Genomic DNA, 55287 nt, shown 5'->3' on the forward strand with positions numbered 1-55287 from the left:
ACTGGAAGCGGCTCTGCACGAGGCCATCGGTTGGATTACTAGCCAAGATGCGCGCAACTGGTTTGACCACTGTGGGTATCACACTCAACCAGCTAAATGAACGGACGAACCGTTCACGAATCCGCTAGTAATTGCTTCAGTCAAAGCTGTTATTTTAGATTCGGATGTCTTTTTCACAGCGTCCGAATTACCCGGCAGGGGTTGCCCACAGCCACCACGCCGGCCGGAATGTCGCGCGTTACCACGCTGCCGGCCCCGATGGTCGTTCCCGCTCCAATCGTCACGCCCGGCAGCACCAGCACGCCTGCGCCCAGCCACACGTTGTCGCCAATGGTGATGGGCCGGGCAAACTCCCAACCGGCCACGCGGGACTCCACCTCCACCGGGTGGCCGGCCGTGCTCAGTACCACGTTGGGTGCCACAAACACGTTGTCGCCGATGATGACCGGGGCGCAATCGAGCACCGTGAAGTTGTAGTTGGCGTAGAAATTCCGACCCAATTGGATGTTATAGCCGTAGTCGCAGCGGAAGGGGGCTTCGATGTGCGCGTCGGTTTCCTGGCCCAGCAGCTCGGCCAGCACTTGCCGGTTGAGGTCCACGGGTTCCTGGTTGTAGCGGTGGCAAAGCTGTTTGGCGTGCCGGCGCTCGGCTACCAGCTCGGGGTCGTTGGCGAGGTATAGCTCGCCAGCCAGCATCTGTTGTTTCGGGGTCAGGCTCATGGCTAAAAGTAGCACGAACTACACAGTTCGCGCTACTGCTGGCGGCTAGTTATGAAATGTCGATTCAGGTTCCGGGGCGGGAGCCGCCTTGGCGTCGCGGGTGTTTTTCTGCACGGCAATAGCCCCGAACAGGCTCAATAGGAAGGCCATGGCGTAAAAGCCTTTTTCGCTCAGCAGCAGCGTGGCATTCCACAAGCCTACCGTAAGCAGCCCAATGGCCAGAATGGTGGAAAACCAGCTTAGCCCGTAGTAGATGCCCGTCACGGGAATACCTTCTAGCTGGTCGCGCACCGATTTCTGCAGCGAAATCCCCGAAAACAGCCCGTACATCAGCACCGTGAAGTAGTAGCCTTTCTCGTTGAGCGCCATCTGGGCATTCCAGAGGCCGATGATGAAGGCAGCCATGCCGGCCAGCAAAGCAAACCAGGAAGCGGCAATAAAGGCGTTGGAAGGTTTGGTGGTGTTCATGACGGTAAACGCTACAGGGTTAAAACGTGAATCGGATGTTTTCTCGTCCGACGCCTCAAACATGCTAGGTCAGCGGCATTTTCAGGATGCCAGCATTTTTAATATTCAGACTTTTTATGTGGTATGCATTTTTCCATAGGAGGCGCATAGCACATGCCTGTGCCGAATGGAAAATGGTTGTAATTACGATACAGATGATGCTTTTACAGTCTGTCGAGTAGTACGGAAAACGAAGTGAATACCTGAAAAATCAGACCTCGAAAAAGAATAAATCATGGGTGTGGGCAGATGAAAAAAGCAGCGTCGGCCGCCTCACGTGAGGCGGCCGACGCTGCTTTTGGAGATACAGGACTGGCAGGGAGGTTACCGCTTGCCGGGGCGGCTGGCGCCGCGCGAGCCCCGAGTGCTGGTTTTACCCTTTGCCGGAGCCGCCGGGCCTTTGCCGGGGCCGGTGCTACGCGAGCGGGGACCGGCCGGGCGGCTGGCTTTGCCGAAACCCGGTCCGTCGGGGCGAATCATGGCGCCGGCTTCCCGGCCGGGGCCGGTGGGCCACTGCGGCGGCTCTGTGGTGCTGGAAGCTGGTTTGCCCGTGGTTTTACCGGCCCGAATGGCGGCTACCTTCTTGCGGGTGGGCTTTTCTACCCAGGCTCCGGCCGGCCGCTCCTGGTTGGGGCGGGCAGTGGCCGGCTTGGGAGCACCCTGGCGACCGGGGCGGTCGGCCCAGAATTCAGCGGAGGAGGGGCGCTTGCGGCGGCGCGGGCTGCTGCCGTCGTCGGTGCCGCTGGAGTCCTTGATCATCTCAAACAGCACCTTCAGCTCTTTTTCGCGCAGTTCCCGCCACTCGCCCACGCCCAGGCCCTTCACGTTGATGTTCATCACCCGGATGCGCTCCAGCTGCACCACCTCGTAGCCGAAGTACTCGCACATGCGGCGGATCTGGCGGTTGAGGCCCTGCACCAGCGTAATGCGGAAGATGTAGGGGGTTTCCTTGGATACCTTGCAGGGTTTGGTCATCACCCCGCCCAGCGGTACGCCGCTGGCCATGCCCTCAATGAACAGCTCGTTAATGGGCTTGTCCACCATCACAATGTACTCCTTCTCGTGCATGTTGCCGGCCCGGAGGATCTTGTTGACGATGTCGCCGTTGCTGGTCAGCAGAATCAGACCCTGCGACTCCTTATCCAGGCGGCCGATGGGGAAGATGCGCACCGAGTGCTTGATGGCCCGGATGATGTTGTCCTTGATGCCGGTATCGGTGGTGGCAATGATTCCGGGGGGCTTGTTGTAGGCAATGTACACGGCGTCCTCCTCGGCCCGGGGCTCAATGAGGTTGCCGTTCACCACCACCCGGTCCTTGCGCGTCACCTGGTCGCCGATGCCGGCCCGTTTGCCATTCACGAACACGTTGCCCTGCTCGATGTGGCGGTCGGCTTCCCGGCGGGAGCAGATGCCACTTTCACTGATGTATTTATTGAGGCGGGTTGCCATGGGTTGAGTGCTTAGGGCCTGGTGCTTGGTGCTGAGGCACTTGGGCAGGCGGGTAAAAAACAGGCTGCCGGCCCCCTGAAGGGTCGGCAGCCTGCAAAGATACGGCATAAGCGGCGGCCGGCCGTGCGCCCGTTCGGGGTTTAGGCAAAAAACGCAAACAGCGCCGTTTCCAGCGTCGCCGGCAACACGGGCGGCGTAACGGTGCGCAAGGCCAGGGCCGGTTCACCATTGACAGGCGCAAACGTGCCGGCCGTAGCGTTGAACTGCAGCCGGCCCTGCGTGAATTCGCGCAGGTGCTCCCCGCCCTCCGTCGTCATCGATTCAAAATTCAGCTGGCTGAGCTGGCCGCTGGCATTATCGTAATACAGCCAGAAGTACAGGTGACCGGGGTTCTGGCTCTGGATATCCAGACGCTTGATTTCAAAAATGGTGGCTGTATCAGCTTCAAACAGGAACAGCGGGCGGTAGGGAAAGGTCATGGGGCAAAGGTCGGGGGAAAGCGCGAGTTGACCCGTATCAGCCAAACAAGCTTTCCAGTTGGGCAGAGTCGTTACGCAGCAGCGTGTGCAGGATATGCACCGCCCGGTCAACGGGCTGATCCAGCAGTTCCGACATGTAGGCCGGCTGCTGCTCAGTGTACAAGCCCCAGAAACGTCGGATGCGTTTGGGACGGATGTAGAACACGTGGAAAGCGTAATCCGCCGGTTCGCCCACTGCCGAAATACAAACGGCCTCCTGTGTTACAGAATTCTTCACGTCAACGGAAGCCGAGCAATGCACCGCCTCCGGGGGCGTGTCGGTCAGTTTGGCAAGTGCTGCTTCCCAAGGTACTTGCCGGAAAAACTGCAGAATCTGCTCCGGTTCTTTGGCTCCCAGTTCCAAGGGCGCAGGGTGTAGTGGGTCGCAGTAGGAAAGCGTAAAAGCCACACAATCGGAAGGTTTGGTTGCGGTAGTGAGGGGGAGGCGCCGCGTTACAGCTTCACCGTCTTCTCGCCCCGGTCCACGCCTTTCAGCCAGGTAATGAGGCCGCGCATGTAGGTGGGCTGGTCGTCGTAGAAGCTCATGTGCGAGCCGTTGGGGCAGATGAGGGCGGTGCCGTGCTGCACTTTCTGGGCCACCATGCGCATGTGCGCGGGGTCCATGGTATCGTACTTGCCGCCGATGCTGAGCACTGGCACGTGCAGCTTCGGCAGGTCGGGCACGCGGTTCCAGTTCAAGAGCTTGCCCGATACGCCAAACTCGCTGGGGCCCTGCATGGTCACGTAGAGCGACTGGTTCATTTTGGCGAAGGAGCGGTTCACCGGCTCGGGCCACTCGGCGGGCGGACGGCGCAGGATGTGCTCAGCGTAGAAGTTGGGCAGCAGCAGCTCCATGTAGCGCGGATTCTGGAAGTCCTTGCGCGCCTCAATGGCCCGGATTTCCTTGAGTACCTCGGGCTTGAACTGCGGGGCCAGCACCTCTTCCGCGTACTTCCCGTAGTCGGGCACGCTCATCATCATGTTGGAAATGACGAGGCCTTTGAGGTGCTGCTGGTACTTGAGGGCGTACTCGGCGGCCAGGATGCCGCCCCAGCTGTGGCCCAGCAGCACGAAGTTGCTGCTGTCAAGGTTGAGGGCCTGGCGCACCTGCTCCACTTCCTCTACGTAGCGCGGCAGGCTCCACATGCTGGTGTCCTTGGGGTTATCGGAGTTGCCGCAGCCGAGCTGGTCGTAGTAGATGATTTCCACGCCCTCGCGGGGCAGGAAGCTTTCCATGCACTCAAAGTACTCGTGCGTGGCCCCTGGCCCGCCATTGAGCAGCAGCAGCTTCAGGCGCGGGTTGTTCCCGATGCGCTTGGTCCAGACGTTGAACCTGCCCTTGGGCGTGCTGATGGGCACCATCTGCACGCCGCCGGTCTGCAGTTGCGTGGTGTCGGGGGCGGGGAAGTAGCTGCTGAGGCTAGGCGTTTCAGCAGAGCCGGTTTCGGTAGGAGCAGGGCCGGAGCAGGCGGCCAGCAGGCCCGTCAGGAGCAGGCCGGCGGAGAGGAGTTGACGGAACACGGGGGAAGGGGCAGCAGTGTTTTGGAATGAATGACAACGCCTTCAATACTACTCAATTCAAAGCTGTTACTGGCGGTGTTGCATAAACTCTGTTTCATTCTCCGCTACCTGCATCAAGTGGCGACGACCATGTTGGGCCAGGAAGTAGAGGTATTCGTACACGGTGATTTTGCCCAGCCCGTTTACCGACATGGTGGTTTTATACAGCACCCCTTCCCCGTTTTTCAGGTCAGCGAGCAGCTGCAGGCATTCTGTTAGCTGCTGCCTTAGCTGTTGTCGCACCTCAGATAATGGGCGAGTTCCGGTAGGCTCCATGTGTTCGGGCCGGATCCAGGAAAACGAGTTGAGCACGCCAACTTCAGCCAGCTTTTCTGTCTGAAACGAGTAGGCTGTCAACCCGGCAGAAAGGTCGGCGGTAGAGGCTTGCTGCAACGCCTTGCGGGCACCCTTCCGGATCAGCACCAACAGGAAGTGATTGGTCAAAGCCGTGTGCTCCAGAATCTCGTTGACCGTCCATCCCCCATCGGCAGGACGGTAGCGGCGAAGGTCAGCGGGAGCTTCAAACCACGCATCCAGCGCGGCAAATGTATCGGTAAGGACTGCTTGGATAGATGCAACGTGTGAATGAATTGTCATGGAAATAGGGTGTTGCGAGTGAAATAAAAATAAAAGCGGGCCGCTCCGGTAAGGAACGGCCCGCTGCGAAGAAAGCTTCGCGGGATGCTACTCTTACCCCAGCGTGTGGTACACGGCCTGCACGTCGTCGTCCTCTTCGAACTTCTCAATCAGGTTCATCACTTCCTCCAGCTGGTCGCCTTCGAGGTGTACGGTGGTGTTGGGCACGCGCTGTAGCTGGGCCGATACCACGTTCAGGCCCTTTTCTTCCAGGGCCTTCTGCATCTGGCCAAAGTCGGTAAAGGCGGTTTCCACCACGATGTAGTGCTTCTCGTTGCCGTGCTCGTCTTCCTCCTGGTCGGCATACACGTCCTCGGCGCCGGCGTCAATCAGCTCCAGCTCCAGCTCATCCAGGTCCAGGCCTTCGGCGGCCAGCTTGAACACGCCCTTGCGGGTGAAGGTGTAGTCGCTGGAGCCGGCGGTGCCTAAAGCGCCGTTGCCCCGGTTGAAGTACATGCGCACGTTGGCCACGGTGCGGGTGGGGTTGTCGGTGGCAGTTTCAATAACAATGGCCACCCCGTGCGGAGCGTAGCCTTCGTAGACTACTTCCTGGTAATCCTTTTCCTCTTTGCTGCTGGCGCGCTTGATGGCGGCTTCCACCCGGTCCTTGGGCATGTTCACGCCCTTGGCGTTCTGCATGGCGGTGCGCAGGCGGGAGTTGGTATCGGGGTTAGGGCCCGATTCCTTCACGGCCATTACAATTTCCCGGCCGATGCGGGTGAAATCTTTGGACATCCGGTCCCAGCGCTTCATTTTGCGGCCTTTGCGGAATTCAAACGCGCGTCCCATCTATCAGTGAATTGGTAAAGTTGTGAAATAGTGAGTGAGCCCTGCGGCGGGGTGGGGCCGGAAGGGGCCGCAAGTTAGCCGAAAGCTTCACCAAGGGCAACAACTGCCCCAAACTGCCGGCCTGTCCCCCGAGATGCGCTTACTTGATTGTTACGTTTCCGTTGTCGTCGAAAGCGCGCTCTACGTTTTCGGTGCCTTTCACTACCAGGCCAAACACCTCCCGGCCGCCTTTCTCGTCCTCGTTCAGAATCATTCCCATACTCAGCGAGGCAGTATCGAAATGGAAGGTGCCACCATAACTCACGGGTTGGCCCTTGGATTCGGCGTATGTGAAGTTGATGCGGTTGCCCTTGACAGTGTAGCGGCCCGATTCATTGAAAGTATAAGGGCCGTAGGGACCCGGAATCTTCAGCTTTTTCTCGTACGTGCCTGCCGGTCCTAGCCATAGTGTGCCCCCTACGCCACGGGTGCGGGTAGGTTGGGAGCTATGGTTGGGGTCGAAGATGACGTATGCCACGTACGTGTGCGTGCCGAAGAACTGGGCCGGAAGTTTTGCCGCCGGGGCCGCAGCGGCCGCAGTAGAACGGGCGGCTGTACTGCCGGCGTCCACCGGTCGGGGCGGAGTCGTCCGGCTGGCCTTGGTTGATTGTCCGGAAGCCGCAATACTCAGGGTCATTAGCCCTGCCAGCGCACACGTACGTTGTAGCATAGCTTGGTCAGAAATAAGTGCGTAGAAAGATAACTGCCGGCGGTAGATTGATCGGCCTGCGCCTACTGGGCGGCCCGCAGCATGTAAATGCTCTGGTTGCCGGCCGGAAATCCGGTGATGGTAAGCGTCAGCAGCCCGTTGCGCAGCCGGAACGTGCCCCGGTCGGTGCGGGGCTGGCCGTTTTTGGTGTAGCTGAACCGGATGCTGTCGGCGGCAAACGTAAAGCGGCCGTCCTGATCGAAATGCATGGTTGTACCGTTGCCGGCCAGGGTGAGCCGCTTCTGGTAAGTACCATCGGGGCGGAGCTGCAGGGAGCCGCCCACACCTTTGGCCGCCATGGGCGTAAGGCTGCTGGCTTTATCCAGAATGGCGTACGACTGGTATGTGTACGTGGTGAAAAATGAGGGACTAACGCGGGCCTGACCGGACGCGGCCTGGTACGTCAGCAAGGCCAGGCCCAGGGCCGGAATGCAGAGTTTCATGCGGACAAGATACGCGGTAGGCCGGGCTGCTTCAAGCCTGAAACGCCAGTAGCCACTGCCGGGCCTTTTCCTGCTGGTCGAAGTCGAATAGTTGCACCCGCATATGTTGCACATGCTGGAGCGTAGAAGCTACCCCGTAGCGGGAAGGCCAGTCCATGGAGTTTATCCAGGCAATGGCCTGCACGCCAGCGGCTGCCAGCTGAGGTATAAACTCGCGCCCGATCCACTCGGAGGCGGGCCACCATTCCCCAAACGCCTCACTACTATCGTTGAGCAACTTGTGGCTATTCGTCCGGGATGCATGAGCCAGCAACTGCGCGCAGCCTTGCCGCACCGAAGTCGCATCATGATTCCCTATCCAGTGAACCCACAAGACACCTGTGGAGGCGTTGTGGCTGATAGTGAGGGTGGGAGTATCAAGTAGCATATTCGGATTTAGCGGGAACTGTACGATCAATAAGTGAAAATAGCTGTTTCATAATATAATTGATGAAACAGCGCCAACACGGTGTGTTTACCCAGCGTTGATCGGGTAATTTCCCGCTACATTTGAGCATGCCCACTTTTATACGTGAATTAATCCGGCCGGTGGCCGAATTGCCCGAAGCAGATGTGTGCCTGGTTGGGCTGCCCCTTGATTTCGGGACGGTACTCGAAGGAGGCCGGGCTGGCGCTGCCGGTGCCCCAGACGCCATTCGGCGGGAGCTACGCCGCTACCACAAAACGTACAACCTGGAGTACAATGTGCGCCTCGACGGCCTGCGCATTGCTGATGCCGGCAACCTCGACCTGCGCCACCCCGACCACGAAATCAATCACCAAACTATCCGGAGTGAGCTGGCCCGGCTCCTGAACCAGTATCCCCGGGTAGTAGTGCTGGGCGGCTCCCACGATGGTACCTACAGTACCGTGCGCGGCCTGCGCGACGCCACCGGCGGCGCCGCCGTAGGCGGCATCAACCTGGATGCCCACGCCGATGTAAAAGACCGGCCGGGCCTGCTCAGCAGTGGCACGCCCTTCGGCAGGCTGCTGCGCGAGGAAGTGCTGGCGGGCCCCCGCTTCACCGAAATCGGGCTGCACTCCAACCTCAATACCTGGGAGGATATTGAGTTTCTGCACCAGCAGCAGGCCCGCATTGTGCCCCTGGCCCACTTGCAGCAGGATGGCATGCCCGAGTATATGAGCCGGGCCCTGCGCCATGCCACCGCCGAGGGCCCAGCCTTCGTGAGCTTCGATATCGACGGATGTGCCGAGGCCTACGCTCCCGCCGTAAGCGCCCCCAGCGCCGATGGGTTTACGCCCCGGCAGGCCATGGAGGCGGCTTTTCTGGCCGGTAAGGAGCCTGATGTGCTGCTGTTTGAAGTGGTAGAGCTTAACCCCGTTTTCGACCGGGACAACCAAACAGCTCGGCTGGCCGCCACCATCCTGACGGCCTACCTGACGGGCGTTGCGGCCGGGCTGGAGGCCTGAAATCAGTAGCTGCATTGCTGTAATCCGACGGCTTAGTGCGACTATTGGCCTGTTTGCAGCGTCCTGTTGCGTATTCGCTTCCTCATATGAACTGTATGAAATTAACTTTACTCGTATCGGGCCTGTTGCTGGGGGCTCTGCCGCTGGCTGCTCAGCAAGCGCCGGCCCTGAGCCTGACGTGTCCGGCCCCAAATGCCAGCACCGCGCTGCAGAAACTGGCCTGTGAAATCCGCGACCTGACTATGCCGGCTCCCACCGCGGGCGCTACGCTCACCGTGGATGCCCGCGCCAATGGGGGCATTACGGTGCGTGGCTGGAGCGGCTCCACGGTGAAGGTTCGTGCCCTGGTAACCGCCCGGGCCGCCACCCTGGCCGATGCCCGGGCCCTAGTAGCCGCCGTGAAGGTGAGCACCCAGAACAACCTGCTCCGCGCCGGCCGGGCCAATGAGTCGTTGGATGGCTGGGCCGTGGATTATGAGGTGCTGGTGCCTGCCACTACCAATTTGGACCTGAAAGCTACGAACGGCAGTATCACCATTGAAAACGTAGCCGGCACACTACGTCTGGCCACTACCAACGGCTCCCTGGCGCTGCGCAGCGTGAACGGCGACGTGCGGGGCCAGACGACCAACGGCAGCCTCGCGCTGCAACTCACCGGCGAATCCTGGGTTGGATCGGGGCTGGATGTAAGTACCGTGAATGGCAGCATCGACTGGCAGCTACCGTCCGTGTACGCCGCCACCATTCTGGCCCGCACCACCCACGGCAAAATCAGCGCTGAGCTGAACACAAAGCGCAAAAGCGTGCTGCCGCACAACCTGGCCGCCACGCTGGGCAAAGGCGGCGCACAGCTGAAAGCCAATACGGTGCACGGCAGTATCACGGTGAAACAGCCCGCCGATGCTCCTGTCGCCGTTCCCGTTTCTGGCGAGTAAAACAGCCAGCAAAAACAATAAAAAGAGCCCTGGTTAGTATTAACCAGGGCTCTTTTTATTGTTTGTGGAGCTTGGGCTGTATGGCTAACGTGCTACCTCCTCCGTGCGCTCCCGCTTGGGTTCAGCCGCCACGGGCCGGGGGTACTCGTTTTGCTTGTGGGTTTTGTAACGCTTGATGAGCACCGCTGCGCCCACCAACGCCCCTAAACCCGCGGCGGCCACGGCAAACTTCGCACGAATGGGGTCGTGCGGGGCGGGGGGCAGGTAGGCCACACCGTTTTCATCGGTGCGGGCGGGCGTGTTCACGTAACGGCCGTGGGCCGGGGCTTTAAATTCAGCGGCCAGTTTCTGCAGCTGCGCCGTGTATTTCTCAGCCGATACCGCCGGGCCGTGGCCGCAGCCGATGGCCGAGGGTTGTAGGGCCGCCAACTCTTTTATCGACTCGCCCACTTGCTGCCAGTTGTAATTGAAGGGGGCACCGGCAATGTTGATTTCCGGTCGTTGCAGGAGCAGCTCGGGCACCGACTCGTGGTTGGCCGTGGCAAAGGCGTCGCCGGCCAGCAGGGTGCGGTCCTTTTCCCGAAACAGGGCAATCTGGCCCGGAGCGTGGCCCGGTACATGAATCCACTGCCAGTCGGGCAGGAAGGGCGGGTCCATGTCGTTGGGGGGTAGTTGCTGCACGTAGTCGCTGAGCTGGAAGGACTGGGGCGGAAAGAAACGAGCTACGAAGGCGAGGGAGCCGCCGCCGGCGACGGTGGGGTCGGCGGGCGGGTACACTGCCTTGGCCGTGAGGAAGGGCAGCTCCAGCGGGTGAGCCAGCACGGGCACTTTCCAGTGCTCAGCCAGCGCCTGGGCCGAGCCGGAATGGTCCATGTGCCCGTGGGTCAAAATAATGGCCTCCGGGTGCGTACCGGGGTAAAAAAGGTGGTCGGCGGCAGCAATGATACTTTTTTCGGAGCCAGGCAAGCCGGTGTCAACCAATACCCACTCGCCGGGCGTGCCGGTTTCCACAAAATATACATTCACGAAGCGCTGAATGGTGAGCTGGTGAACCCCAGCGGCTACTTTTTTCATGAGTTCGGGAGGTAGATGAACGGATATAGGCAGTACGCACGCCGGCCGGGCTTAGATATCCTTTGCCACACATTTATACCTCGGCAGTACGGCCGCATTGCGCCAAATCACTACTTTGCCAATGCAGGCCGAGTGTCCTGCGACGCCTGGCCTCGTGAGCGGCCACTGCCTCTGTTTTCCCACTCAGCAATGTTTCCCCATGACTGCCGACTTCACCAAATCAGCCCTATTCACCCAAACCGAGCAGCACCTGCAGCAGCAGGGCTTTCGGATTGACCGCAAGGACGAGGCCCGGCCCTGGGGGGGCTTTTTTGTGCTGGACGAAAGCCAGGCCCAGCAGTTTGCGGATCAGTATTTTGATGGACTGTCCGTAGATAAGCTGCGGATTTCAGGCAAGCTCAGCCCCAAAATTCTGCTGGTGGCCCCGCACCAGCGCCTGAGCTGGCAGTACCACCACCGCCGAGCCGAAATCTGGCGCGTGGTCAGCGGTACGGTGGGCGTTATCACCAGCCCCACCGACGAGGAGGGTCCCTTAAAAACCTACGGCCCCGGCGAGCAAATCACGCTCCAGCAGGGCGAGCGGCACCGCCTCATCGGCCTCGACGGCTGGGGGCAGATAGCCGAAATCTGGCAGCACACCGACGCAAATCAGCCATCCGACGAGGACGACATCGTGCGCGTGCAGGATGATTTCGGGCGGTAAAATCACGTATGTGGTAGACGACGCGGATAACGCATATTTATTCTGTTAATCCTGTTTTCAGAATCCGCTGTAGCTTCTCCGCATAACACAAAAGCCCCCTCACACGAGGGGGCTTTTGTGTTGTACAATCAAATGCGAGCTATGCACGAATCTATGCTGTTCGCGTCAACCGGCACATCGGTGGTTTACGCCAGAGCGGTGCGCAGGTCTTGCAGCAGCTGGGCCACGCCGGCTTCTTCGCCTACTGAACCCAGGTGCACGCGCAGGGTGCGGCGGCCCGCCGTGTGCAGGGCCTCCAGGTCGCCGGCGGCCTGGGCGTTCTGGAAGGTGCCGAAGGTGTAGGGGCGGCCCGGCAGGGGCAGGTCCTGAGCGTGGTCGGTGGTGAGCTGCAGGAACAGGCCGGTGTTGGGGCCGCCTTTGTGGTACTGGCCGGTGGAGTGCAGGAAGCGGGGGCCGTAGCCCGAGGCCGTGGCAATGTGCAGGCGCTGCTGCACCAGCCGGCGCAGCTCATCCAGCTCCGCATTCAGGGCCGGCGTTTCCATCAGGTAAGCCTGAATGCACAGGAAATTATCGGTGCCGGCCTGGCCGAAGAAGGATTTAAGTACATCGGCGGCTGTGGCCGTGGAGCCGGCTCCGCTGGTGTAGTAGCTCAGACCGTTTTCCGTCAGTACCGGGGCGCTGGTCTGGGGCAGGGAACCGCGCTCCACTACCACCTTCATCAGCTGGTCGGTGGCGGTTTTGGCGGCCTGCACGTTGGGCTGGTCGAAGGGGTTGATTTCGAGCACGGCGCTGGCTACGGCCGTGGCTACTTCCCAGCGGAAAAACTCGGCTCCCAAATCCAGCGCGTCGCGCATCAAAATAGTTACTACCGGGTGGCCGGCAGCCTCCAGGGCAGCTACTTTGCGGCGGTTTTCCTCGTCGGGCTGGTTTTCGTAGCCCACGTACACGAACACCCGGTCCGGGCCGTACACCTCGGGCGTGCCCAGTGGGTCGCCGGCTACGGGCAGAATGCCTTTGTCCTCCTTACCCGTGCTCTCGGCAATCAGCTGCTCCAGCCACAGGCCCAGGTCGGTGAGGTTTTCGGGTACAACCAGCGTGAGCTTGTCGCGGCCCTGCTGGGCCAGTACGCCCAGCGCCACGCCCAGCTCTAGGCCGGGGTTGTGGGCTACGTCGCCTTCCGAGCCGGTGGCGCGCATCATGGCAATGGCGCGCTCCAGCAGGGTGTTGATGTCGATGCCGTACAGGGCAGCGGGCACCAGCCCGAAGTAGGAGAGGGCCGAGAAGCGGCCGCCCACCTCGGCGAAGTTCAGGAAGATACGGCGGTAGCCCTCGTTGGTAGCTTGGGTTACAAACTTGGAGCCGGGGTCGGTAATGGCCACGAAGTTTTCGCCGGCCTTCTCGCCTTTCAGCTCTTTGAGGCGAGCGTAGAAGTAGTCGCCAAACGCCAGGGGCTCAGCCGTGGTGCCCGATTTGCTGGCCACCACAAACAAGGTTTCGGGCAGAGAAACGGCTTCTTCTATCTCGCGCACCGAGCCTGGGTTGGTGGTGTCCAGCACCAGCAGGGGCAGACCGTCGGCGCTCCGCTCAAAGGCTTGCTTGAACACGATGGGCGTCATGGTGCTGCCGCCCATGCCCATCACCACCACGTGCTTGAAACCGGCCGCCTTAATTTCGCGGGCAAACTCTTCAATCTCGCCCACGCGGGGCAGCATGGTTTCGGCCACGCGCAGCCAGCCCATAAAGCTGCGCAGGCTCTGCTGGGCCTCGGCGTCCTGCACCCACAGGTCGGCCTGTTTCTGCCAGAAGCCGGCGGTGAAATTGCGGGCGTTGAAATCCTGGAGTTTAGCCGTTACGGCAGCCTGGTACTGGCCCAGCTGCAGCGTCATGGCGGGAATGGAGAGGGAAGAAGCGTCCATACGGGTTCTTAGAAATCAGAAGAATGGCGGTTGAAAAGGCGGCTTTTGGCGGAATACTCCCGCAGGAGTGCTCCGCCAAAAGCCGCGCTGTGCCTAAGCCGGCCAATGCCGGGCGGCCGGGCAAAGGTAGAGAAGTAGCCACATACGTTCCCTATCCCGCGCATTGTTCGTTTTTCCGTGCTTTCGGCCGGGCCAGCCGCAGCGAATCAGCCGTGTAGCTGTGGCAGGGCAGCATCCTGCTGCCACTCCTGCTCCAGGGCCAGCTGGCCGGCCGGATTCTGCTCCCCCACCAACCAGTCGAGGGCCCCGGCTGCATTGCTGAAAAACTGGATTTCGTAGTGCATGAAGTGGCGGCCGGCCCGGATAAGGCTTTCCACTACCATCTGGTTGTACATGTTGTCGGCGGGAATTACCAGCGCTACCTGTTCAACGGCCCGTACCGAAACGCGGCCCAGCCAGTTGGCCGCCAGCCACAGCTGCTCATCGAGCCCCAGGCTGGGCAGGCCGTGTAAGTCCAGAATTACAGCCGTAACGTCTCCCTGTTCCACCAGCTGAGCCACGCCGCTCATGCTGCGCTGAAACCGGGGCCGGCCCGTGGGGGCCGCCGACCATTGAAAACGAAGTAAGCCAAGCTCCGGCGCAAACTGGCCCCGGATGTTGCAAAAGGTAAGAAGCATGCGCACTGCGGCCCTGCGTAGGGCAGGAGCGGGGCCCACATACGGTGGCCACATCTGCCCGGATTTCTGTGTCAGTAAAAAATGTGTGAAATAGAGGTAGAAGTGCACTTGTATGGTGTCAATACATTGATAAATAGTGTATTCGCAAGATTGGCCCGGCGCGGTAAAGTTGCTGCCGGATGTCGGTTCGTTGTTCGGGCAGGGATTTACGCCCCTCTCCAGACAACTGCACTACTTCCTGGCTGTGTCCTGTTCGCAGCCTCTTTGCCAAATTTCCCGCATAGCGACGGATATTTGCGGCATGCCTACTACTTATTCGCCTCGGGCTGTAAGCCTGCCTTCGGCCATTACGCTGCTACGGCTGAAGTTTCGCTTGCTGGCGGCGGTTTCCACGGAATGGGCCTTCGGGGCGGCCTGGAAGCTGTTTACCACGCCCCGACAGCTGCCCGAAAAGCACTGGGAAGCGGCGGCGCTGGCATCGGCCCGGTCATTCACGGTACCTATCAAAACCGGTTTGGTAACGGCCTACGAGTGGAACCCGGCCGGGGAGCAGACGGTGTTGCTGGTACATGGCTGGGAGCACCGGGCCAGTTTCTGGGGCGTGCTGGCCCAAGCCCTGGTAGCGGCGGGGTTTCGGGTAGTAGCCCTGGATGGGCCCGCGCACGGGGCTTCCGAAGGCCGTCGCACTACGCTGCCCAACTTTGCCCGCGCCGTGCAGGCCGTAGCCGATACCCTAGGCGACGTGTACGCCGTGGTAGCGCATTCCTTTGGCGGAGCAGCCACGGTGGGCGTACCAGTGCGGTTCAACCAAGCCCAGAACGGCCGGCTGCCGCGCTTGGTGCTGCTGGCAGTGCCGGGCAGCACAACTGCCGTGGCACAGCGTTTTACCGAGCTATTGCAGCTGCCGCCCGCCGTTGTGGCACGCCTCAACCGGCACGTACAGGAGCAGCACGGCCGCGACGCCGAGAGCTTTAGTCTGATTCAGGTGGGCCGGCAGTTTCCCGCCGACCGAGCCCTGCTGTTTCATGACCACAACGACGCTAGTATTCCCTTCGCCGAGGCCGAAGAAATTGCCGCCAACTGGCCCGGCCTCGATTTTCGGGCCTCCATCGGCCTGGGTCACAACCGCATCATGCGCGACCCGGCGGTGTTGCGGCAGATAGTGGCGTTTCTGGGGTAAGAGAACGGGAAGCAGATGGGCTACGCCGTAGACCAGCGCGGCAGCTATCCAGTGCGAGCCACCCGCTGATGTGCGGTATGTAGTTGATAACTTCTATATTTCAGGGATTTGTACAGGCTCCCTGTCACCACACTCAACTCTCTTCTCCTATGACTGCTTCTACCCGCAACATCATTGCCTGGATTCTGCAGGGCCTGCTGGCACTTGCCTTCATTGCATCCGGAGGTCGTAAGTTTATGGATTTGCCAGGTACGGTAGATATGTTCGGAAAGCTGGGCCTGCCCGGCGCGCTGGCGTACGTGGTAGCCGCCGGCGAAGTGCTGGGCGGCATCGGCCTGTTAATTCCGCGCTTCGTGCGGCTGGCGGCTGCCAGCCTCATCATCATTATGGTAGGCGCCGTGGTAATGCACGCCACCAAAATTCCGGGTGGTCTGGCTGGCGGCCTGCCTGCTATTGTGCTGCTGGTGCTGTTGCTGGTAGTGCTGTGGCTGCGCCGTCCGGCAACTACGGTTGCTTAACCCAAGCAACATTGGAGCATTGAAAAGGCCGGGAAGCAAATTGCTTCCCGGCCTTTTTGCGGGCCGCTAGATAGAGGTATGCCCCTCAGCCGCCAGTTCCCGCAGCAAATCCCGCAGGTCAGTTGGCTCCTGCACAAGGCGCAGGACGTGGGCCAGGTATTCAGCCTCGGCACGGAGGTGACGCTTTATTACCCGAATTTCCTGCTCCCGCTTTTTGCCAGTGCTGCCGCTGAATCCATTGTCGCCGTATTTCAGCTCGTTGAGCTGCTGCTTCAGCTCTTGCTGCTGTTGCTGCAGGGCCTGCGTGTAGCGGCTGAGCACCGTATCATCAGTGGCGGAAGCGGGAGCAGTATCCGAAAGCAGTTGGAGCAGCGTGTACAGGTCGTTGGCTTCGTAGGCCTCCGTAATGCGCTGCATCAGCTGGGTGCGGTGCTGCTGGGTGGTTTTGTCCTGCACCAGGTCGGGGTGATGGGTGCGGGCCAGCTGACGGTACAGGTCCTTGGTGTTGCTGAGCAGCTGCTGTTCGGCGGCACGGGCCGCTTGGGCGGCGGCTTCCTCGGCTTTCTGCTGCTTGGTTTTGCGCCGGGCGCGGGCGGCAGCGGCGGCCTGCTCATGGGGCGGCAGGGTGGGGTCGAGGGGGGCAGGGGCAGGGCCGGGGGCTTTCATCGAAGGCTGCTCGTCGTCCTCATCTACCCTGCGACGCGGGGCGTACTTGCGCAGCATCTCGGCGGCATCCTCCCCGAAACGGTCCTGCAAAGCTCGCGCATTACCCACAATGAGGGCCGTAATCTGCTGTTCCTCCAGGCGGCTGAAGTAGCCGAGCAGCAGGGCATTTTCCAACGGCGCAAACAGGGCTTCCCGGGCTTGCACCACGGTTTCGGCGGCGGATCCCACCTGCTGCCAGTAGCGGCGGCGGGCTTCGGCCTGCTCCGTACGAAGTTCCTGCAGCCGCTGCCGCAACCCCTCCACCTGCGCCACCGCCTCCCGAAACGCCCGTTGCGCCGGCGTACCCGGCGCTTCGTTGGGAGCCGGCGTTGGGAGTTGATTGGCAGCGGGCAGGTCGGTGAGCGGGTTATGCAGGTTCATGTAGGCAAAGTTAGGAGGGTTAGATGGGTGGATTGTTGGATGGCTGCATTGTTGACGTAGCAAGATCCTTCGCCCTGCTCAGGATGACCGTTTCTCCATCAACAATCCACCCTTCACCCATTCATCCGAACAACTCATACGCCACCCGGAACGTGTTGCAGTGAGCGTCCACGATGTCGCGGAGCTGCTCGGAGTAGCCGCCGCCCATGCTCACGGCCACCGGCAGGTCGGCTTGTCGACAGCTGCTGAGTACGTACTCGTCGCGCTGGCGGCAGCCGGTTTGGGTGAGGACCAGTTTGCCCAGCTTGTCGGTTGCCAGCACATCTACGCCGGCCTGGTAGAAGATGAAGTCGGGCTGTACTTTTTCGAAAAGCTGGGGTAGCGTTTCGGCCAGAATGCGCAGGTAGGTGGCATCATCAGTGCCCAGCTCCAGCGGAATATCCAGGTCCGACTGCTCCTTGCGCAGGGGGTAGTTGGCCCCGGCGTGCATGCTGAAGGTGAATACGCGCGGCTCGTCCCGGAAAATACTGGCCGTACCGTCGCCCTGGTGTACATCCAGGTCCACTACCAGCACCTGCCGGGCCAGGCCGTGGTGGAGCAGGTAGGCAGCGGCCACGGCAATATCGTTGAGCACACAGAATCCTTCGCCCCGGTCCCGGAAGGCGTGGTGAGTGCCACCCGCCAGACTCAGCCCGATACCATCCTGCAAGGCCCGCTTGGCCGATTCGACGGTGCCAGCCACGCTGCTCAGGGAGCGGCGCACCAGCTCCGGGCTCTGCGGCAAACCCAGGCGGCGCACTTCGGCGGCTGAGAGCTGCAGGTCACGCACCCGGTGCCAGTACTCGGCAGCATGCACGCGCAAAATGTCTTCTTCCAAAGCCAGGCCGGGGTCGTAGAAATCTTCGGGAGCGGCAATGCCCTGCCAGAGCAGCTGCTCCTGAATGAGGGCGTACTTGGCAATGGGGAAGCGGTGGCCGTTAGGCAGGCTGATGCTATAGCGGGCAGAAGAGGCAAGGCAGGGCATAGGGCTTCACCTCAACGCAACGCCTTTCCGGTAGGTTGGCCATTCGGTGCAGAAACCAAGTACTTTCCCAGTCATTAACCTCGCTCAGAGCCGCTAGTGCATGTTCCGCTCTTCAATCAGCCTGAAGAAAGCATCCGCGTAGGATTCGCCGATGGGAATGATCGTCTCACCCATGTAGATGCGGTTTTTGCGGATGGAGTCGATGTGGGCCAGGGCTACGATGTAGGAGCGGTGCACGCGCACGAAATCGGGGCTGGGCAGGCGGTCCTCAAAGGCTTTCAGCGAGTTGAGCGTGAGAATGGGCCGGGCACCGGCGTAAATCTTGATGTAGTCCTTCAGGCCCTCCAGGTAACGGATGTCGCGCAGGTTCAGGCGCTGGGTGTGGTAGTCGGCCTTCACGAAGATGTAGTCATCGGAGGGGCCGGTGGCGGCTACCGGGGCAGGCGCGGGAGCCGGAGCGGCGCTGGTTGCCGCTGCGGGGCGCGGAGCCAGGCGGTCCTGGGCTTTCTGGGCGGCCTGCACGAACCGCTCGAAGGCAATGGGCTTCACCAGATAATCAACGGCATTCAGGTTGAAGCCTTCCAGCGCGTAATTCTCGTAGGCCGTGGTGAAGATAACCAGGGCCTGTGGCTGCATACTGCGCACAAACTCCACGCCCGTGAGGTCGGGCATCTGAATATCCAGGAACAGCACATCCACGGGCTGCTGCTGCAGCACCGTAAGGGCCTCCAGCGCGCTGCGGCAAGTGCCCACCAACTCCAGAAACGGCACGCGCTCCACGTACGAGGTTAGCAGGCGCAGGGCCAGAGGTTCGTCATCCACGAGCAGGCAGCGAAGCATGGGCAAGGGTTAGGGTTAGTTCAACAATAAATTCGTCGACGGTTTCTTCCAGCAGCAGGTGGTGGCGGCCATCCGGGTACAGCAGATGCAGGCGCTGGCGCACGTTGGGCAGCCCGATGCCCGAGTTGGGGTCGTGGCCACCCACGGCCGGAAAGCGCGAGTTCTGCACCGTAAACAGCAGCTGATCATGGCGCACAATCAGGTCTACGGCAATCCGGGAAAAATGCCGGGCACTCACGCCGTGCTTAAACGCATTTTCCACGAACGGAATCAGCAGCATCGGCTCAATCAGGGCCCCATCCAGCTCCCCGTCCACGGTAAACCGGATGTCCACCTGCTCGGGGTCGAGGCGCAGGCGCTGCAGGTCCATGTAGTTGCGCAGGTACTCCACCTCCCGCGCCAGCGGCACCCGCGCCGCCTCCGACTCATACAGCATATACCGCATGAGTTGGGAGAGTTTCAGGATGGCTTCCGGGGTGTCATCGGACTTGAGGTGGGCCAGGGAGTAGATGTTGTTGAGCGTGTTGAACAGAAAGTGCGGGCTCACCTGCGACTTCAGAAACGCCAGCTCGGCCGTGAGCTGCTTGTTGGCCAGATCCTGCCGGGCCCGCTCCGTATCAAACCACTCGCCCGTAATGCGCATCCCGCTGCTGATAATCCAGGCCAGCAGCCCAATCAGCCACAGGCCCTGGGGGGGGCGGGAGTAATGCATACCCCCCGGTGGGTGGTGTGGGTGGTGCGGCAGCAGGCCCGCCAGGCGCAGCAGCATGGGCAGGTACACCAGCGCCAGCAGCCCGGCCGCCAGCAGGAAGTACAGCGTAAACTTCTTCCGGGCAAAAAGCTTCGGAATCAGCACGTAGTAGTTCAGGTAGAAGTATCCAGCCAGCGTGAGCGGGAGCATCACGTTTCTGAGCTGAAACGGCGGCGGGTTCTCCGAAAGCAGGCGCGGAATAATGGCCACGGCCACCCACGCGGCTATGTGCACAATCACGCGCAATACCTGTTGGCGGGTCAGGCGGGGCAGTTGAAACCTCATGCGAAAGAAAACACAGGCCGGTAAAATAAGGGGAAGTAGAGAAACAGCGTACGCACCAACGCGAGGAGCCCGGCCGGCAGCAGCCCGAATTCCTCGCGTTGTACGTGCCGCAGTAGTGCCGCCGTTAGCGGTTGCCACCGGGCGGTGGGCCCATGCGCTGTCTGCGGTTCTGCTTTGCCGCCTGATACTGCTGGAACTGCTCAGGCGTTAGCACGCCCTTCAGCTTGGCATCGGTGCTTTCGTCGAGGGTGCGCATCTGCTGCATCCGGGCCTCGCGGTCCTCGGTGCCGCCGTTGCCGCGCAGCGCCTGCATCTGCTGCAGTTGTTCCTGCTGAATGGCCGCTACCTGAGTTTGCTGGTTGGCTGTCAGGTTCAGGTCTTTGGTCATTTCGGCCATGCGGTTGCCGGGGCCCCTACCTCCACGGACGTCGGCATCGGGTTTGGCCTTCACCTTGTCTTTCCTGGCTTTTACTTTAACCGGAGTGGTTTGCGCCTGAGCCATCGGGGCTACGGCGCCGGCCAGCACACCAAGCAGGAGGGAAGCTGTCAGTAGCTTTTTCATAGGAAGTTGAGGGAGAAAAGAAAACATTGCTGCTCCGCGTAAGCCAGGCAGTGCTCCAAACCTAGCAGCTACGGCTCCTGCGCCCGAAAAACATCTGCCAACCTCCGGTTTCCCTCGACGCTCCCACCCATTCGGCACCCCGGCAAAGCTCGTGCACACCTACTAGGCCGGTATGTGTATGGCAGTTTTTGAATAAATGAATTGAGCTGGGTCCGACGGGCGGAATCCATCATGCCAGTTGCCAGTAACGAACGTCCGCATGACGACGCAACATTCCAGTACGCTCTAAAGTAGTTGTAGCTTTCCAGATGAAAAAAGTAATTAGCCCGATAATAATGGAGCATAGGTGTGTGATTATTGAGTTGATAAAAAATATTAAAAAAATATTTGATGGTATTGGAGATAATAAAATAACTTTTCTACCTTTGTCACGTTCAGCAGCAACACCGCTGTTTGCACCAGTCATTTCATCTGTCATGCGCCGCCACTTTAATCAATATCAGCCAATGCTCAGTGGCCTGGATCGGAAGATTCAGCCGGGGTTCGGCGCGCAAGCTCGCAGATGAGGTCCTTTACCTGACGCATCTTATGCAAACGCCCGAATCCTGCCAGGTTCGGGCGTTTTTCGTTTCATTCGCCTTATTGCCATCCTATTAAATATCATGCCTCACTTCTCCTCTTTATCCTCTGCCAAGCAGTAGCACCCTGTGCTACTTGGGTAGTAAACTGCCCACCTGGTAGCTCATACTGCGGGTTGCGTCGGCCGGAATGCTTCCATTTATGGATGAAATTTTGCTGCGCCAGATTCGCTGAATAAAGTTTTATTATAGATGATTTCGCAATGCCAATGCTGGCAATGCAGGAAAAATACTGCCTATTAGTTTGTGCTGAAAATTAATTAATAGTGCAGCGTAGTAAGCCAAACAAGTGTGCGCTGATATTTTCAATTCTCACAACTTTAGAGTGTGTTTAGGTGTCCTGAAAGAACGTTCTGCTTCGACATGTGGCCGCCGGATGAAGCAGGGCTATCGAACAACTTTCTACACGAATTCACTGTGTGCTATTCTAACCTGAAGTATTCACTGCTTGATTATTTGCGGCCCCGGGAGTAGTGTTACCTACTTATCTATTCGCTGTGCTACTCCCGGGTGGCGTCCTGATCAGTTAACCTACCAATTCATTTCACGGATGTTCTTCCTTCCTGCAACAGTATAAATGCCCTGGGAAGGCGGCTGACCCTGCAGGGCTGCCGCCAGCCGGAACAGTGCGGGCTGCCAGCTCAGGCAGCTCCCTGTTCCACTCTCCGGTGCCACTCGTCTACTATGAGCACGGGGTGCCGCCTCACTTTGCCCGGATCCGACCAGTCGAGGGTGAATGGCTTGTCTTCTCCGCCGGGTTTGGCAGACTCCGTTCCCTCTGTTTTTCTTATTACCACCCACATGCGCAGGTGCCCTGAATGGGCTTCCTCAACGTGTAACGACCCTTGTTATGGCCTCACAATTACGCGGCAACGACCTTCGCCAACTGGGCTTCCCGGAAGGTCGGGCCATTGGGCTGGCGCTGGCTCAACTGCAGCGCAAGCACCTCAAAAAACTCTCGCAAACCGACCAGCTGACCTTGCTGAAAGAACTGCTGGCCAATCCTAAGACTTACCTCACTCACCTCGACTGGAGCCACACGGCCGCTGCCCTGCTGCCCCCGCCCAGCCGCCACATTGCCCTGACCGACCGCAAGGACTACACCGTATTCGGGGCCGAGCACATCGAGCAGGGGGCTATCCACCAGATGGAAACGGCCATGAAACTGCCCGTTACGGTGGCCGGGGCTCTCATGCCTGATGCTCACTATGGCTATGGCTTGCCCATTGGCGGGGTACTAGCCACCGATAATGCCGTAATCCCCTACGCCGTGGGCGTGGACATTGGCTGCCGCATGGCCCTGTCAGTGTTTCCGTTGCCGCCCAGGTACCTGGAGCAGCGGGTGCAGGAACTGCGTAAACTGCTACTGGAGCATACCAAATTTGGCGGGCGGGACGTGTTTCGCCACGGCCAGCGTATGGACCACGCGGTACTGAGCCGTCCGGAGTTTCAGGACATTCCGTTTCTGCGCAACAAGCTGGACACGGCTGCCTCCCAGATTGGCTCCTCTGGCGGCGGCAACCACTTCGTGGAGTGGGGCGTGGTGGACATCACCGACCCCACCAACGAACTGGGCGTGCCGGTGGGCCAGTACCTGGGCTTACTCTCGCACTCCGGCTCCCGGGGGTTGGGGGCCAGCATTGCCAACCACTATACCAAGCTAGCTCAGGATACCTGCCAACTGCCTGCCGAAGCCCGGCACCTGGCTTGGCTCAACCTGGATGCCGAAGCTGGTCAGGAATATTGGGCCGCCATGAACCTGGCCGGCGACTACGCCTCGGCCTGCCACCACCAGATTCACCACCGCTTGGCAAAGGCATTGGGTGAAAAGCCGCTGGGTAAGGTGGAGAATCACCACAACTTCGCCTGGAAGGAGCGCCTCATTACAGGGCAGGAAGTGGTGGTACACCGCAAAGGTGCCACGCCCGCCGGGGCTGGCGTGCTCGGTATCATTCCGGGCTCCATGACGGCTCCCGGCTTCATTGTGCGGGGCCGGGGCGAGGCCAGCTCTTTAAGTTCTGCCTCGCACGGAGCGGGCCGGCAAATGTCACGCACCCGGGCCAAGCAGGAGCTGGGCGAGGCCGAAATGCGCCGCTACCTGCAGCAGCACGGAGTAGAGCTTATCGGCGGCGGCCTCGATGAGGCCCCGCAGGCCTATAAGGACATTAGCCAGGTAATGCAAAGCCAGACCGAATTGGTGGATGTGCTGGGCTCCTTCATGCCACGTATTGTGCGCATGGAAGGTGGCGTATAGGCCTAGTAGTGCACAAGAAAGCCCGCCTGAGTTATCAGGTGGGCTTTCTTGTACGTATTCAGGACCGATGCCGCCGGTGGCGGTACTGGGTAACAACGGCGGTTGAGCAGGTAAGCTGCGTCCGGTGTTGAACACTGACTGAGGGCAACAGATCAGCCAAAAGCAACAGCGCAACGGCGGTAGCTGCCAGGTTGGGAGTGGAAGCGCACGATTCCATACGAGGTGGTGAGGAGCATAGATAATGACTGGTCAACAACCCGCTGCCGGTGTGTGGGCGCTGGGCAATAGGATAAAGCGAGGGGCGGGGTCATTTCAGCCGGTGAGGGTCGAAACGGTAAATAAACAGTTGTACTTACGAAAGCAAAGATAAGTAGGGTTTCAGGCAACGTAGCTTTTATTCTAGTCGAGCAACTACTGCCAGGCGACTAAACCAGCTATATCCTCGATCAACCCCAAAAACTAACCGCTGATACCTGTTTCAGAAATTCTAAAGAATACACAAAAATGCAGTATGAAGCCAAAAAGGAGTCATTCAGGATAATGGTAAGCTGCTATTCCGGCAGCACTACCTGCACCACATCACCTGCTTTCAGCGTGCCACCCTGCACAATGCGGGCCGTGAGGCCGCCGTGGCCGCGCATGGCGTTGTAGCCCCCGGGGCCCAACTCCTCCTCCATGCGCGAGCAGGGGTGGCACTCACCGGTAATTTCCAGCACAACCTCCGCACCAATGCGGATTTTTCGGTTCTTCAGTGCCAGCAGATTGATGCCGCTTACCACTAGGTTGCGCCGTAACCTTTCGGGAGCTACGGGGGCGGGCAAGCCCAGAAAGCCAGCTACCGCTGCTAAATGCTCCTGCTGAACCAGAGTGACCTGCCGTTTACCACCGGGCTTGGGGCGGGCATGGTCGCCGTGCAGGTGTCGGTCGGTTTCGGCTTCCACCGTCAGGACCGATTGCATGGCCTCGCGCCGGGCGGGCCGCAGCCCAATCCATTCCAGCCGCCCCTGTTGCGGGAGCGTGCCCAGCAGCCGCGCTATCGTTGATTTATCGTCACCAAAAAAAGGAAAAGGCATATAGCAGGCGTGTGCTTAGGAGTGAGTTAGGATATGGCTACGAGCCTAACGAATTTCGGAGTGCCGAATCTGGCCGCCCAGGTTACCGGCGCGGGCCAGCAGTCCAAAGCTGAGCACCGCTCCCAGCAACGCCAGCAGGGTAAACGTACGGGCACGGGACTTCACCAGTAGCCCCAATAGGGCTACCACGCCCGTCAGCTCAATGGCCCAGAAGCCCAGCTCAGCGGCTTCTTCGTGCGCATGAATCAACTGGTGTGTAATACCCGGAATCCGCTCAACTACTTCTTCTGCGCCCTCGCCGGTGAGCTGAGTGGGCAGGCAAAGCAGGGCTGCCACCAGTAGCGTAACCAAGCCGGTTTGGGTGAGAGTTTGATTGACTTTAAACAATCCGGCCGCCAGTAGCAGCAGGCCAAACAGGCTGCCCAGAATGGGCGTGTGGTTAAGCAGTAAGTGCAGGTGGGCTTCGTTCATGGCTAATTCAAGCAGATTCGAGGGGAATAGGGGAAGGGATGCTGGTACAGCAGCAGCTAGTGTGACTCAAACTGCCGGGCCACCAGAAAGGCGGCCCCGGCGGCCAGGGTCCCGGTGCCGGCCATTTTCAGGGCCCCCAGTACCGGGGGCTGGCCGGTCATGCTGCTTTTCAGGTACCCGAAAATCAGCAGGCAAACTAAGGTAATTACCGCCGACCACAGCAGGCCCTGGGTGGGGGTGCTGGTGAGAAAATAGGCGCTGAGCGGAATCAGGCCGCCTACGGCATAGGCCGCACTGATGGTAAAGGCGCTTTTGGGTGCCTGCCGTGGATCGGGTTTCTCCAGGCCCAGCTCGTACTTCATCATGAAGCGCACCCACTGGTCAGGGTCGGCGGTCAATTCGCGCACGGCCTGCTCGCGGGTAGCCTCCGATAAGCCCATTTCCTGGAGCAGCTCGTCTACCTCGGCCCGCTCCACGTGGGGCACATCCTTGATTTCCTGATACTCCCGCTGCAGTTCCGACTCGTAATGTTCCACCTCGGTGCGGCCGGCCAGGTAGCCACCCAGGCCCATGGCAATGGAGCCCGCCACCACCTCGGCCAGCCCGGCCGTAATAACCAGCCCCGACGACTGCACGGCCCCGCTCAGTCCGGCGGCCAGCGCAAACGGCACGGTCAGCCCATCCGACAGGCCAATAACGATGTCCTGTAGCATGGCCGAACTGGTGAGGTGATCTTCGGGGTGTGGGTGTACGTGCTGCATTGGGAGAAAAAAGGGGGCTGGAGATTAACCTGGGCCTGACTATACGCGTATGCGGAGCAAACAGTCGGCTTTCCCAGCCCACAGTTTCATTCTCCGAACTTATTCTTTCTCCCGAACACTATCATGGCTAAATCACCTGCCAAAGCGGCTCCGGCCGCCAAAGCCGCCGCACCCAAAGCATCGGCTCCCAAACGTGCGGCCGCTGCTCCGGCTGCCAAAGCCACCGGCACGCCCAGCGTGCAGCCCATCCTGAACCAGCAGTTCAACGCCCCGGCCCCGCTGCAGAAGTATGGCACCGTGTCGCAACGCCTGCCCATCGGCCTCGACGAGAAGACCCGTCAGCAGAGCGTAACCCAGCTCAACCAGTTGCTGGCCGATACCATCACCCTGCGTGATTTATACAAAAAACACCACTGGCAGGTAGTAGGCCCCACTTTCTACCAACTGCACCTGCTCTACGATAAGCATTATGAAGAGCAAAGCACCCTGGTAGATACCATTGCCGAGCGGATTCAGATTCTGGGTGGAGTGGCCGTGGCCATGGCCGCCGACGTAGCCGAGTTGACCAGCATTCCGCGCCCGCCCAAAGACCGGGAGGAAGCTCCGGTGCAGGTTGGTCGTTTGCTGGAAGCCCACCAGATTATGCTCAAAAACTGCCACGATTACGCCAAACAAGCTGATGATGCCGGCGACGATGGTACCAACGACTTGGTGGTAAGCGACGTAATGCGCACCAACGAAATGCAGGTGTGGTTTATCTCGGAGCACGTAGTAGATACGCCTCTGGCCCGCGCCGAGTAAGCAGCGCCGCGCCCACCGCTAATCAAAAAGGCGGCTCCCAATCCGGGAGCCGCCTTTTTGATTAGCGGTGGGCGCGGCGCTTTTCCTGATGGTTTTCCTCAGCTTCTTCAATGGAGTGCGTGCGGCCCAGGTCGTGGTCCTGCTTGGCTTTATCGGCCAACAGGCAGAAATACTCGTGCAGCAGGTTAATTTCTTCCTCCGAAAAATCCTGGGCATTGATGAGCCGGTTGCTGGCTCCTTTGTGGGCAGCCAGGAGCTCGTTCAGCTTCAGGTGCAGCACCAGCGAATCCTTATTCTGGGCCCGTTGAATCAGAAATACCATGAGAAATGTGATGATGGTAGTGCCGGTGTTGATGACCAGCTGCCAGGTTTCGGAATACTGAAACAGGGGCCCGGTAATGGCCCACACCAGCACCGTGCCCAGGGCCAGGCAGAAAGCAGCCGTGGTGCCCGACCACGCCGTGACCTTGCCGGCAAAGCGGGCGAAAAAATTGGAGGAGTTGGTGCTGGTAGTTGCGGGTTGGGTAGTCATGGAAGCGGTGGGCCGGGGCCGGACAGAGGGTGAAGCAGGTAAAATTCAGGGACAGTTGATGAACGGCAAATGATTTTTTTCAGGCTGATAGTGAGCCGGAACCCGATTTATTCAAGCTGGAAAGCGCAAAAAAAGCAGCGGAAGGTTGCAGCCTTGCCGGTAACCCTCTACTTTTGTCCTCGATTCGCCGCCTCAGTGAATCCGGAAGCAACAGCTTCTGCCCGAGTAAAGGAGTGCTTGCCATCAACTGCGCACGTGGTGAAACTGGTAGACACGCCATCTTGAGGGGGTGGTGCCTTCGGGTGTGGGAGTTCGAATCTCCCCGCGCGCACTCTTCCAAAACGCCGCTTCGGTTCGCCGAAGCGGCGTTTTTGTTTTCCGAATGGATTGGAAAAGTCTCCCGCAAGGCAAGTAGCAGGTCCGGTTCTTTTCGTTTCTTGGCGGCCTATTCCGGTGCCTTCATGAAATTACCCTCTTTGCAGCAAGTAGCTGCCGAAGCCGCCTGCGTGGTGCGCCGCTTCCCCCTCACACTGCTGTGCGATGTAGTGCTGTGCAGCGTGGGCATCTACATCAACCACCTCAACTACCAGGAGAAGCAGCATCTGGACTGGCTGTTTCCGCTGCTGTCGGCGGCGGGGCTGGGCTTGTCAGGTACGCTGGCGGTGGCCCTCACGGCCGAGCGGTACCAGTGGCGGCCGGTGCTGCGGTGGGGCTCCCTGGCAGCGGTGCTGGGGCTGCTGGCGTTGTGGTACGCCGCGGCTCCCACCGAGCCCAATCCGGAATGGGGTACCCGGCTGGCCCTGCTGCTGCTGGGTACGCATCTGGCCGTAGCCGCTGGCCCTTACCTCTCCGAATTGCGCCGCCAAGCCGATACGCCGGGTTTTTGGCGTTATAACGAGACACTTTTTCTGCGCATTCTCACGGCCGGACTATACTCCGGGGTGCTGTTTGCGGGCTGTGCGCTGGCCTTGGTGGCCGTCGAAAACCTGTTTTTCGTGGATATCAAGCCGCGGGTGTACGCCGATTTATTCGTGGTGCTGGGCTCCATCTTCAACACCTGGTTTTTCCTGGCCGGCGTGCCGCATGATTTTGCGGCGCTGGAGCAGGAAGCCAGTTACCCCAAGGGGTTGAAAGTATTTACTCAGTTTGTACTGCTGCCGCTGGTGGTGCTGTACCTGGGTATTCTGTACGCCTATATGGCCCGCATTGTGGTGAGTTGGGAGCTGCCCGAAGGGTGGGTGTCCATCCTGATTCTGGCGTTTTCGGTGGCCGGCATTTTTGCGCTGCTGTTGATTCATCCCGTCCGCCACGCCGCCGAAAATACCTGGATTCGCACGTTCGGGCGGTGGTTTTACCGGGCGCTGTTCCCGTTGCTGGGGTTGCTGGCCGTGGCCATCAGCACCCGCATCCGGGCCTATGGCATCACTGAGGAGCGGTATTTCGTGCTGGTGCTGGCGGCCTGGCTGTTCGGTATTGCCATCTACTTCCTAGTGCGACGGGGGCAGGGCATCATCTGGATTCCGGCTTCCTTGGCGGTAGTGGCCTTTCTGGCGGCCGGCGGGCCCTGGGGCGCATTCGCCGTGGCCCAGCGGAGTCAACTCAATCAGTTCCGCGAAATCAGCGCGCAGTACGGGCTGTTGAAGGATGGTAAGCTGGATGGGGCGGGGAAGCGGGTGCCCAATCTGCCCAAAGAGGCCCGCAAGCGCATCAGCTCCATCTTTGACTTCTTCGCAGACCGGGAGGCAGTTGAAAAACTTCAGCCCTTTTTTGCCACAAAGCTTACTGTATCGGATTCGCTCCTGAAGAGGTCCGGGTGGGCCCGCACGTATCAGCAAAGGAGGCAGCTTTATGCCGTTAGCGGAGTCCCAGAGCGGAATGAGTATGGAACAGATGATATAGATGATACGCACTTTTCTTTTACTACTGAGCATTTGGATGCTCAGCCATTGGGCCAGGGTCGGTACTGGCTTCGCACCTTGGATTTATCAGCATATCGGAATCCAGGAAATGACAGCCAGGCTGAATTACCGCTTCGGGAAGGTACCTTTCAACTAGTAAAAACACCTCAGGGTCAGTACTTGGAGCTGAGACAGCGGACTGATTCGAACGGTTGGAAACCTGTTCTGAGAATGAATATGGCGGCCTTTTGCGATTCATTGATAGTACGTAGCGGTAACTCCGGTTTTACTTCAGTTCCCTTACCGGCGCAGCGACTTACCCTGCACGTCCGCAATGAGCAAGCTGCGTTGCACCTATATCTGAGTTACGTAAACAGAACAAAGAACGAGTCTGCTAATAGCGAAGAATATACGTATGGCGGGGATGCAATATTGGAGGTAAAATGAGAAAAGCCCGAAGCGTACTATACGCTTCGGGCATTGTGTTCTATTCTAGGATGAATTATTCCCACTCAATGGTTGCTGGGGGCTTGGAGCTGATATCATATACCACGCGGTTGATGCCGCGCACCTGGTTGATGATTTTGTTGCTCACCTCGGCCAGGAACTCGTAGGGTAGGTGGGCCCAGTCGGCCGTCATGCCGTCCACGCTGGTTACGGCGCGCAGGGCTACTACCCGCTCGTAGGTCCGTTCGTCGCCCATCACGCCCACGCTTTGCACCGGCAGCAGCATTGCGCCGGCCTGCCACACTTTCTCGTAGAGGCCGTGCTCTTTTAGCCCGTTGATGAAGATGGCGTCGGCGCGCTGCAGCAGGTCCACTTTCTCGGGCGTGATGTCGCCGAGGATGCGGATGCCCAGGCCAGGACCGGGGAAGGGGTGGCGGTGCAGGATGTGTTCGGGCAGCTCCAGGGTGTGGCCCACTTCGCGCACCTCGTCCTTGAACAAAGCCCGCAGCGGCTCCACAATCCGTAGGTTCATCTTCTCGGGCAGGCCGCCCACGTTGTGGTGGCTCTTGATGGTCACGGCCGGACCCTTCACCGATACCGACTCAATTACATCGGGGTAGATGGTGCCCTGGGCCAGCCAGCGGGCCCCTTCCACTTTCTGCGCTTCCCGGTCGAACACCTCAATAAAGGTGCGGCCGATGGCTTTGCGCTTTAGCTCTGGGTCGGTGAGGCCGGCCAGCGAGTCGTAGAACTCCTGCGAGGCATCCACGCCGCGCACGTTCAGGCCCAGGCCCTGGTAGGAGTGGAGCACCTGCTCGTACTCATCCTTGCGCAGCAGCCCGTTGTTCACGAAGATGCCGTGCAGACGCTTCCCAATGGCTTTGTGCAGCAGCAACGCCGCCACCGATGAATCCACGCCACCCGAAAGGCCCAGTATCACCTGGTCTTCCTCACCGATGGTGCGCTGCAGGGTTTCCACCATCGAGTCTACGAAGTGTTCCGGGGTCCAACTCTGGTCCAGCCCGCAGATGTTCACCACGAAATTCTGGAGCAGGGTTTTGCCGTCCGTCGAGTGCGTCACCTCGGGGTGGAACTGGATACCGTAGGTTTCCTGACCGGCAATTTTGAAGGCGGCTACGGCTACCTCGGGTGTGCTGGCCACAATATCGAAGCCGTCCGGCAGCGCTTTGATCGTATCGCCGTGCGACATCCACACCTGCGACTCGGTGGGCACACCGTGCAGCAGCGGCGAGTCGTGGTGCACGCGACTGAGGCGGGCCCGGCCGTACTCGCGGATGGTGGCAGGCAGTACCTCGCCACCTTGCTGGTGCGCCAGCAGCTGCGCCCCGTAGCATACGCCCAGCACCGGTACCTGGCCCAGGTAGCGGCTCAGATCGGGGTTGGGCGAGTCGGCGTCGCGCACGGAACAGGGGGAACCCGAAAGCACAACGCCCCGGATATCCTCAGTGAGGGCCGGGGCGTGGTTATACGGATGAATTTCGCAGTAAACATTCAATTCCCGGATGCGCCGGGCAATGAGCTGGGTGTACTGCGACCCAAAATCAAGAATCAGAATCTGTTGAGGCATGGGCAAAATTAGCGTACAGATTTCAGACCAGACCTATCCTTGCCGGCTTTTTCTGCGTGATGAATCACAAATTGGGGTAAGCCGGTTTTGTAAAAACAGGAGCGGGAAGCTGGGGAAAGTGGATGTCACAGCAATCATATCCTACGCAGGGGCTGCAAAGTATACAAAGAGTTCCTAGTCGATATTCAAGCAGGTTTATCCTCTAAGTGCAATCATTTTCTGAGGTTATTGCTAGTCACAAACGCGTCGGGGCTTGCCTTTACGTGCGCATGAAGCAGGCTGATATTTGTGCTGGTTCCGGTATTCATCCTTCACCTGCTTGCTATGCATTCTACTCTACCCTTGTTAGCATTGTCGTTGCTGGGCGCACTGGTGCTGCCTGCTGCTGCGCTGGCGCAGCAAACCCCTGAGCCTGCTGCCGAGCCAGCCCCGGCCGCCCGGCCAGAGTTACTGGCCGAAGTCCTACCGGTTTCAACTGTCCGCGAGGTGGCAAAACCCGAAAAGAAGATTCTGGCCGGCAACGTGGTGGATGAATGGGGAAACCCGCTGATGGGGGCTACGGTGATGGTGGCCGGCGACCAGCTGCATTCCGTCAGTACCAACTCCTCCGGCGACTACCTGCTACCTGTAGCCGGGCCCGCGCCGGTGGTGCGCGTGAGCTTTGCCGGCTACCAGGATGCCGAGTGCATTGCCCGGGGCCCGGCCGACCTGCTGTTCAAGCTGGAGCCGATTGAAGGCTACAAGCGCGACCTGAAAAAGCGCAGCAAAGCGGCTGTAAAAGCCTGGAAGCACTAAAAAAACAGGAGCCTATTGTGGTAGTCAGCAAAAAAAGCGGCTGATTCTCTTGATGATATCCGCACATCAGAAAAAAGAATGGCCCATTGCGCTTAATCCGCCAGATAGGTTCCTATCTTTGCAACGGCGAGTCAGAACGACCAGCTCCTGTTGAACTCCCCCAGGACCGGAAGGTAGCAAGGGTAGACGGTTGAGCGGTGCGATTTTGGCTCGCTTTTTTTTGCCCATTGGTTGCCGGGACTGCGCGCAGGTTCCACAGATTCTGAGGATAATTCGCCTCCGGCAAAAACGATACGAAAGCGGCCCCCAGGGCCGCTTTCTTCGTTCTGATGCCTTGCTGAAAATGGCTGTGGGCCCGGGTCAGCTACAAAATCCGGGAAATTCGCGCGTAATCCGGGCAATCAGTGGTTAGCTTTGGGGCATTGTTGTTTTCCCAACCTACCCGCATGAAATTTTTCATTGATACCGCCAACCTGAAGGAAATTCAGGAAGCCGTGGAGCTCGGTGTGCTCGACGGTGTAACCACAAACCCCTCCCTGATGGCCAAGGAAGGCATCAAAGGCACTGATGCCGTGATGTCGCACTACCGCCAGATCTGCGAACTGGTGGATGGCGACGTGTCGGCCGAGGTAATTGCCACCGACTTCGAGGGTATCATCCGGGAGGGCGAGGCCCTGGCCGAGCTGCACCCCAACATTGTGGTGAAGGTGCCCATGATCCGGGAAGGCGTGAAAGCCATCAAATATTTCTCGGAGAAAGGCATTAAAACCAACTGCACGCTGATTTTCTCGGCCGGGCAGGCGCTGCTGGCTGCCAAGGCCGGTGCCACTTACGTGTCGCCCTTCGTGGGCCGTCTGGATGATATCGGGGCCGATGGTCTGCTGCTGATTCAGCAGATTGTGGACATCTTCTCGAACTACGGCTACCCCACGCAGGTGCTGGCCGCCTCCGTGCGCCACGTACCCCACCTGATTCAGTGCGCCGAGCTGGGGGCCGATGTGGTAACCTGCCCGCTCAACGTCATTACCGGTCTGCTCAACCACCCCCTCACCGACAAGGGCCTGGCTACCTTCCTGGCCGACCACAAAAAGGTAAACGGGTAATTTGAGGTATGAATACTGAGTTATGAGTTATGAATTATGAAGCGGGTGCAGATACCATCCACAACTCATAATTCATAACTCATAATTCATAACCGATACAGCCGTGTACATCATCAAAGTAAAAGGCAAGGCCAAAATTCCGGACTACATTCAGTTGCGGGACGAGGAGTTTGTGCTGGTTGCCTACTTCCGGGCCGACCGTCCGTTGAAGGACCTGCACCGGTACGGACTGGCGGGTAAGGAAGAGGCCTTATCGGACGTAATTGCCGGGCTGGAGTTCGGTAAACTGCAGAAGCTGGAAATCTGAACCCGCTGTTCCTCGGAACAAGTACGCATTTCGGCTAAATTCTATATCGTATGACCATACTGGAGCTGCACGACGCCTATATTATGCAGGACGTAAATACGGTGCTGCAAAAGGTGACGTTTGCGCTGGAAAAAGGAGAGTTTGCGTATCTGGTGGGGCGCACCGGCTCCGGCAAAAGCTCCCTGCTGAAAACCCTGTACGCCGATTTGCCCCTGCCGGCCGGTACGGGAGCCGTAGCCGGCTTTACCCTGCCCAAGAAAGGCAGCACCGATAAAGTACCCTATCTGCGCCGCAAGCTGGGTATCATCTTCCAGGATTTTCAGCTGTTGTTCGACCGCACCGTGGCCGAAAATCTGCTGTTTGTGCTTAATGCCACCGGCTGGAAGGGCAAAGCCCGCAAGCAGCAGCGTATCTCGGAGGTGCTGATGCGGGTGGGACTGGCCAATTCGGCCGCTAAAATGCCGCACCAGCTTTCGGGCGGCGAACAGCAGCGGGTAGTTATTGCCCGGGCCCTGCTGAACGAGCCCGTGCTGCTGCTGGCCGATGAACCCACCGGCAACCTCGACCCCGACGTGGCCGACAGCATTATGCGCCTGTTTCAGGAAATCAACAACGCAGGCACGGCGGTGCTGATGGCCACCCACAACTACCAGCTGATTCAGCAGTACCCGCACCGGGTGCTGAAGTGTGAGCAAGGCCAGTTGATTGATTCGGCCGTAACACCATTTGAGCTAACGTAGCCGATGTTGTAGTATTCTGTATATCAGATTTTTGCGTTGTATTTCGTCTGGCGAATACAAAAAAGTGCGAACTGCTGACAACTTAACCGGCGTTTTGGAACTCCTGCTTCAGAGCACGGCCGCTGCGCGGCCGACCACTCGGCTATTATCTCCTTTCTGCTTTCTTTGCTAAGAATGACAGGGCTTTCGGTACTGATTCCGGTGTTCAACTATGATGTGCGGCCGTTGGTACGCGCCCTGTTGGCACAAGCCCCTGACTGGGGCGGCCCACTGGAAATTCACTGTTTGGATGATGGCTCGCATGAGGAGTTTCGGGTGAAGAATCGGGAGCTGGCTCAGGTGCCGGGCGTACTGTACCGGGAGCTGGGCTGCAATGTAGGCCGGGCTGCCATCCGCAACCAACTGGCCGCTGCGGCCCGCTACAAGTGGCTGCTGCTATTGGACAACGACAGCCGGCTGCCGGATACGCAGTTCCTGGCGCGGTACGCTGCGGCCCGCGAGCAGGCACCCGTGCTTTCCGGTGGTACCACCTACGAGATGGCACCGCCACCGGAAACGGCGTTGCGGCTCCGCTGGCTTTACGGCCGACATCGGGAGGCCCGGCCGGCCGCGGTGCGCCAGCAGGCTCCCCACGGCCAGCTTACCCTGAATAATTTATTGATTCAGGCAGAACTGTTTCGCCGGCTGGGGCTGGATGAAAACCTGACCCGATATGGCCACGAGGATACTAAATTCGGCTGGTACCTGCGCCGGGCCGGCGTGAAGGTGCTGCACCTGGACAACCCGGTGCTGCACGATGGGCTGGAGCCGGCCCCCATCTTTCTGCAGAAAACCCACGACGCGGTGCGCAACCTGGTGCAACTCTACCAGGCCGAAGGGCTGGGCGCCGATACCAAGCTACTGCGGGCCGCGCTGCGCCTGAAACGGTGGGGCCTGAGCGAAGCCGTACGGACAGCGTTTGGCTTGCGCCGGGAGCAAGTGCGACGCAATCTGCTCTCTAACCGCCCCAGTCTGCGCCAACTGGATGCGCTGAAGCTGTACTGGCTGCTTAATGAGCTGCGCTAGCAGCCAGTACCGTCTAAACGATAACAGGCCGACTCCCGCGTACGGAAGCCGGCCTGTTGTATATCGTGGGTAGCTTGTAAGCTAGTTCTTCTTGTCGTCCTTACCGTCGAACACGTCCTTCACGGCACCGCCAACTTTCTTGCCGGCATTTTTCACGTCCTGGGCCGTGTTTTTGGCTGCCTGGCCTACGGCTGAGCGCTCATCCTGAGTGTTGTCGGCTACTTTTTCAGCTTCCCGTTCGGTGGCATCGGCTCCTTGTGCGGCGCGGGCTTCGGCTTTATCATACGATTTGAAGGCGGCATATTTCAACTTCTCCTTCTGGATTTCGGCCAAGTCGCCGGCCGGAATATCCTTCTTCACCTTGTCGTAAGCCTCGTCCAGGGCCCGCCATTCGGCGTTGATGTTGCGCCAGTCGTTGATGTCGTATTTATCCTCGTTTACCTTGATGTCGCGCACAAACGCCTCGTAAATCTGGCGGGCATTGGCAGCTGTAACGCGGCTGGCTGGCGAGCTGAGCTTGTAGTATTTGCCCATAACGGGTGCACCGGTAGTGGTGCCCGTCATGGCAGCGGTAGCGCCGGGACGGTTTTTCCAGGCCATTTCGCGCTTGTCGTACGCGGTGGTGTAGCGGGTGCGCAGCTGCTCAATTTCCTGGCGGCGGGCATCATCGTACTGGTCGGCGTATCGGTCAACGGCAGCTACTTTGGCATCAAAGTCCGATTTCAGCTGGGTGGTTTCCCGGTCGTAGTCGGCTTCGGCTTCGGAAGCTACAGCATCAGTTTTGGCCTCGGTGTCAGCCACAAAGGTTTTGAAGTCGTTGTAGGCCTGCTCGCTTTCGACCGACATTTCCTGTTTCTGAGCCTGGTTGCAGCTGGTGAGGGTAGCGCCGCCCAGCAGCAGGGTAGCAGCAAGGGCCTGGAGAGTGAGGGTTTTTCTGAACATAGCAGCGGGAGTGGAGTTGGGAGAGAAGTGCTACGGCGGCCACACCAAAGCAGCCACCTGTTGGGCTTAACGAAAGGGCCGGCCCTGCGGTTACGGCCAACTCTCGCAGAAGGGCGGAGCGAGGTACCACGTATCTTTGGCCACTTGCCTGGCTTTATTACTGGTTTCCATGCCCTCTGCTGACGCTGTTCTGCCCACAATTCATCTGCTGGACCTGGCAGCCCAGCACGCCCCGATTCAGGCTGAACTGGCTGCCGCGGCGCACGCCACACTGGCAGCGGGACAGTTTATCCAGGGCCCGGCCGTTGGGGCATTTGCCCAGGAGCTGAGTCAGTATCTGGGCGGCCCTCACGTAATACCCTGCGCTAACGGCACCGATGCGCTGCAGCTGGCTTTGATGAGCCTGAATCTGCCGACGGGCACTGAGGTGCTGGTGCCGGCCTTTACCTACGTGGCTACGCTGGAGGCGGCGGCGGTGCTTGGGCTGGTGCCGGTGCCGGTTGATGTGCGGCCCGATACCTTCAACCTCGACCCGGCCGCCGCCGAAGCTGCCATAACTGCGCGTACCGGTGCTATAGTGGCCGTACACCTGTTCGGGCAATGTGCTGATCTGGAAGCGTTGCGCCAGATGGCCACAAGCCGGGGCGTAGCCCTGATTGAGGATAATGCCCAAGCCATCGGGGCTACTTTCCAGACCAGCGGGGGTGAGACCTGGGTGGCGGGTACAGTGGGGGAGGTGGGCACCACGTCGTTCTTCCCGAGTAAAAATCTGGGCGGCTTTGGTGATGGTGGGGCCCTTTTCACGCGGGATGCGGAACGAGCTGACTACCTGCGGCAACTGGCCAACCACGGTCAGACGCGCAAATACCACCACCAGCACGTTGGGCTCAACTCCCGGCTCGATACCCTGCAGGCGGCCCTGCTGCGGGTGAAACTGCCGCATCTGCCCACCTGGACAGCGGCTCGCCAGCGCGTAGCCGCCTGGTACGATGCGCTACTGGCCGATGTGCCGGGCGTGCAGCCACCCGCCCGCGACCCGCGCAGCACCCACGTATTCCATCAGTACACCATCACCGTAGCGGATGTGCCAGGCCGCCGCGACGCTTTGCAGCAGTACCTGGGCGCGCGCGGCGTGCCCAGCCAGGTGTATTATCCGCTGCCCAACCACTTGCAGCCGGCATATCAGTATCTCGGGTATCGGGAGGGGCAGTTTCCGGTGGCAGAGCGCCTGTGCCGCACGGTGCTGTCGTTACCAATTCATCCTACCATGCCCCTCGGGCAGGTTGAATACGTTGCGAGCAGCATCCGGAAGTGGGCTGAGCAGGTCTGATAATCTGGAGAAGTAAGGTGCTACGGACGAGAGGCAAACTGTTTTGGCACCGTTTTTTCTTTTTGCCGTATCAGTACATCATTTCTCGACCTAAGTCTTCCCTCATGCGCCGTTCTTTGCTGACTGTGCTGCTGCCGCTGGCCGGCGTAGCCGCCCTCACCACTGCTGCTATCAACAAGCCCGCCCAGGGCTTCAGCTTGTTTTCCATTGATCAGGATATTGCCCTGGGTAACCAGGTGGCCCACCAAACCGATTCGCTGTACCAGGCCAAAGGCCAGCTGATGACCCGCGCCAACAATGCCCGGGCGTATCAGCTGCTGGATGGGGTGGTAAAGCGCGTGCTGGACAACGGCAACATCAAGTACCGCACGCAATTTCCGTGGGATGTGAAGCTCATTAAGGACGATGCCACCCAGAATGCCTTTGCCACACCCGGCGGCCACATTTACGTGTTTACGGGCTTGGTAAAGTTCCTAGATAATGAGAACCAGCTGGCCGGGGTGCTGGGCCACGAAATAGCCCATGCCGACCGTCGGCACAGCACCCAGATGCTGCAGAAACAATATGGCACTAGCCTGCTGCTGGGGCTGCTGCTGGGCAACCGGTCTTCCAACCAGCTGGTGCAGATTGCCGCCGGTATCGGCCAGCTCAAATTCAGCCGCACCTACGAGACCGAGGCCGATAAGTATTCCACCATCTACCTCAACGGCACCCGCTACTACGCCTGCGACGGGGCCGCCGGGTTTTTTATTAAAGCAGAAAAAGCCGGTGGGGCCGGTACGCCGGAGTTCCTGAGTACTCACCCCAACCCCGGCTCCCGCATTCAGAACATCCAGAAAAGCGCCCAGCAATTAGGGTGCACCAACCGCAACGTGAGCAACACCAACTTCAACGAGTTGAAGCGGCTGCTGTAATCACAGATGATGCAGAGAAAAAGGAGGACGCCGATGATGGATACCCATTATCGGCGTCCTCCTTTTTCTCTGCATCATCCGCGTTTCAGTCGGCATCGGGCGGGGTGCCGGGGGCTAGCCGGACCTGATTCAAATCAGCTTTGTACTGGCGCCAGTTGGGCATAAACAGGTCCATTAGCCCCCAGAAACGGGCGTTATGAAGCCGCTCATGCAGGTGTACCAGCTCGTGCACCACTACGTACTCCAGGCACTCTTGGGGGCGCTTGATCAACTCCAGATTCAGCCAGATCCGGCGGGCCCCGATGTTGCAGGTGCCCCAGCGGGTACGCATCTGTTTTACACCCCAACTAGCCGCCTGCCGGCCCACCACGGGTTGCCATTTCAATAGTAAATCGGGCAGCATTTGCTTGAGCTGCAGCCGATACCAGTGTGTTAGTACGGCTTCGCGCTGAGCAGCAGTGCTGGCAGCGGGCATGTGCAACTGCAGCTGCGTATCCTGCACCACCACTGTGGGCCGGATTGAAGAAGGTACAATCACCAGCTCGTAGGGCTGTCCGAGGTATTCTACCTGCTCTCCGCTCACGTACTGCAGCGTTGGGCGGGGCGTATGGGCCGCAAAACGCTGCTGGTGCTGCTGAATCCAGGCACGACGGGCCTGCACAAACTGCTCGATGGCAGCTTCGGAAGCGTGTTGGGGTACTGCCACCCGAATGCGGCCGCCCGCGTACACGGTAAGCCGCAGACTGCGTATTTTCTTGCGAATTAAATCAACTTCCAGGCCGGCAATACGGGTAAGAGGCATATTGGATTGGGGGTAACATCTACAAAGTTGCACCCGGCTTCCGGATTATCGGGTATGTACAACCGGCCGTTTTTTCGCAGTTTGCGGGCTGATTCCTCCAAGTCCCCTTTGTGCCCGCTTCAGCTATTCTTCCACCCGTCCGATTTGTTATTTGCGGAGTAGGCCACATTGGCCGCCGCCACGCCGCGCTGGTCGCCCGCCACTCCGGAGCCCAGCTGGTAGCCCTGGTGGACGTGCGGCCCGAACTGGCTACCGAGCTGGCCCGGGAGTTTCCGGGGGTGCCGTTCTTCTCTTCCCTCGATGAATACCTGGCTCATGGCCCCGCCACCGACGTGCTGACGGTAGCCACTCCCAATGGCCTGCACGCTGCTCAGGCCATTGCCGGTCTGCAAGCGGGGCTGCACGTAGTCATCGAAAAGCCCCTGGCGCTGCGCACCGCCGATGCCCAAGCCGTGGTGGATATGGCCCGGCAAACCGGCCGGCTGGTGTTTGGGGTGATGCAGAACCGCTACTCGCCCCCGGCCGCCTGGCTGAAGCAGGTGGTGGATGAGGGCCGGCTGGGGCAGGTGTACTTGGTGCAACTCAACTGCTTCTGGAACCGCGACGAGCGGTACTACACGCCCGGCAGCTGGCACGGCACCCAGGCGCTGGATGGCGGCACGCTGTTCACACAGTTCAGCCACTTCGTGGATTTGCTGTACTGGGTGTTCGGCGACATCGAGAATATCCAGGCCCGCTTCCAGAACTTCAACCACCAGCACCTTACCGAGTTTGAGGACAGCGGACTGGTGACGTTTGACCTAGTGCGCGGGGGCAGCGGCACGCTGCAGTACAGCACCGCCGTGTGGGACCGGAACCTGGAAAGCTCCCTTACGGTGGTGGCCGAGCACGGCAGCCTGCGCCTGGGCGGTCAGTATATGGATAAGGTGGAGTATTGCCACTTGCAGGACTACCAGCTACCTGAACTGGCCCCCACCAACCCCGCTAACCAGTACGGCGCTTATCAGGGCTCGGCGGCCAACCACGTCCACGTCATTGATAACGTGGTGGACACCCTGCGCCAGCGCGGCCAGGCCACCACCAACGCCTTGGAAGGCCTGAAAGTGGTGGAAATGATTGAGCGGATGTATGCGTTGAAAGCAAAGCTATGAACTACTCCCAGCAAGCCCTGACCGACCTGCACGCCTGGCAGCGGCAGATGCAGCAGAAACCCACGCTGCTCAACCGCGTGACGCGCCGGGTGCAGGCCCGCCTGAATGCCCTGCTGCCCGAGAAGGTACACGTGGCTATTACCGTGGCCATTCAGAAAATGGTGCAGGGCGTGTTGTTCAGTTCCACGCATACCACTCAGAAGCCGGTTTTGGAGGGTACGTTGCAGGAGCGGGAGGAGCGGGTGCGGGCGCGCATTCGGGCGTACCGGAACACGGCGGCGGTGGAGGGTGGCGTGACCGGGGCCGGCGGTTTCCTGCTGGGCCTGGCCGATTTTCCGCTGCTGCTGGGCATCAAGCTCAAGCTGCTGTTTGACATTGCCGCCCTCTACGGCCACGATGTACGCCAGTTCCCGGAGCGGCTCTATCTGCTGCACATCTTCCAATTGGCCTTCAGCAGCCAGCATACCCGCCGCGAAACCTACCACCAACTCGCCGACTGGCCCGCCACGCAGCAACAGGTCACGGCCGAGTCGTTCGACTGGCGCACGTTCCAGCAGGAGTACCGCGACTATATCGACCTGGCCAAGCTGGCCCAGCTAGTGCCCGTCATCGGGGCAGCGGTGGGGGCGGTGGCCAACTACCGCCTGCTAGAGCAGCTCGGCGAAACGGCCATCATGTGCTACCGCCTGCGCTGGTTCGCTGAGCATCAGCCACTGCCGGAACTCCGGTAGCATGTTGTAATCATTCTGTAATCCTGAGCGCCGCGAAGGACCTTATAACGATGGAACGAGTCGTTGCTATGGCAACTGTTCTTTCTAACGTATTAAGGTCCTTCGCGGCGCTTAGGATGACAGGTTCAAGCAAAAACTCAACACGAAAAAAGCCCCGACGAACTTCGTCGGGGCTTTTCGGTAAATGGGAGAGAGGATTAGCTTTTGCCCTGCTTCATATCCTGACGGTGGGCTTTGTGTTTGGCCATTTTGTCGGCTTGGCGCTGGGTGTATTTGGCGTATTGGTCGGCGCTCAGGATTTGCTTGAGCTTGGCGTCGTACTGGGCTTTTTCGGCCTTCATGGCCTCGTGGTGCTGCTTTTTATCGGCGGCGGTGGCAGTGCGGGCCTGGGCTTTATGAGCGTCCATCTGCCGGGCGCGGTCGAGGTGGAGCTGGCGAACCTGGGCCGTTTGGGCAGCCGAGAGGCCGAGCTGCTTGGTAAGGGCCTGGGCGGCACGGTCGGCGCGCTGCTCGGGCGTTTTGGCGGTATGGTCGCCTTTCATGTGCTGGCCGTGAGCAGCTTTTACGGGCGTGGTTTGAGCCGAGGCGGCAGCGGCAGACAGAGAGAAGGCGGCGAAGAGAACCAGGAGCTTTTTCATGATGCTATGTGAGTTGGAGTTGAATGCAAGGGAAGCCGCGGCGTACCAGCCGACGGTTGTTCGGACAGTTGCAACTCCGGTGCCAGTTTCGGCCAAAACCAGCCCGAGAAAAATATAAATTTCTCCGTTAAACCTTCGTTTTCGGCGTGCGTCGCAGGTTTTTGGGGTTCAGCGGCGGAAGCAGAGGGCTGCTTGGTAGCGGTCGGCAGAGTGGGAATAGTACGCCGGACTGGCGGCGCGGAAGCCGGCCCCAACCACCGGTTGGCTGCCTGCAGTACCGGACCGGAGTGGGTGGGTTTGCGGGGGCAGCAATCCGGCTTTACCTTTGTTGCATCAATTCTTTCTAGCCAAAGGATTGTTTTTATACAGAGGCGCTGAGAGACAGGCTCGATGACGCGTCGGCAACCACCCGCAAGCTGCGGAACGGTGCCAATTCCTGACCATATAAAAACAAGTTGCCGTGCGCTTTTTGCCCTGCTTACCAGCCCGTGTTACCGTTTCTGCCGCCGTTTCGTGCCCTTTGGGCTCGGCTGCAGCCTGTTGTAGCCCGCGTTGTTGTTGCTAGGTAAGAATTCCGGAGCCCAGCGCTGATAGACGGCGGTTGGCCCGCTGTGTCTCCTGCCGGCCCAGGACTGCGCCTGTTGCCATCCTTCTGAGCTTCTGACCGTGCCACTGCTGGCGCGGGGCCGGCTGCTTCATCTGCTTACTTTCTCCTTTTTACGACCTGCCGGGCCGAAGCCCGGTGTACCCCTGTATGCTAAGAAAATCACTTGACCTGCTGCGGCAGGAGGCGGCCGAAACCGGCGCCGGAACGCTGAAACGAAGCCTGAATGGCTTCAACCTCATTGCCATCGGCATTGGGGTGATTATTGGGGCGGGTTTGTTCTCGCTCACCGGCATTGCCGCCGCCAACAACGCCGGCCCGGCCGTGACGCTCTCGTTTGTGGTGGCCGCGGTGGGCTGCGCCTTCTCGGCCCTATGCTACGCCGAGTTTGCCTCGATGGTGCCGGTGGCCGGCTCGGCCTACACCTACGCCTACGCCACCATGGGCGAGCTGTTTGCCTGGATTATCGGCTGGGATTTGGTGCTGGAGTACTCGGTGGGCGCGGCCACGGTAGCCATCAGTTGGTCGCAGTACCTGCTTAAGTTTCTGAGCAAATACGGTATCAATCTGCCCCCGCAGCTGGTCATGTCGCCCTTTGAAACCGCCAAGCTGGCTAGTGGGGTGCAGGTGCACGGCTTCGTGAATATCCCCGCCATGCTCATCGTGCTGGCTATTACGATGATCATTATCCGCGGCACGTCGGGCTCGGCGTGGTTTAACGCGCTGGTGGTGACGCTGAAGGTGGCCGTGGTGCTGGTGTTTATTGCCCTGGGCTGGCAGTACATCGACCCTGCTAACTACCAACCTTATATTCCCGAAAACACCGGCACCTTCGGCGAGTTCGGCTGGAGCGGCATTCTGCGCGGGGCGGGCGTGGTGTTCTTCGTGTTCATCGGGTTTGATATTGTGGCCACCATGGCCCAGGAAACCAAGAATCCGCAGCGCAACATGCCCATCGGCATTATCGGCTCTTTGCTGATCTGCACCGTGCTGTTCGTGCTGTTCGGGCACGTGATGACGGGCCTGGCCAACTACACCGAGTTCAAGAACAGCGCCGCGCCGGTAGCCATTGCCATCGAGAAAACGCCGTATGCGTGGCTGTCGTCGGCCGTGATTCTGGCTATCATCATCGGTTACACGTCCGTGATTCTGGTGGATTTGCTGGGCCAGAGCCGGGTGTTCTTCAGCATGGCCAAAGACGGCCTGCTGCCCCCGGTTTTCGCCCGGATTCACGAACGGTTCCGCACGCCGCTGCAGTCGAACCTGCTGCTGGGGCTGTTCATTGCGCTATTTGCGGGCTTCGTGCCCATTTCGGTGGTGGGCGAAATGACGAGCATCGGCACGCTGCTGGCCTTCGTGATGGTGTGCGTAGGCATCCTCATCATGCGCAAGCGCGAGCCCGACGCCCCGCGCGGGTTCCGCACGCCCTGGGTGCCGGTGGTACCTATCCTGGGTATTCTCACCTGCGTGGTGATGATGGTGTCGTTGCCCTGGGAAACCTGGCTGCGGCTGGCCGTGTGGCTGGCCATCGGCCTGGCTATCTACTTCGGCTACGGCCGCAAGCACAGCAAGCTGGGGCAGGCTGAGGAATTAAAAATTGAGAATTAAGAATTGGCGGGATGTGCTAATAGTGACAGCCGGGGCCGGAAGGTTCCGGCTGTTTGCGTTTCGGAGCGGTTTGGACGTAGCTTTGACGCACATACTGTTCTGTCTTTTTCGTGGAATCTATTGTTATCGAAGCGCATGTAGCGGCATCCAGTCCGCCGGCTCCCGTATATCCGACTATCAAGGAAAGCTGGGGGTTTCTGGGGTGGTACCTGTTACTGTCTTTACTGATTGGCCTGCCCATTTTTCTGGTAGGGGAGAAGCTGCTGGGAGTGCCCCGGCCCATTGCGCTATTGCTCATTGGGATTGGGACCAACTGTGCTGTGCTGGGGTTTCTGCGGTGGAAGCAGGGTCTTCGCTGGCCCGGCATCAACCTGCACGGCCAAGTGCCCGGATGGCTGTTGCTCGCGTTGCCTGTGCTGGTACTATCGGCCGATATGGTACTGACGCTGATTCAGTTTCTGCATCTGCCCAAATTCTCCTCCGGCGAAACTTACCGGGAACTGATGAAAGTGCCGGTCGTTGGGTTTCTGATGTTGTGTGTAGTGGCCCCGGTGCTGGAAGAGCTGCTACTGCGCGGTGTGGTGCTCCAGGGCCTGTTGCGCAACTTCCCCAACCGTCCGTGGATTGCCATCGGCCAGTCGGCCCTGATTTTTGGGATAATGCACATGAATCCACCCCAGAGCTTAGCTACGTTTGGATTGGGGCTGCTGATGGGCTGGCTGTATTACCGCACCCGCTCTTTGTGGCTGTGCATGGGCGCGCATTTTATCAACAACTTCTTCGCATTCAATGCTATGCTGCATCAGAAAGGTGGTAAAGCTACCGATGATGCGGTAGCCGCCTTTGGCCACCCCTGGGCCTACGCCGCGGTAGTAGCGCTGAGTGCGCTGGTGCTGTTGGGCTTGCTGTGGCAGGTGCATCGGACCACTTCCCCTCCATCAGCCCACTCGTCGTCTACTGACCCAACGGAACCGGACGTGCTGCTGCCGGCCGGCATCTGAACGGCCATCGCGAAACCCTGCGCCTACCATCGCGAGCCACTACGTGAAAACCCAAACCGCCCCACCGGAACAGACCAGTGGGGCGGTTTTGCGTTGCGGCAACAGCTAAAGCGTGTGTTACATAAACACCTTGCGCAGCGCCCACAGGCTCCACACAATCACCATCAGGCCCACGCCCACGAACATCCAGCGCACGGGCAGGCGGCCGGCTAGGCGGGCGGCCAGCGGCGCGGCGGCCACGCCCCCGATGATGAGGCCCAGGATAATCTGCCAGTGCGAGATGCCCAGGGTGGCGAAGAACGTGACGGCGCTGGCAAACGTGACGAAGAACTCCGTGACGCTTACCGAGCCAATCACGTACTGCGGCGTGCGGCCCCCGGCAATGAGCGTGCTGGTGACCAGCGGCCCCCAGCCGCCCCCGCCAAACGAATCGAGGAAGCCGCCGGCCGCGGCCAGCAGCCCCAGCTTCTTGTGCTTTTTGCGCGGCCCGGGCTTCACGAAGGCCTTGCTGATGATGCGGATGCCCAGCAGCAGCAGGTACGCCGCCAGGAAGGGCTTCACGTAGCTGCCGTATTTCTCACCGAAGGTGGACAGCAGATACGCCCCCGTAATGGCGCCCAGCACGCCCGGAATTAGGAGCACTTTGAACAGGCGCTTGTTCACGTTGCCGAAGCGGTAGTGGTGGTAGCCCGAAGCCCCACTGGCAAACATTTCGGCGGTGTGGATGCTGGCACTCACGGCGGCCGGGGCAATGTTCAGGCTCATTAGGCTGATGGCCGTGACTACGCCGTAGCCCATACCCAGCAGCCCGTCAATGAGTTGCGCGCCGAAGCCGATGGCCACAAACAGCCAGAATGTTTCGGCGTGGGTGGCCGCGCTCCACACCTGCTGCCAGGTGAAGTAGTAGCTCAGAATGTTGAATACCAGCATGGCCGCAAAGGCCAGCAGCGCCCCAGTGGCAATTTTGCGCCACCGCGCTGCGGCCGGCGATTCGTAGGCCGGCCCGCCGGTCAGCTCGGCCGTCACGGCGTTCAGGGATTTTACCTTGTGGGCAAAGTCGCCGCCCACCTTCTCCCGAATCTGCGACATGCGTTGGAGCACGTCGTGCAGCTCGTCGGGGAGGGTGTGAGTGAGCATTTCGCGCAGGCGCTTGGCAATGGTGGGCGACTTACCGTTGGTGCTGATGGCAATTTTCAGGTCGCCCTTCTGCACGATGGAGCCCAGGTAAAAGTCGCAGGCGGCGGGCGTGTCGGCCACGTTGCAGAGCAGGCGCTGGCGCGTGGCGTCGGCCTTAATCTGCAGGTTGAGGGCTTTGTCGTTGGTGGCCACAATCACCAGGTCGTGGCCGACGAGGTGGGTGGGGTCGTAGGGTTGCTCGCGCAGCTGCACGGCGGGGTGCTGGTCGGCCAGCACCCGCAATTCGGGCCCAAACCAGGTAGCCACCACCGTAATGGCCGCGTTGGGGCTGTTGGCCAGCATGGCCGAGAGCTTCTCGAAGCCCACGGCCCCGCCGCCCACCAGCAGCACGTGCAGCTGTTCCAGCTTCAGAAACACCGGAAACAGCCGGTTGCCATCGGGCACCGCGGGCGGCGGCTCGGGCTGGGGCAGGGCGTTGTTGGAGGAAAGGGGCATGGTGGTTGGTGATGGTTGGGGTCGGATGGAAAGGAAGGCAGAACAGCACCATTAGAACGTCATTCCGAGCGAAGGCGCAGCCTGAGCCGAGGAATCTCGCGTGCAATGGTAATTCTGTTGTTAGGATTGGTTGCTACAACGTCAGCACGCGAGATTCCTCGCGCTGCTCGGAATGACGTTCTGATGTTGTTTGTTCTATCGGTTACTCGTGAAACGTCAGGCCGCTTGCGGTGGGCTGCACGTAGCCCTGGCGGATGACGAAATCACCAAACCGCTCCTGGGGCTGGCGGTTCTGGGCGTAGTCGGCGAGCAGGGGCGTGAGCTCCTGCTCGATGCCGTCTTCGTCCAGCATTTCCTTGTAGAGCTTGTTCATCCGCTCCCCGTTGAAAGCGGCACCGAGGTACAGGTTGTAGCGGCCCACGGCCCGGCCCACCAGCCCGATTTCGCCAAGGTAGGGGCGGGCGCAGCCGTTGGGGCAGCCCGTCATCCGCAGCAGAATATCGTCCTGAGCCAGACCCTGTTGGCGAATCACCCGGTCCAATCTATTCAATAATTCCGGAAGATACCGCTCGGCCTCCGCGAAGGCCAGCGTGCAGGTGGGCAGGGCCACGCAGGCCAGCGCCCCACGCCGCAAGGCCGTGTATTCCTTGCCGGCCTCGATGGCCACGCCGTGCTGCTGCAGCACGGCCTGCACGCTCAGCCGGTGCTCGGGGGCAATGTTGGCGATGATGAGGTTTTGGTTGCCGGTCAGGCGGAAGTCGCCGGTGTGGAAGGCGGCAATTTCGCGCAGGGCGGTTTTGAGGGCGTAGCCGTCCCGGTCGAGCACCCGGCCGCCTTCCACGAACAGCGTGAGGTGGGCCCGGCCGTCGGACTGGAGCGACCAGCCGTAGGCGTCGCCGGAGCTGCGGAACTGGTAGGGGCGGGTGGGCTCCACGGTAAAGCCCAGGCGCTGGCCCAGCTCCTGTTTGAACACGTCGAGGCCCACGCGGTCCACGGTGTACTTGAGGCGCGAGAACTTGCGGTTTTCCCGGTTGCCCCAGTCGCGCTGAATCGTCACGATTTTCTCGCAGGCATCCACCACTTTCTCGGTGGGCACGAAGCCGATGATGTCGGCCAGGCGGGGGTAGGTGTCGGGCATGCCGAACGTCATGCCCATGCCGCCGCCCACGGCCACGTTGAAGCCTACCAACTGGCCTCCTTCCTCAATGGCAATCAGCCCCAGGTCGTTGGCGAAGATGTCGGTGTCGTTGTAGGGCGGAATGGCCAGGGCAATCTTGAACTTGCGGGGCAGGTAGGTTTTGCCGTAGATGGGCTCGGCGTCCTCCTCGCCCTCATTGGGCGCGCTGCTGAACTGCGGTTCCCCGTTCAGCCACAAATCCCAGTAGGCCGAGGTGCGGGGCGTGAGGTGGGCGCTGATCTGCTTCGACACCTCGTACACGGCCGCGTGCAGGGGGCTCTCGTGCGGATTGGGGTTGCACATCACGTTGCGGTTCACGTCGCCGCAGCCTGCAATGCTGTCCAGCAGAGCCTCGTTGAAGCCCTGGATGGTTTTTTTCAGGTCGCGCTTGAGTACGCCGTGCAGCTGGAAGGCCTGGCGGGTGGTGAGCTTGAGCGTGTGGTTGCCGTACTGGTCGGCCAGCTCATCCATGCGCCGCCACTGGGCCGGCGAGGCAATGCCGCCCGGCACCCGCACCCGAATCATGAGCGAGTACAGCGGCTCCAGCTTCTGGCGCTTGCGCTCCGAATCCAGGTCCCGGTCGGTTTGCTGGTAGGAGCCGTGGAACTTGATCAGGTGAGTGTCGTCGGGGTAGAGGGCGCCGGTGAGCGGGTTCACGAGGCTTTCGGCCAGGGTGCCGCGCAGGTAGTTGCTGGCTTCCTTGACGTGCTCGACTTCGGAAAGTTTGGGGGTATCAGCCATGAGAATCAGGGAGCTGGGGAGGATACCGGAGCAGCCGGAGCCGCAGGGCGTAAATCGAAGTTGTGGAAGTAGAAAACCCGGATGGTGTGCTGGTTGCGGTAGGTGCTACCGGCCGGCAGCTGCTGAAACAGGTGCATGTAGCCGGCCTGCAACTGGGCATGTTTGCTGAAGGGGTACACCACGCCGGCAAACAGCCGATTCTGGTCGAAGTAATTCAGCCGAATTTCCTTGCCGAAATTCATCATCACCTCGTTGTTGAGCAGAAACTGCCAGCCGCCGGGCTCAAAACCCCGCTTGGTAAGCGGCAGAAACAGCGCCGCGTTGTAACGGGTGCGGTAGTTGAAATCGAAGTCATCGGTGCGCTCATTCTGCCGGATAGTGCGCCGGAATCGTTCTTCCAGCCGCACCCACTGCATCAGGCGGGCCTTCGGAAACTTGCTGAACCACTGCACCTGCTGCCAGGGGCGGTGCTCGGGCTGGCCCACGGTGCGGGCCCCATCGGGGTAATGGTGCACGTAGGCATAGCCCCCAGTCAGGCGCACATCATCGGTGAGGTAGTACGTCAGGCCCACGCGGGCCACCGTCTGGTAGCTGGCCTGCACGAAATGGTCGTGCAGGCGCAGGTGCAGGTCGGTCCAGCTGCCCCAATGTTGCGAAAACCGGGTTTGGTTGAATATGCCCAGCCACGTCTGCTGCTCGCGCACGTACTGTTTCTGCGCCAGCACAGGCCGGGTCAGAAGCAGCAAGCCACAAAAGAGAAGGAGCCGTTTCATCATACTTACCGCAGCACGGTGTTATCGAACGTGAGGGCCACGTAGTACAGACCCCCGATGGTGGGGCCGGCGGCGTACTGGTAGTAGCGGTTGTTAAAGAGGTTGGCCCCGCCGGCTTTGATGGTGGTTTTGAGGGCGGGCACGCGCACGTTCACCTGGGCATCCACGGTTTGGTAGGCGGGCACGCGGCCGTTGGCCAGGGGGCTTTCCCAGTAGAAGGTGCTCTGGTGCCGCCACACCAGGTTGAAGCCCACGTTGCGCACAATTTCGCGGTTGCCGAAGCTCACGTTGGTGACCCAGTGCGGGGTGTTGAAGCCCGTCACGAAGATATCGGGGGCGTTGTTGGCCGACAGGGCGTTGTAGTTCACGTTGCCGCCGAGGGTGTACTTCTGGTAGAAGTTGTAGGTGACGCCCAGCGTGGAGCCGTAGCTGCGGTAGTTGTTGCGGGCGTTGGTGTACACCCGGTACCGGTCCTGGCGGGCGGCGCGGTTGCTGTTGAGGGCGGCCAGCACGGCATCATCGGAGCCCACCTGCACCTGCTGGCCGGCGGCGTTTTTGGGCACGCTCACCTCCACTTGGCCCAGGAAGCCGGAGTACACATTGTAGTACGCGTCGGCGTCGATGGAGAGGCGGTTATCCAGCAGCACGCTGCGGTAGCCCACTTCGTAGGCGTTGATTTGCTCGGGCTGCTCGGTGGGCAGGTTGCCCACCTGCAGCACGCCCCGGATTTCGGGACGCAGGGCGGCCTGGCTGGCGGTGGTGCCGGCGTTGGCGGCCACGTAGGCATTCACGGCGGCGTTGAACTTGGAAATAGACGCCAGCGTGTAGGAGTTGTCGAGGTAGTTCAGCCCCTCGTTCACCCGGGCCAGCCCGCCCACCCGGCGCACGTTGCCGTTGTTCACGAACGACAGCGCCTCAAATAAGGACGGAAAGCGCCAGCCGTTCTGGTACGAAGCCCGGAAGTTGTGCAGGCCGCCGGCCGTGTATACGGCCGCCACCCGCGGGTTCAGCTTGGGGTTGAACTCCGGGTTGTAGTCCAGGCGCAGCGAGGCGGTGAGCTTCAGGCGGTCCTGCAACAGTCGCTTGGTGGCCTGCCCGAAGCCCCCGATTTTCTTGTAGTACTGGTTCTGGCCGCCGGGCTGGGTGCGCTCGGTGAGCGGGCGGCTGAAATCCACGAAGTTGTTGCCGTCCGGAATTACCTCGTACAGGCGAGCATCGGCGCCCAGCAGCACATCGGCAAATTTCACCCGCGGGCCCAGGTTCCAGATGGCGTCGGAGTGGTAGGTGCGGCTGCGCTGGGTGAGGGCGGCCCCGCCCGGAATGGGCGCGCCGGGCACGTTCACGCCGCTGTCCCAGTTGTTGGTTTTTACAATCTGGGCTTTCAGCGCGTCGAAGGCGGGCGTACCGGGCACAGCGCGGCCGGCGTCGGCCACTGTGCGGGCCTGCTGCATGGCCTGGGCCAACGTAGCCCCGCCGCTCAGCTGGCTTTGCAGCTCCGTTCGGAACTTCGTGCCCCAGGCGGCGTTGGAGCCGTTCTGCAAATCGAGGTTCAGGGCCAGCGGGTTGAGATTGTAGGAATTGCCGGTATTCTCGACCAGCATATAGGCCCGGGCCGTGAAGTTCTCGCCCTTCAGCTCCACCTTGTGGTTCTGCACCGTCACGCCGTCGAGCTGAATCTTGTTGCCGCGCTGAAACACGCCGTCCATCAGCCCGAACCGGTAGCCGTAGCTCAGCTCCAGCTTGTCAGTGAGCTTGTAGTGCAGGCTGGCGTCGGCCTTGATGTTGCGTACGATGGGGTTGGTGAGGTCCCGCTCGTAGTAGCCGGTGCGGCGCACGTTGAAGGTTTCGTTGCGGCCGTTGTAGGGGATGGTGATGCTCACGTTGCCGGCATTGTCGTCGCCGTAGCGGTTCCAGAGGTCGGCGGCGGGGTTGTTGGCCCCGCTCAGCTCCGGGAAGCGCGGGTTAGCCGAGGCCAGGTTTTGCGGGTTCTGGTCGTTCTGAGTGTTGGCGAGCCAGTCGGTGCCGCGCAGGAAGCTGCCGTTCACCTTATAGGCCCAGCGGCCCGAAGCGCCCAGGCTCTGGGCCCAGCGCACGGCCGTTTCCGTCAGCACGCTCGGGTCCCGGTCTTTGCCGTCCACGTGGTTGACGCCCACCTTCTGATACACGCTCAGGCCCTGGTAGTTAAAGGGGCTTTTGGTGGTGAGGTTGGCCATGCCGTTGATGGCGTTCATGCCGTACAGGGCCGAAGCCGCGCCGGGCGTAATTTCCACCGAAGCCACGTCCAGCTCGGTGGGCCCGATGGCGTTGCCCAGCGGCACACCCAGGGTGGCCGCCTGCATATCCACCCCGTCCACCAGCTGCATAAAGCGGAAGTTGTTGGGGATGTTGAAGCCGCGGGTGTTGGGCACTTTAAACGTGAGCGAGCTGGTGGTCATTTGCACGCCTTTCACGTTTTCCAGCGCGTCATAAAAGCTGGGAGCCGGCGTTTCCTTGATGGCCCGGATGTCGAGCTTTTCAATGGCCACCGGCGAGGTCAGCCGGCTTTCCTCCACCCGCGACGCCGACACCACCACCTCGTTCATCGACACGGCCTTCGACTCCAGCTGCACGCTGATGGGCTGGCTGCCGCTGGCAATTTCCAGCTCCCGTGACTCGTAACCCAGGGTGTTGAACACCAGCGTAAACGGAAACCGCAGCTTGGCTTTCAGGGCAAACTGGCCGTTACCGTCGCTGAGCGTGCCGGTGGTGCCGCCCTTCACAATAACGCTCACGCCCGGCAGCGGCTCGCCGGTAGTTTTTTCGCGCACGGTGCCGCTCACCGAAATCAGGGCCTCCTGGGCGTGCAGGCCGGTGGCGCTGGCGGCAACCAGCGCCGGTACTAATAAGGAAGAGGAAAGAAGATGTTTCATGTAGGTTTTTACAAGGGGAGAAAGAACCCGGGGCGGGGCAGACGGCAGGCCGGCGCAGCCCCCGCGCCCGGGGCGCAGCGGCCGTTACCGGCTACAACATCGTCTTGGAAAAACGGCAGGCATGGGACGGAAGAAGGGTTTTAGAGCTAGATCCCCTCCTTAGAAAGGAGGGGTTGGGGGTGGTTGAGTTTTAGGGCTAGAAACTAGAAGTCGTCGTCGTTCAGGAGCGGGTCAACCACCCCCAACCCCTCCTCATCTGAGGAGGGGAGCTAGATTCCTAGCTCTAGTTTTTAATACACATCCTCCAAGAACCGGCGTGACTTTTTGAGCTGGCGCAGGTACTCGGCGGCGTAGTCGGCGTCGTGGCCGCTTTCCTGCTGGATGATCTGGCGCAGGGCCTGCTGCACGTCGTGGGCCATGCGGGATTTGTCGCCGCACACGTAGAAATAAGCGCCGTTTTCGAGCTGCTCGTACACGCGGCGGCTCTGTTCTAGCAGGCGGTGCTGCACGTAGAGCTTCTGGGCCTGGTCGCGGGAAAAGGCCACGTCGAGGCGGTCGAGGGTGCCGCGCTTGAGGTGCTGCTGCCACTCGGTCTGGTAGAGGAAGTCGGTGGTGAAGTGGGGGTTGCCGAACAGCAGCCAGTTACGACCGGTGGCGCCGGTTTCGGCCCGCTCCTCCACGAAGGCCCGGAAGGGCGCTACCCCGGTGCCGGGGCCCACCATGATGATGTCGGTGGCGGCATCCTGCGGCAGCTTGAAGTACTCGTTGCGGTCCACCCACACCCGGGCCGTGTCGCCGAGGCTGAGGTGGTCGGCCTGGTAGCCGGAGCAGGCCCCGTGCTTGGCGCGGCCGTGGGTTTCGTAGCGCACGGCCCCCACGGTCAGGTGCACTTCCTCGGGGTGGGCCAGCAATGAGGAGGCAATGGAATACGCCCGGGCCGGCAACGGCCGCAGCACCGCCGCCAGCTGCTGCCCCGACAGTTCCACCGGAAACTCGGTGAGCAAGTCGGCCACGTCGCGGCCGTACAGGTAAGTGCCCAAACCGGCCGTATCGGCCAGAATTTCGCGGAGGCGCGGGTGCTGCGGGGCCACAGCGGCGTAGCGCTCCAGCACGTCACGGGTGATAACCGACAGCTCCAGCCGCTCGGTGAGGGCGGTGGTCAGGTCCAGCTCATCAGCTTCAAGGCGCACTGGGGCGGCTTCGGGCAGGCGGGCGGCCTGGAGCACCTCCTGCACCAGCGCTGGGCGGTTGCGGGGCTGCACCATCAGGGCGTCGCCGGGCTCGTAGGTCAGGCCCGAGTCAGCCAGGGAGAACTCCAGGTGGTAGGTTTCTTTGGTGGAGCCACGGCCGTTGAGCTGAATCTTCTCCAGCAGCTCCGCCCCGAAGGGGTTGCGGGCGTTGTACTCCACGGCGGCGGGCAGCGGGGCCACTTCCGGCGCGTAGCCCGCACCCACTACCGCCACCACCGGCGCGGCCACGGCTACGCCGGCCGTTACGGGGACCGGGGCGGGCTGCAGCTCGGCAATACGGCTAAGCACCTGTTCGGCCCACTGGCGGGTTTCGTCCTCGAAGGTCACGTCACAATCCAGCCGCTCGGCTAGGCGGCGGCCGCCCAGCTCGGCCAGGCGCTGGTCGAACTCGAAGCCGGTCTGGCAGAACTGCAGGTAGCTTTTGTCGCCTAGGGCCAGCACGGCGTACTGCAGGTCGGGCAGCTTGGAGGCGCGGCTGCTGAGCAGGAACTGGTGCAGCTCCTCGGCCGCAATGGGCGGGTCGCCTTCCCCCTGGGTGCTCACCACCACCAGCAGTAACTGCTCGGTTTTGAGGTCCTTGGTGGGGTAGTCGTTCATGTCGCGCACCTGCGGCTGCAGGCCTCGGCGGCGGGCCGCCTCGGCCACTAGGCCGGCGGCTTTCTTGCTGTTGCCGGTCTGAGAGCCGAACAGGATGGTGAGCCGACTGGCCGCGGCGGCTTCCGCCACCGCCGGAGCCACGGCCGCAACGGGGGCCGCCGCGCCGGCGCGGCCGTACAGGTAGCCGCTCAGCCACACCAGCTGCTGGGAGGTGAGGCCCGCCGCCAGCTGCTGCAGCGCTTGGTCGTCGAGGCCAATGGGAAGCGTGGGGGAAGCTGAAAGAAGTGACATAGGACGTGGTGGTTGGGGCAGTGGGTTGGGCGCTTCAGAGAAGGAAGAGGTCATGCTGAGCGAAGCCGAAGCATCTCTACCGCTTTGCTTGTGCGATTCATTAGCCCAGGGTTTAAACCCTGGGCTATGGAGCGGTTATCGGTGCTGCTATCTGATTAGCCAGCGGTAGAGATGCTTCGGCTTCGCTCAGCATGACGTGCTGCTTGTGGTGTTCTGATCAGGCTACCGCCGCGTACAGCTCCGGTAGCAGCGCCAGCTTCTCTGGAGTGGCCAGGCGGGTTACTTCGCCAATGATGATGATGGCCGGCGCACCTATTTCGGCGGCGGCGGCGCGGGCGGGCAGCTCGGCAACCGGGCCGGTTACTAAGCGGGCGTGGGGTAGGGTGCCGTTCTGGATGATGGCGGCTGGCATGTCGGCGTGGCCCTGCTCGCAGAAGGCCTGCACAATGCGCGGCAGCTCACCCAGGCCCATCAGAATGACGGTGGTGCCGCGGGCGTCGCGGGCGGCTTCCCGGATGCTGCCGGCCAACTCGCCTGTGGCGGTGGTGGCCGTAATCACCCGGAATCCTTCGCTCAGGCCCCGGTGCGTGACGGGGATACCCGCTGCCCCGACGGCGGCCACCGCGCTGCTGATGCCGGGCACATAGTCCGTCAGTAAGCCGTGGGCTTCGGCGTAGAGCATTTCCTCCCGGCCGCGCCCGAACACAAACGGGTCGCCGCCCTTGAGGCGCACCACGTGGCCGTAGCGGCGGGCGTAGTCCACAATCAGGGCGTTGATGTCGTCCTGCGAGTGGCTGCGCATGCCGCGCCGCTTGCCCACGGGCACCAGCACGGCCTCGGGGCGGGCGTGCCCAAGCAGGGCGCGGTTAGCCAGCGCGTCGTACAAAATCACATCGGCTTCCGACAGCACCCGCGCCCCTTTGAGCGTGAGCAGCTCCGGGTCGCCGGGGCCGGCACCCAGTACCGTAAGGCGGGGCGTTTGCATAGTTGTTAGTGCTTGGTGCTTGGTGCTTAGTTGTTAGTGCTTAGTAGTTAGTATCTGTTCGTTGAACAGGCTAAGCACTAGGCACTAAATTGAAAAGGCTACTGGTGGCGCTACCGGGGCGGTGAAGTACTCGGAGTTGGCGGCTTCTACTAGGCCGGCGGCCAGGGTGTCGCCGGTCAGCTCGTCGACCAGGATGAAGGAGCCGGTGGTGCGGTTGTCGGTGTAGTGGTCCACGGCCAGGGGCAGGGCGGTTTTGAGGCGCACCCGCACGATGTCGTTGAGCTGGGCCTGCTCGGTGTGCACCCGGGCGAAAGTCTGCACGTTCACCTTGTAGAGAATGGCCGACAC

General features: G+C 60.6%; 54 protein-coding genes, 1 tRNA gene, 1 other RNA gene and 1 riboswitch (1 of these 57 only partly in view). Of the genes, 22 read left to right on the plus strand and 34 right to left on the minus strand.

The annotated features are described in order from the left end of the window. Nucleotides 1-173: 173 nt before the first annotated feature. The 11 genes from EI291_RS16025 to EI291_RS16075 form a co-directional block, all read right to left on the minus strand. Nucleotides 174-719 carry a sugar O-acetyltransferase gene (locus tag EI291_RS16025; RefSeq protein ID WP_125422179.1) on the minus strand — a complete coding sequence of 182 codons (546 nt, stop codon included), beginning with the start codon at nucleotides 717-719 and terminating at the stop codon, nucleotides 174-176. Between the two features lie 45 nt (nucleotides 720-764). Further along, a complete protein-coding gene (gene yiaA / locus EI291_RS16030; RefSeq protein WP_125422182.1) occupies nucleotides 765-1187 on the minus strand; it encodes an inner membrane protein YiaA in 423 nt (140 codons plus the stop codon). Nucleotides 1188-1550: 363 nt separating this feature from the next. Next, entirely contained in the window at nucleotides 1551-2675 is a 1125-nt protein-coding gene (gene rluF / locus EI291_RS16035) for a 23S rRNA pseudouridine(2604) synthase RluF (RefSeq protein WP_125422185.1), read from the minus strand. A gap of 140 nt (nucleotides 2676-2815) precedes the next feature. Then, on the minus strand, nucleotides 2816-3154 hold the full coding sequence (locus EI291_RS16040; RefSeq protein ID WP_125422188.1) for a hypothetical protein: 339 nt from the start codon (nucleotides 3152-3154) through the stop codon (nucleotides 2816-2818). A gap of 37 nt (nucleotides 3155-3191) precedes the next feature. Continuing rightward, nucleotides 3192-3602, minus strand: coding sequence for a hypothetical protein (locus tag EI291_RS16045; protein ID WP_125422191.1), 411 nt, complete (start codon nucleotides 3600-3602; stop codon nucleotides 3192-3194). A gap of 44 nt (nucleotides 3603-3646) precedes the next feature. Beyond that, nucleotides 3647-4714: a proline iminopeptidase-family hydrolase gene (locus tag EI291_RS16050; protein WP_125422194.1), complete on the minus strand. Its 1068-nt coding sequence runs from the start codon at nucleotides 4712-4714 to the stop codon at nucleotides 3647-3649. Between the two features lie 66 nt (nucleotides 4715-4780). Further along, nucleotides 4781-5350: a DinB family protein gene (locus EI291_RS16055; protein ID WP_125422197.1), complete on the minus strand. Its 570-nt coding sequence runs from the start codon at nucleotides 5348-5350 to the stop codon at nucleotides 4781-4783. A gap of 93 nt (nucleotides 5351-5443) precedes the next feature. Beyond that, nucleotides 5444-6178 (minus strand): YebC/PmpR family DNA-binding transcriptional regulator, encoded by a 735-nt coding sequence (locus tag EI291_RS16060; protein ID WP_125422200.1) that lies wholly within the window; start codon nucleotides 6176-6178, stop codon nucleotides 5444-5446. Nucleotides 6179-6317: 139 nt separating this feature from the next. Next, nucleotides 6318-6887: a hypothetical protein gene (locus tag EI291_RS16065; protein WP_125422203.1), complete on the minus strand. Its 570-nt coding sequence runs from the start codon at nucleotides 6885-6887 to the stop codon at nucleotides 6318-6320. A 62-nt stretch (nucleotides 6888-6949) separates the two neighbouring features. Then, a complete protein-coding gene (locus EI291_RS16070; protein WP_125422206.1) occupies nucleotides 6950-7369 on the minus strand; it encodes a hypothetical protein in 420 nt (139 codons plus the stop codon). A gap of 31 nt (nucleotides 7370-7400) precedes the next feature. Continuing rightward, nucleotides 7401-7796, minus strand: a complete 396-nt coding sequence (locus tag EI291_RS16075; RefSeq protein WP_125422209.1) for a SpoIIAA family protein — start codon at nucleotides 7794-7796, stop codon at nucleotides 7401-7403. A gap of 128 nt (nucleotides 7797-7924) precedes the next feature. Between EI291_RS16075 and EI291_RS16080 the strand changes: the two genes are divergently transcribed. After that, nucleotides 7925-8839, plus strand: coding sequence for an arginase family protein (locus tag EI291_RS16080; protein ID WP_125422212.1), 915 nt, complete (start codon nucleotides 7925-7927; stop codon nucleotides 8837-8839). Nucleotides 8840-8934: 95 nt separating this feature from the next. Beyond that, entirely contained in the window at nucleotides 8935-9774 is an 840-nt protein-coding gene (locus tag EI291_RS16085; protein WP_170172684.1) for a DUF4097 family beta strand repeat-containing protein, read from the plus strand. A gap of 84 nt (nucleotides 9775-9858) precedes the next feature. On the opposite strand, the gene EI291_RS16090 is transcribed toward EI291_RS16085, so the two are convergent. Then, nucleotides 9859-10848 carry an MBL fold metallo-hydrolase gene (locus EI291_RS16090; protein ID WP_125422218.1) on the minus strand — a complete coding sequence of 330 codons (990 nt, stop codon included), beginning with the start codon at nucleotides 10846-10848 and terminating at the stop codon, nucleotides 9859-9861. Between the two features lie 199 nt (nucleotides 10849-11047). On the opposite strand from EI291_RS16090, the gene EI291_RS16095 reads away from it, so the two are divergent. Beyond that, nucleotides 11048-11551, plus strand: coding sequence for a cupin domain-containing protein (locus EI291_RS16095; RefSeq protein ID WP_125422221.1), 504 nt, complete (start codon nucleotides 11048-11050; stop codon nucleotides 11549-11551). A gap of 185 nt (nucleotides 11552-11736) precedes the next feature. Here EI291_RS16095 and EI291_RS16100 read toward each other — a convergent pair whose 3' ends face one another. Both EI291_RS16100 and EI291_RS16105 read right to left on the minus strand, forming a co-directional pair. Continuing rightward, nucleotides 11737-13467 carry a glucose-6-phosphate isomerase gene (locus EI291_RS16100; RefSeq protein ID WP_125422224.1) on the minus strand — a complete coding sequence of 577 codons (1731 nt, stop codon included), beginning with the start codon at nucleotides 13465-13467 and terminating at the stop codon, nucleotides 11737-11739. 206 nt (nucleotides 13468-13673) lie between these two features. After that, nucleotides 13674-14144, minus strand: coding sequence for a hypothetical protein (locus EI291_RS16105; RefSeq protein WP_125422227.1), 471 nt, complete (start codon nucleotides 14142-14144; stop codon nucleotides 13674-13676). Between the two features lie 301 nt (nucleotides 14145-14445). Between EI291_RS16105 and EI291_RS16110 the strand changes: the two genes are divergently transcribed. Then, nucleotides 14446-15324, plus strand: a complete 879-nt coding sequence (locus tag EI291_RS16110) for an alpha/beta fold hydrolase (protein ID WP_125422230.1) — start codon at nucleotides 14446-14448, stop codon at nucleotides 15322-15324. 149 nt (nucleotides 15325-15473) lie between these two features. Beyond that, the gene (locus EI291_RS16115) at nucleotides 15474-15842 is read left to right on the plus strand and encodes a DoxX family protein (protein WP_125422232.1); all 369 of its coding nucleotides are present in this window, start codon (nucleotides 15474-15476) and stop codon (nucleotides 15840-15842) included. A 66-nt stretch (nucleotides 15843-15908) separates the two neighbouring features. Here EI291_RS16115 and EI291_RS16120 read toward each other — a convergent pair whose 3' ends face one another. The 5 genes from EI291_RS16120 to EI291_RS16140 all read right to left on the minus strand — a co-directional run bounded on the left by EI291_RS16120 (nucleotide 15909) and on the right by EI291_RS16140 (nucleotide 20390). Continuing rightward, entirely contained in the window at nucleotides 15909-16928 is a 1020-nt protein-coding gene (locus EI291_RS16120) for a J domain-containing protein (RefSeq protein ID WP_125422235.1), read from the minus strand. Nucleotides 16929-17049: 121 nt separating this feature from the next. Then, nucleotides 17050-17952 carry a histone deacetylase family protein gene (locus EI291_RS16125; RefSeq protein WP_125422238.1) on the minus strand — a complete coding sequence of 301 codons (903 nt, stop codon included), beginning with the start codon at nucleotides 17950-17952 and terminating at the stop codon, nucleotides 17050-17052. A gap of 93 nt (nucleotides 17953-18045) precedes the next feature. Then, nucleotides 18046-18792: a LytR/AlgR family response regulator transcription factor gene (locus tag EI291_RS16130; RefSeq protein ID WP_125422240.1), complete on the minus strand. Its 747-nt coding sequence runs from the start codon at nucleotides 18790-18792 to the stop codon at nucleotides 18046-18048. Beyond that, complete coding sequence (locus EI291_RS16135) at nucleotides 18767-19828, minus strand: sensor histidine kinase (protein WP_125422243.1); 1062 nt, start codon at nucleotides 19826-19828, stop codon at nucleotides 18767-18769. Before EI291_RS16135 ends, EI291_RS16130 begins: the two co-directional genes overlap by 26 nt. Nucleotides 19829-19952: 124 nt before the next feature. Next, a complete protein-coding gene (locus EI291_RS16140) occupies nucleotides 19953-20390 on the minus strand; it encodes a Spy/CpxP family protein refolding chaperone (protein WP_125422245.1) in 438 nt (145 codons plus the stop codon). A 308-nt stretch (nucleotides 20391-20698) separates the two neighbouring features. Between EI291_RS16140 and EI291_RS16145 the strand changes: the two genes are divergently transcribed. Both EI291_RS16145 and EI291_RS16150 read left to right on the plus strand, forming a co-directional pair. After that, a complete protein-coding gene (locus tag EI291_RS16145; RefSeq protein ID WP_125422247.1) occupies nucleotides 20699-20956 on the plus strand; it encodes a hypothetical protein in 258 nt (85 codons plus the stop codon). A 922-nt stretch (nucleotides 20957-21878) separates the two neighbouring features. Continuing rightward, complete coding sequence (locus EI291_RS16150) at nucleotides 21879-23282, plus strand: RtcB family protein (protein WP_125422249.1); 1404 nt, start codon at nucleotides 21879-21881, stop codon at nucleotides 23280-23282. Nucleotides 23283-23833: 551 nt separating this feature from the next. Here EI291_RS16150 and EI291_RS16155 read toward each other — a convergent pair. From EI291_RS16155 to EI291_RS16165, 3 genes are read right to left on the minus strand one after another with little or no spacing between them, the layout of a single operon-like run. Then, entirely contained in the window at nucleotides 23834-24355 is a 522-nt protein-coding gene (locus tag EI291_RS16155; RefSeq protein WP_125422252.1) for an MOSC domain-containing protein, read from the minus strand. Nucleotides 24356-24400: 45 nt separating this feature from the next. Then, on the minus strand, nucleotides 24401-24826 hold the full coding sequence (locus EI291_RS16160) for a hypothetical protein (protein ID WP_125422254.1): 426 nt from the start codon (nucleotides 24824-24826) through the stop codon (nucleotides 24401-24403). Nucleotides 24827-24882: 56 nt separating this feature from the next. Continuing rightward, entirely contained in the window at nucleotides 24883-25587 is a 705-nt protein-coding gene (locus EI291_RS16165; protein ID WP_125422257.1) for a VIT1/CCC1 transporter family protein, read from the minus strand. A 123-nt stretch (nucleotides 25588-25710) separates the two neighbouring features. On the opposite strand from EI291_RS16165, the gene EI291_RS16170 reads away from it, so the two are divergent. After that, on the plus strand, nucleotides 25711-26388 hold the full coding sequence (locus EI291_RS16170) for a Dps family protein (protein ID WP_125422260.1): 678 nt from the start codon (nucleotides 25711-25713) through the stop codon (nucleotides 26386-26388). Nucleotides 26389-26449: 61 nt separating this feature from the next. On the opposite strand, the gene EI291_RS16175 is transcribed toward EI291_RS16170, so the two are convergent. After that, nucleotides 26450-26920, minus strand: coding sequence for a low affinity iron permease family protein (locus EI291_RS16175; RefSeq protein ID WP_125422263.1), 471 nt, complete (start codon nucleotides 26918-26920; stop codon nucleotides 26450-26452). Between the two features lie 249 nt (nucleotides 26921-27169). Between EI291_RS16175 and EI291_RS16180 the strand changes: the two genes are divergently transcribed. Together EI291_RS16180 and EI291_RS16185 are read left to right on the plus strand one after the other, a co-directional pair. Beyond that, a tRNA-Leu gene (locus tag EI291_RS16180) sits at nucleotides 27170-27251 on the plus strand. Between the two features lie 130 nt (nucleotides 27252-27381). After that, nucleotides 27382-29265, plus strand: a complete 1884-nt coding sequence (locus EI291_RS16185) for a DUF4153 domain-containing protein (protein WP_125422266.1) — start codon at nucleotides 27382-27384, stop codon at nucleotides 29263-29265. A gap of 55 nt (nucleotides 29266-29320) precedes the next feature. Here EI291_RS16185 and guaA read toward each other — a convergent pair whose 3' ends face one another. Then, nucleotides 29321-30853, minus strand: coding sequence for a glutamine-hydrolyzing GMP synthase (guaA, locus tag EI291_RS16190; protein WP_125422270.1), 1533 nt, complete (start codon nucleotides 30851-30853; stop codon nucleotides 29321-29323). A 324-nt stretch (nucleotides 30854-31177) separates the two neighbouring features. On the opposite strand from guaA, the gene EI291_RS16195 reads away from it, so the two are divergent. The 6 genes from EI291_RS16195 to EI291_RS16220 all read left to right on the plus strand — a co-directional run bounded on the left by EI291_RS16195 (nucleotide 31178) and on the right by EI291_RS16220 (nucleotide 34863). Further along, nucleotides 31178-31648 (plus strand): carboxypeptidase-like regulatory domain-containing protein, encoded by a 471-nt coding sequence (locus EI291_RS16195; RefSeq protein WP_125422273.1) that lies wholly within the window; start codon nucleotides 31178-31180, stop codon nucleotides 31646-31648. A gap of 123 nt (nucleotides 31649-31771) precedes the next feature. Beyond that, an RNA gene (gene ffs, locus EI291_RS16200) (signal recognition particle sRNA small type) lies at nucleotides 31772-31868 on the plus strand. Between the two features lie 226 nt (nucleotides 31869-32094). Beyond that, nucleotides 32095-32751, plus strand: a complete 657-nt coding sequence (gene fsa, locus EI291_RS16205; RefSeq protein ID WP_125422276.1) for a fructose-6-phosphate aldolase — start codon at nucleotides 32095-32097, stop codon at nucleotides 32749-32751. Between the two features lie 103 nt (nucleotides 32752-32854). Then, nucleotides 32855-33058, plus strand: a complete 204-nt coding sequence (locus EI291_RS16210) for a fructose-6-phosphate aldolase (protein WP_125422278.1) — start codon at nucleotides 32855-32857, stop codon at nucleotides 33056-33058. A 50-nt stretch (nucleotides 33059-33108) separates the two neighbouring features. Beyond that, entirely contained in the window at nucleotides 33109-33798 is a 690-nt protein-coding gene (locus EI291_RS16215; protein ID WP_125422282.1) for a cell division ATP-binding protein FtsE, read from the plus strand. Nucleotides 33799-33972: 174 nt separating this feature from the next. Continuing rightward, nucleotides 33973-34863, plus strand: coding sequence for a glycosyltransferase family 2 protein (locus EI291_RS16220; protein ID WP_125422285.1), 891 nt, complete (start codon nucleotides 33973-33975; stop codon nucleotides 34861-34863). Nucleotides 34864-34944: 81 nt separating this feature from the next. Here the strand turns inward: EI291_RS16220 and EI291_RS16225 are convergent, their stop codons facing one another. Further along, complete coding sequence (locus EI291_RS16225) at nucleotides 34945-35805, minus strand: DUF6565 domain-containing protein (RefSeq protein WP_125422288.1); 861 nt, start codon at nucleotides 35803-35805, stop codon at nucleotides 34945-34947. A 169-nt stretch (nucleotides 35806-35974) separates the two neighbouring features. Here EI291_RS16225 and EI291_RS16230 point away from each other — a divergent pair, with 169 nt between their 5' ends. Then, a complete protein-coding gene (locus EI291_RS16230) occupies nucleotides 35975-37135 on the plus strand; it encodes a DegT/DnrJ/EryC1/StrS family aminotransferase (RefSeq protein WP_125422291.1) in 1161 nt (386 codons plus the stop codon). A gap of 104 nt (nucleotides 37136-37239) precedes the next feature. Continuing rightward, nucleotides 37240-38049: a M48 family metalloprotease gene (locus EI291_RS16235; RefSeq protein WP_125422293.1), complete on the plus strand. Its 810-nt coding sequence runs from the start codon at nucleotides 37240-37242 to the stop codon at nucleotides 38047-38049. A gap of 85 nt (nucleotides 38050-38134) precedes the next feature. Here the strand turns inward: EI291_RS16235 and EI291_RS16240 are convergent, their stop codons facing one another. Continuing rightward, a complete protein-coding gene (locus EI291_RS16240; protein ID WP_125422296.1) occupies nucleotides 38135-38851 on the minus strand; it encodes a M48 family metallopeptidase in 717 nt (238 codons plus the stop codon). A gap of 110 nt (nucleotides 38852-38961) precedes the next feature. Between EI291_RS16240 and EI291_RS16245 the strand changes: the two genes are divergently transcribed. Beyond that, a complete protein-coding gene (locus EI291_RS16245; protein WP_240635570.1) occupies nucleotides 38962-40002 on the plus strand; it encodes a Gfo/Idh/MocA family protein in 1041 nt (346 codons plus the stop codon). Next, the gene (locus EI291_RS16250) at nucleotides 39999-40733 is read left to right on the plus strand and encodes an EcsC family protein (protein ID WP_125422317.1); all 735 of its coding nucleotides are present in this window, start codon (nucleotides 39999-40001) and stop codon (nucleotides 40731-40733) included. Before EI291_RS16245 ends, EI291_RS16250 begins: the two co-directional genes overlap by 4 nt. 197 nt (nucleotides 40734-40930) lie before the next feature. Here EI291_RS16250 and EI291_RS16255 read toward each other — a convergent pair whose 3' ends face one another. Beyond that, complete coding sequence (locus tag EI291_RS16255) at nucleotides 40931-41371, minus strand: guided entry of tail-anchored proteins factor 1 (RefSeq protein WP_125422320.1); 441 nt, start codon at nucleotides 41369-41371, stop codon at nucleotides 40931-40933. A 358-nt stretch (nucleotides 41372-41729) separates the two neighbouring features. After that, nucleotides 41730-41822: riboswitch (SAM riboswitch) on the plus strand. A gap of 303 nt (nucleotides 41823-42125) precedes the next feature. Between EI291_RS16255 and EI291_RS16260 the strand changes: the two genes are divergently transcribed. Both EI291_RS16260 and EI291_RS16265 read left to right on the plus strand, forming a co-directional pair. Continuing rightward, complete coding sequence (locus tag EI291_RS16260) at nucleotides 42126-43583, plus strand: amino acid permease (protein ID WP_125422323.1); 1458 nt, start codon at nucleotides 42126-42128, stop codon at nucleotides 43581-43583. A gap of 110 nt (nucleotides 43584-43693) precedes the next feature. Then, entirely contained in the window at nucleotides 43694-44584 is an 891-nt protein-coding gene (locus EI291_RS16265) for a CPBP family intramembrane glutamic endopeptidase (protein ID WP_125422326.1), read from the plus strand. A gap of 117 nt (nucleotides 44585-44701) precedes the next feature. Here EI291_RS16265 and EI291_RS23440 read toward each other — a convergent pair whose 3' ends face one another. From EI291_RS23440 to EI291_RS16300, 7 genes are all read right to left on the minus strand, one after another. Further along, entirely contained in the window at nucleotides 44702-46216 is a 1515-nt protein-coding gene (locus EI291_RS23440; RefSeq protein ID WP_125422329.1) for a TSUP family transporter, read from the minus strand. A 202-nt stretch (nucleotides 46217-46418) separates the two neighbouring features. Further along, the gene (locus tag EI291_RS16275) at nucleotides 46419-48134 is read right to left on the minus strand and encodes an NADPH-dependent assimilatory sulfite reductase hemoprotein subunit (protein WP_125422332.1); all 1716 of its coding nucleotides are present in this window, start codon (nucleotides 48132-48134) and stop codon (nucleotides 46419-46421) included. Nucleotides 48135-48139: 5 nt separating this feature from the next. Next, on the minus strand, nucleotides 48140-48880 hold the full coding sequence (locus EI291_RS16280) for a DUF2490 domain-containing protein (protein ID WP_170172685.1): 741 nt from the start codon (nucleotides 48878-48880) through the stop codon (nucleotides 48140-48142). Nucleotides 48881-48912: 32 nt separating this feature from the next. After that, a complete protein-coding gene (locus tag EI291_RS16285; RefSeq protein WP_125422338.1) occupies nucleotides 48913-51816 on the minus strand; it encodes a TonB-dependent receptor in 2904 nt (967 codons plus the stop codon). 290 nt (nucleotides 51817-52106) lie between these two features. Beyond that, nucleotides 52107-53954, minus strand: coding sequence for an assimilatory sulfite reductase (NADPH) flavoprotein subunit (locus tag EI291_RS16290; protein WP_170172686.1), 1848 nt, complete (start codon nucleotides 53952-53954; stop codon nucleotides 52107-52109). 217 nt (nucleotides 53955-54171) lie between these two features. Beyond that, a complete protein-coding gene (gene cobA, locus EI291_RS16295) occupies nucleotides 54172-54939 on the minus strand; it encodes a uroporphyrinogen-III C-methyltransferase (protein WP_125422343.1) in 768 nt (255 codons plus the stop codon). 84 nt (nucleotides 54940-55023) lie between these two features. Then, nucleotides 55024-55287 carry the final stretch of a sulfate adenylyltransferase subunit 1 gene (locus EI291_RS16300; RefSeq protein ID WP_125422346.1) on the minus strand. Its footprint extends 1026 nt past the window's final position, so the window shows 264 of its 1290 coding nt (coding positions 1027-1290); its start codon lies off the right edge, out of view; it ends in the stop codon at nucleotides 55024-55026.

The sequence above is a fragment of the Hymenobacter rigui genome (assembly GCF_003944715.1).
GTDB classification, from domain to species: domain Bacteria; phylum Bacteroidota; class Bacteroidia; order Cytophagales; family Hymenobacteraceae; genus Hymenobacter; species Hymenobacter rigui.

What these genes read in the sequence shown, in the direction of transcription:
- EI291_RS16025 (WP_125422179.1), bottom strand. Translation starts at nt 719, where the DNA reads ATGAGCCTGACCCCGAAACAACAGATGCTGGCTGGCGAGCTATACCTC.
- yiaA (WP_125422182.1), bottom strand. Translation starts at nt 1,187, where the DNA reads ATGAACACCACCAAACCTTCCAACGCCTTTATTGCCGCTTCCTGGTTT.
- rluF (WP_125422185.1), bottom strand. Translation starts at nt 2,675, where the DNA reads ATGGCAACCCGCCTCAATAAATACATCAGTGAAAGTGGCATCTGCTCC.
- EI291_RS16040 (WP_125422188.1), bottom strand. Translation starts at nt 3,154, where the DNA reads ATGACCTTTCCCTACCGCCCGCTGTTCCTGTTTGAAGCTGATACAGCC.
- EI291_RS16055 (WP_125422197.1), bottom strand. Translation starts at nt 5,350, where the DNA reads ATGACAATTCATTCACACGTTGCATCTATCCAAGCAGTCCTTACCGAT.
- EI291_RS16060 (WP_125422200.1), bottom strand. Translation starts at nt 6,178, where the DNA reads ATGGGACGCGCGTTTGAATTCCGCAAAGGCCGCAAAATGAAGCGCTGG.
- EI291_RS16065 (WP_125422203.1), bottom strand. Translation starts at nt 6,887, where the DNA reads ATGCTACAACGTACGTGTGCGCTGGCAGGGCTAATGACCCTGAGTATT.
- EI291_RS16070 (WP_125422206.1), bottom strand. Translation starts at nt 7,369, where the DNA reads ATGAAACTCTGCATTCCGGCCCTGGGCCTGGCCTTGCTGACGTACCAG.
- EI291_RS16075 (WP_125422209.1), bottom strand. Translation starts at nt 7,796, where the DNA reads ATGCTACTTGATACTCCCACCCTCACTATCAGCCACAACGCCTCCACA.
- EI291_RS16080 (WP_125422212.1), top strand. Translation starts at nt 7,925, where the DNA reads ATGCCCACTTTTATACGTGAATTAATCCGGCCGGTGGCCGAATTGCCC.
- EI291_RS16085 (WP_170172684.1), top strand. Translation starts at nt 8,935, where the DNA reads ATGAAATTAACTTTACTCGTATCGGGCCTGTTGCTGGGGGCTCTGCCG.
- EI291_RS16090 (WP_125422218.1), bottom strand. Translation starts at nt 10,848, where the DNA reads ATGAAAAAAGTAGCCGCTGGGGTTCACCAGCTCACCATTCAGCGCTTC.
- EI291_RS16095 (WP_125422221.1), top strand. Translation starts at nt 11,048, where the DNA reads ATGACTGCCGACTTCACCAAATCAGCCCTATTCACCCAAACCGAGCAG.
- EI291_RS16100 (WP_125422224.1), bottom strand. Translation starts at nt 13,467, where the DNA reads ATGGACGCTTCTTCCCTCTCCATTCCCGCCATGACGCTGCAGCTGGGC.
- EI291_RS16105 (WP_125422227.1), bottom strand. Translation starts at nt 14,144, where the DNA reads ATGCTTCTTACCTTTTGCAACATCCGGGGCCAGTTTGCGCCGGAGCTT.
- EI291_RS16110 (WP_125422230.1), top strand. Translation starts at nt 14,446, where the DNA reads ATGCCTACTACTTATTCGCCTCGGGCTGTAAGCCTGCCTTCGGCCATT.
- EI291_RS16115 (WP_125422232.1), top strand. Translation starts at nt 15,474, where the DNA reads ATGACTGCTTCTACCCGCAACATCATTGCCTGGATTCTGCAGGGCCTG.
- EI291_RS16120 (WP_125422235.1), bottom strand. Translation starts at nt 16,928, where the DNA reads ATGAACCTGCATAACCCGCTCACCGACCTGCCCGCTGCCAATCAACTC.
- EI291_RS16125 (WP_125422238.1), bottom strand. Translation starts at nt 17,952, where the DNA reads ATGCCCTGCCTTGCCTCTTCTGCCCGCTATAGCATCAGCCTGCCTAAC.
- EI291_RS16130 (WP_125422240.1), bottom strand. Translation starts at nt 18,792, where the DNA reads ATGCTTCGCTGCCTGCTCGTGGATGACGAACCTCTGGCCCTGCGCCTG.
- EI291_RS16135 (WP_125422243.1), bottom strand. Translation starts at nt 19,828, where the DNA reads ATGAGGTTTCAACTGCCCCGCCTGACCCGCCAACAGGTATTGCGCGTG.
- EI291_RS16140 (WP_125422245.1), bottom strand. Translation starts at nt 20,390, where the DNA reads ATGAAAAAGCTACTGACAGCTTCCCTCCTGCTTGGTGTGCTGGCCGGC.
- EI291_RS16145 (WP_125422247.1), top strand. Translation starts at nt 20,699, where the DNA reads ATGAAAAAAGTAATTAGCCCGATAATAATGGAGCATAGGTGTGTGATT.
- EI291_RS16150 (WP_125422249.1), top strand. Translation starts at nt 21,879, where the DNA reads ATGGCCTCACAATTACGCGGCAACGACCTTCGCCAACTGGGCTTCCCG.
- EI291_RS16155 (WP_125422252.1), bottom strand. Translation starts at nt 24,355, where the DNA reads ATGCCTTTTCCTTTTTTTGGTGACGATAAATCAACGATAGCGCGGCTG.
- EI291_RS16160 (WP_125422254.1), bottom strand. Translation starts at nt 24,826, where the DNA reads ATGAACGAAGCCCACCTGCACTTACTGCTTAACCACACGCCCATTCTG.
- EI291_RS16165 (WP_125422257.1), bottom strand. Translation starts at nt 25,587, where the DNA reads ATGCAGCACGTACACCCACACCCCGAAGATCACCTCACCAGTTCGGCC.
- EI291_RS16170 (WP_125422260.1), top strand. Translation starts at nt 25,711, where the DNA reads ATGGCTAAATCACCTGCCAAAGCGGCTCCGGCCGCCAAAGCCGCCGCA.
- EI291_RS16175 (WP_125422263.1), bottom strand. Translation starts at nt 26,920, where the DNA reads ATGACTACCCAACCCGCAACTACCAGCACCAACTCCTCCAATTTTTTC.
- EI291_RS16185 (WP_125422266.1), top strand. Translation starts at nt 27,382, where the DNA reads ATGAAATTACCCTCTTTGCAGCAAGTAGCTGCCGAAGCCGCCTGCGTG.
- guaA (WP_125422270.1), bottom strand. Translation starts at nt 30,853, where the DNA reads ATGCCTCAACAGATTCTGATTCTTGATTTTGGGTCGCAGTACACCCAG.
- EI291_RS16195 (WP_125422273.1), top strand. Translation starts at nt 31,178, where the DNA reads ATGCATTCTACTCTACCCTTGTTAGCATTGTCGTTGCTGGGCGCACTG.
- fsa (WP_125422276.1), top strand. Translation starts at nt 32,095, where the DNA reads ATGAAATTTTTCATTGATACCGCCAACCTGAAGGAAATTCAGGAAGCC.
- EI291_RS16215 (WP_125422282.1), top strand. Translation starts at nt 33,109, where the DNA reads ATGACCATACTGGAGCTGCACGACGCCTATATTATGCAGGACGTAAAT.
- EI291_RS16220 (WP_125422285.1), top strand. Translation starts at nt 33,973, where the DNA reads ATGACAGGGCTTTCGGTACTGATTCCGGTGTTCAACTATGATGTGCGG.
- EI291_RS16225 (WP_125422288.1), bottom strand. Translation starts at nt 35,805, where the DNA reads ATGTTCAGAAAAACCCTCACTCTCCAGGCCCTTGCTGCTACCCTGCTG.
- EI291_RS16230 (WP_125422291.1), top strand. Translation starts at nt 35,975, where the DNA reads ATGCCCTCTGCTGACGCTGTTCTGCCCACAATTCATCTGCTGGACCTG.
- EI291_RS16235 (WP_125422293.1), top strand. Translation starts at nt 37,240, where the DNA reads ATGCGCCGTTCTTTGCTGACTGTGCTGCTGCCGCTGGCCGGCGTAGCC.
- EI291_RS16240 (WP_125422296.1), bottom strand. Translation starts at nt 38,851, where the DNA reads ATGCCTCTTACCCGTATTGCCGGCCTGGAAGTTGATTTAATTCGCAAG.
- EI291_RS16250 (WP_125422317.1), top strand. Translation starts at nt 39,999, where the DNA reads ATGAACTACTCCCAGCAAGCCCTGACCGACCTGCACGCCTGGCAGCGG.
- EI291_RS16255 (WP_125422320.1), bottom strand. Translation starts at nt 41,371, where the DNA reads ATGAAAAAGCTCCTGGTTCTCTTCGCCGCCTTCTCTCTGTCTGCCGCT.
- EI291_RS16260 (WP_125422323.1), top strand. Translation starts at nt 42,126, where the DNA reads ATGCTAAGAAAATCACTTGACCTGCTGCGGCAGGAGGCGGCCGAAACC.
- EI291_RS23440 (WP_125422329.1), bottom strand. Translation starts at nt 46,216, where the DNA reads ATGCCCCTTTCCTCCAACAACGCCCTGCCCCAGCCCGAGCCGCCGCCC.
- EI291_RS16275 (WP_125422332.1), bottom strand. Translation starts at nt 48,134, where the DNA reads ATGGCTGATACCCCCAAACTTTCCGAAGTCGAGCACGTCAAGGAAGCC.
- EI291_RS16285 (WP_125422338.1), bottom strand. Translation starts at nt 51,816, where the DNA reads ATGAAACATCTTCTTTCCTCTTCCTTATTAGTACCGGCGCTGGTTGCC.
- EI291_RS16290 (WP_170172686.1), bottom strand. Translation starts at nt 53,954, where the DNA reads ATGTCACTTCTTTCAGCTTCCCCCACGCTTCCCATTGGCCTCGACGAC.
- cobA (WP_125422343.1), bottom strand. Translation starts at nt 54,939, where the DNA reads ATGCAAACGCCCCGCCTTACGGTACTGGGTGCCGGCCCCGGCGACCCG.